Source organism: Magnetococcales bacterium, from assembly GCA_015232395.1.
Taxonomy (GTDB): domain Bacteria; phylum Pseudomonadota; class Magnetococcia; order Magnetococcales; family JADFZT01; genus JADFZT01.
The window spans coordinates 1-57,671 of record JADFZT010000016.1; the positions used below are offsets into that span (position 1 = coordinate 1).

At 56.7% G+C, this 57,671-nt stretch carries 52 protein-coding genes (1 of these 52 running past the window's edge); 15 read left to right on the forward strand and 37 right to left on the reverse strand.

Annotated features, from left to right (window positions below; all coding sequences use genetic code 11):
* Positions 1-163 precede the first annotated feature (163 nt).
* The 3 genes from HQL52_06510 to HQL52_06520 all read left to right on the forward strand — a co-directional run bounded on the left by HQL52_06510 (position 164) and on the right by HQL52_06520 (position 2,742).
* The gene (locus tag HQL52_06510; protein MBF0369091.1) at positions 164-1,111 is read left to right on the forward strand and encodes a flippase-like domain-containing protein; all 948 of its coding nucleotides are present in this window, start codon (positions 164-166) and stop codon (positions 1,109-1,111) included.
* A complete protein-coding gene (locus HQL52_06515) occupies positions 1,108-1,806 on the forward strand; it encodes a methyltransferase domain-containing protein (GenBank protein ID MBF0369092.1) in 699 nt (232 codons plus the stop codon). Before HQL52_06510 ends, HQL52_06515 begins: the two co-directional genes overlap by 4 nt.
* 225 nt (positions 1,807-2,031) lie before the next feature.
* Positions 2,032-2,742, forward strand: coding sequence for a cytidylate kinase-like family protein (locus tag HQL52_06520; protein ID MBF0369093.1), 711 nt, complete (start codon positions 2,032-2,034; stop codon positions 2,740-2,742).
* 192 nt (positions 2,743-2,934) lie between these two features.
* On the opposite strand, the gene HQL52_06525 is transcribed toward HQL52_06520, so the two are convergent.
* The 7 genes from HQL52_06525 to HQL52_06555 all read right to left on the reverse strand — a co-directional run bounded on the left by HQL52_06525 (position 2,935) and on the right by HQL52_06555 (position 10,193).
* Positions 2,935-3,636 (reverse strand): cytidylate kinase-like family protein, encoded by a 702-nt coding sequence (locus HQL52_06525; protein ID MBF0369094.1) that lies wholly within the window; start codon positions 3,634-3,636, stop codon positions 2,935-2,937.
* 356 nt (positions 3,637-3,992) lie between these two features.
* Positions 3,993-5,075, reverse strand: a complete 1,083-nt coding sequence (locus HQL52_06530) for a glycosyltransferase family 4 protein (GenBank protein MBF0369095.1) — start codon at positions 5,073-5,075, stop codon at positions 3,993-3,995.
* A gap of 62 nt (positions 5,076-5,137) precedes the next feature.
* Complete coding sequence (locus HQL52_06535; protein MBF0369096.1) at positions 5,138-5,851, reverse strand: class I SAM-dependent methyltransferase; 714 nt, start codon at positions 5,849-5,851, stop codon at positions 5,138-5,140.
* A gap of 90 nt (positions 5,852-5,941) precedes the next feature.
* Positions 5,942-7,795 carry an asparagine synthase (glutamine-hydrolyzing) gene (asnB, locus tag HQL52_06540; GenBank protein ID MBF0369097.1) on the reverse strand — a complete coding sequence of 618 codons (1,854 nt, stop codon included), beginning with the start codon at positions 7,793-7,795 and terminating at the stop codon, positions 5,942-5,944.
* Between the two features lie 87 nt (positions 7,796-7,882).
* Positions 7,883-8,944, reverse strand: a complete 1,062-nt coding sequence (locus HQL52_06545; GenBank protein ID MBF0369098.1) for a radical SAM protein — start codon at positions 8,942-8,944, stop codon at positions 7,883-7,885.
* Positions 8,941-9,948, reverse strand: a complete 1,008-nt coding sequence (locus tag HQL52_06550) for a glycosyltransferase family 2 protein (protein ID MBF0369099.1) — start codon at positions 9,946-9,948, stop codon at positions 8,941-8,943. The genes HQL52_06545 and HQL52_06550 overlap by 4 nt, the downstream gene beginning before the upstream one ends.
* Positions 9,945-10,193 (reverse strand): hypothetical protein, encoded by a 249-nt coding sequence (locus tag HQL52_06555; protein MBF0369100.1) that lies wholly within the window; start codon positions 10,191-10,193, stop codon positions 9,945-9,947. Before HQL52_06555 ends, HQL52_06550 begins: the two co-directional genes overlap by 4 nt.
* A 291-nt stretch (positions 10,194-10,484) precedes the next feature.
* Between HQL52_06555 and HQL52_06560 the strand changes: the two genes are divergently transcribed.
* Positions 10,485-10,841, forward strand: a complete 357-nt coding sequence (locus tag HQL52_06560) for a hypothetical protein (protein MBF0369101.1) — start codon at positions 10,485-10,487, stop codon at positions 10,839-10,841.
* A gap of 251 nt (positions 10,842-11,092) precedes the next feature.
* Here the strand turns inward: HQL52_06560 and HQL52_06565 are convergent, their stop codons facing one another.
* The 7 genes from HQL52_06565 to HQL52_06595 form a co-directional block, all read right to left on the reverse strand.
* A complete protein-coding gene (locus HQL52_06565; GenBank protein MBF0369102.1) occupies positions 11,093-11,506 on the reverse strand; it encodes a prepilin-type N-terminal cleavage/methylation domain-containing protein in 414 nt (137 codons plus the stop codon).
* Positions 11,507-11,539: 33 nt separating this feature from the next.
* Positions 11,540-16,429 carry a hypothetical protein gene (locus HQL52_06570; GenBank protein ID MBF0369103.1) on the reverse strand — a complete coding sequence of 1,630 codons (4,890 nt, stop codon included), beginning with the start codon at positions 16,427-16,429 and terminating at the stop codon, positions 11,540-11,542.
* A gap of 152 nt (positions 16,430-16,581) precedes the next feature.
* On the reverse strand, positions 16,582-17,097 hold the full coding sequence (locus tag HQL52_06575; protein MBF0369104.1) for a pilus assembly PilX N-terminal domain-containing protein: 516 nt from the start codon (positions 17,095-17,097) through the stop codon (positions 16,582-16,584).
* Positions 17,098-17,110: 13 nt separating this feature from the next.
* Positions 17,111-17,848 carry a PilW family protein gene (locus tag HQL52_06580; GenBank protein ID MBF0369105.1) on the reverse strand — a complete coding sequence of 246 codons (738 nt, stop codon included), beginning with the start codon at positions 17,846-17,848 and terminating at the stop codon, positions 17,111-17,113.
* A complete protein-coding gene (gene pilV, locus HQL52_06585) occupies positions 17,845-18,564 on the reverse strand; it encodes a type IV pilus modification protein PilV (protein MBF0369106.1) in 720 nt (239 codons plus the stop codon). The genes HQL52_06580 and pilV overlap by 4 nt, the downstream gene beginning before the upstream one ends.
* 11 nt (positions 18,565-18,575) lie before the next feature.
* Positions 18,576-19,142 carry a GspH/FimT family pseudopilin gene (locus tag HQL52_06590; protein MBF0369107.1) on the reverse strand — a complete coding sequence of 189 codons (567 nt, stop codon included), beginning with the start codon at positions 19,140-19,142 and terminating at the stop codon, positions 18,576-18,578.
* A 637-nt stretch (positions 19,143-19,779) separates the two neighbouring features.
* A complete protein-coding gene (locus tag HQL52_06595) occupies positions 19,780-22,359 on the reverse strand; it encodes a DUF115 domain-containing protein (protein MBF0369108.1) in 2,580 nt (859 codons plus the stop codon).
* A gap of 305 nt (positions 22,360-22,664) precedes the next feature.
* On the opposite strand from HQL52_06595, the gene HQL52_06600 reads away from it, so the two are divergent.
* Positions 22,665-24,074, forward strand: coding sequence for a cobalamin-dependent protein (locus HQL52_06600; GenBank protein MBF0369109.1), 1,410 nt, complete (start codon positions 22,665-22,667; stop codon positions 24,072-24,074).
* Positions 24,075-24,213: 139 nt separating this feature from the next.
* Here HQL52_06600 and HQL52_06605 read toward each other — a convergent pair whose 3' ends face one another.
* The 6 genes from HQL52_06605 to HQL52_06630 all read right to left on the reverse strand — a co-directional run bounded on the left by HQL52_06605 (position 24,214) and on the right by HQL52_06630 (position 27,881).
* Complete coding sequence (locus tag HQL52_06605) at positions 24,214-24,741, reverse strand: DUF411 domain-containing protein (protein ID MBF0369110.1); 528 nt, start codon at positions 24,739-24,741, stop codon at positions 24,214-24,216.
* A gap of 118 nt (positions 24,742-24,859) precedes the next feature.
* On the reverse strand, positions 24,860-25,324 hold the full coding sequence (locus tag HQL52_06610) for a cytochrome c (GenBank protein MBF0369111.1): 465 nt from the start codon (positions 25,322-25,324) through the stop codon (positions 24,860-24,862).
* Entirely contained in the window at positions 25,324-25,680 is a 357-nt protein-coding gene (locus HQL52_06615; GenBank protein MBF0369112.1) for a cytochrome c, read from the reverse strand. Before HQL52_06615 ends, HQL52_06610 begins: the two co-directional genes overlap by 1 nt.
* Before the next feature lie 327 nt (positions 25,681-26,007).
* Positions 26,008-27,219 carry an FAD-dependent oxidoreductase gene (locus tag HQL52_06620; protein ID MBF0369113.1) on the reverse strand — a complete coding sequence of 404 codons (1,212 nt, stop codon included), beginning with the start codon at positions 27,217-27,219 and terminating at the stop codon, positions 26,008-26,010.
* 101 nt (positions 27,220-27,320) lie between these two features.
* Entirely contained in the window at positions 27,321-27,467 is a 147-nt protein-coding gene (locus tag HQL52_06625) for a hypothetical protein (protein ID MBF0369114.1), read from the reverse strand.
* A gap of 72 nt (positions 27,468-27,539) precedes the next feature.
* Positions 27,540-27,881, reverse strand: coding sequence for a heavy-metal-associated domain-containing protein (locus HQL52_06630; GenBank protein ID MBF0369115.1), 342 nt, complete (start codon positions 27,879-27,881; stop codon positions 27,540-27,542).
* 353 nt (positions 27,882-28,234) lie between these two features.
* Here HQL52_06630 and HQL52_06635 point away from each other — a divergent pair, with 353 nt between their 5' ends.
* Positions 28,235-28,987, forward strand: coding sequence for an AAC(3) family N-acetyltransferase (locus HQL52_06635; GenBank protein ID MBF0369116.1), 753 nt, complete (start codon positions 28,235-28,237; stop codon positions 28,985-28,987).
* Between the two features lie 82 nt (positions 28,988-29,069).
* On the opposite strand, the gene HQL52_06640 is transcribed toward HQL52_06635, so the two are convergent.
* From HQL52_06640 to HQL52_06685, 10 genes are all read right to left on the reverse strand, one after another.
* Entirely contained in the window at positions 29,070-29,297 is a 228-nt protein-coding gene (locus HQL52_06640; GenBank protein MBF0369117.1) for a type II toxin-antitoxin system Phd/YefM family antitoxin, read from the reverse strand.
* 100 nt (positions 29,298-29,397) lie between these two features.
* Positions 29,398-30,084: a class I SAM-dependent methyltransferase gene (locus tag HQL52_06645; GenBank protein MBF0369118.1), complete on the reverse strand. Its 687-nt coding sequence runs from the start codon at positions 30,082-30,084 to the stop codon at positions 29,398-29,400.
* Between the two features lie 31 nt (positions 30,085-30,115).
* Positions 30,116-30,373, reverse strand: coding sequence for an acyl carrier protein (locus HQL52_06650; GenBank protein MBF0369119.1), 258 nt, complete (start codon positions 30,371-30,373; stop codon positions 30,116-30,118).
* A 9-nt stretch (positions 30,374-30,382) separates the two neighbouring features.
* Entirely contained in the window at positions 30,383-31,888 is a 1,506-nt protein-coding gene (locus tag HQL52_06655) for an AMP-binding protein (protein MBF0369120.1), read from the reverse strand.
* 77 nt (positions 31,889-31,965) lie between these two features.
* Positions 31,966-32,706: a hypothetical protein gene (locus tag HQL52_06660; GenBank protein ID MBF0369121.1), complete on the reverse strand. Its 741-nt coding sequence runs from the start codon at positions 32,704-32,706 to the stop codon at positions 31,966-31,968.
* A 117-nt stretch (positions 32,707-32,823) separates the two neighbouring features.
* Positions 32,824-34,023 carry a hypothetical protein gene (locus HQL52_06665; GenBank protein ID MBF0369122.1) on the reverse strand — a complete coding sequence of 400 codons (1,200 nt, stop codon included), beginning with the start codon at positions 34,021-34,023 and terminating at the stop codon, positions 32,824-32,826.
* A 306-nt stretch (positions 34,024-34,329) separates the two neighbouring features.
* Positions 34,330-36,300: a radical SAM protein gene (locus HQL52_06670; protein ID MBF0369123.1), complete on the reverse strand. Its 1,971-nt coding sequence runs from the start codon at positions 36,298-36,300 to the stop codon at positions 34,330-34,332.
* Entirely contained in the window at positions 36,281-37,027 is a 747-nt protein-coding gene (locus HQL52_06675; protein ID MBF0369124.1) for a class I SAM-dependent methyltransferase, read from the reverse strand. Before HQL52_06675 ends, HQL52_06670 begins: the two co-directional genes overlap by 20 nt.
* A gap of 142 nt (positions 37,028-37,169) precedes the next feature.
* On the reverse strand, positions 37,170-37,379 hold the full coding sequence (locus HQL52_06680; GenBank protein MBF0369125.1) for a hypothetical protein: 210 nt from the start codon (positions 37,377-37,379) through the stop codon (positions 37,170-37,172).
* Positions 37,376-38,350 (reverse strand): polysaccharide deacetylase family protein, encoded by a 975-nt coding sequence (locus HQL52_06685; protein ID MBF0369126.1) that lies wholly within the window; start codon positions 38,348-38,350, stop codon positions 37,376-37,378. The genes HQL52_06680 and HQL52_06685 overlap by 4 nt, the downstream gene beginning before the upstream one ends.
* 434 nt (positions 38,351-38,784) lie before the next feature.
* Here HQL52_06685 and HQL52_06690 point away from each other — a divergent pair, with 434 nt between their 5' ends.
* Together HQL52_06690 and HQL52_06695 are read left to right on the forward strand one after the other, a co-directional pair.
* Entirely contained in the window at positions 38,785-39,666 is an 882-nt protein-coding gene (locus HQL52_06690; protein ID MBF0369127.1) for a cytochrome c, read from the forward strand.
* Between the two features lie 492 nt (positions 39,667-40,158).
* A complete protein-coding gene (locus HQL52_06695; GenBank protein ID MBF0369128.1) occupies positions 40,159-40,452 on the forward strand; it encodes an STAS domain-containing protein in 294 nt (97 codons plus the stop codon).
* A gap of 87 nt (positions 40,453-40,539) precedes the next feature.
* Here HQL52_06695 and HQL52_06700 read toward each other — a convergent pair whose 3' ends face one another.
* The 3 genes from HQL52_06700 to HQL52_06710 all read right to left on the reverse strand — a co-directional run bounded on the left by HQL52_06700 (position 40,540) and on the right by HQL52_06710 (position 43,866).
* The gene (locus HQL52_06700; protein MBF0369129.1) at positions 40,540-41,637 is read right to left on the reverse strand and encodes a class I SAM-dependent methyltransferase; all 1,098 of its coding nucleotides are present in this window, start codon (positions 41,635-41,637) and stop codon (positions 40,540-40,542) included.
* A gap of 7 nt (positions 41,638-41,644) precedes the next feature.
* Positions 41,645-42,736: a nitronate monooxygenase gene (locus HQL52_06705; protein MBF0369130.1), complete on the reverse strand. Its 1,092-nt coding sequence runs from the start codon at positions 42,734-42,736 to the stop codon at positions 41,645-41,647.
* A gap of 80 nt (positions 42,737-42,816) precedes the next feature.
* Entirely contained in the window at positions 42,817-43,866 is a 1,050-nt protein-coding gene (locus HQL52_06710) for a folate-binding protein YgfZ (protein ID MBF0369131.1), read from the reverse strand.
* 160 nt (positions 43,867-44,026) lie between these two features.
* Between HQL52_06710 and thiC the strand changes: the two genes are divergently transcribed.
* From thiC to ligA, 4 genes are all read left to right on the forward strand, one after another.
* Positions 44,027-45,433 (forward strand): phosphomethylpyrimidine synthase ThiC, encoded by a 1,407-nt coding sequence (gene thiC / locus HQL52_06715; GenBank protein ID MBF0369132.1) that lies wholly within the window; start codon positions 44,027-44,029, stop codon positions 45,431-45,433.
* 20 nt (positions 45,434-45,453) lie between these two features.
* On the forward strand, positions 45,454-46,494 hold the full coding sequence (locus HQL52_06720; GenBank protein ID MBF0369133.1) for a DegT/DnrJ/EryC1/StrS aminotransferase family protein: 1,041 nt from the start codon (positions 45,454-45,456) through the stop codon (positions 46,492-46,494).
* A 62-nt stretch (positions 46,495-46,556) separates the two neighbouring features.
* Entirely contained in the window at positions 46,557-47,525 is a 969-nt protein-coding gene (locus tag HQL52_06725) for a hypothetical protein (protein MBF0369134.1), read from the forward strand.
* 97 nt (positions 47,526-47,622) lie between these two features.
* Positions 47,623-49,665 (forward strand): NAD-dependent DNA ligase LigA, encoded by a 2,043-nt coding sequence (gene ligA / locus HQL52_06730; protein ID MBF0369135.1) that lies wholly within the window; start codon positions 47,623-47,625, stop codon positions 49,663-49,665.
* Between the two features lie 168 nt (positions 49,666-49,833).
* Here ligA and HQL52_06735 read toward each other — a convergent pair whose 3' ends face one another.
* On the reverse strand, positions 49,834-50,295 hold the full coding sequence (locus HQL52_06735) for a hypothetical protein (GenBank protein MBF0369136.1): 462 nt from the start codon (positions 50,293-50,295) through the stop codon (positions 49,834-49,836).
* Between the two features lie 532 nt (positions 50,296-50,827).
* Between HQL52_06735 and HQL52_06740 the strand changes: the two genes are divergently transcribed.
* Positions 50,828-51,325 (forward strand): four-helix bundle copper-binding protein, encoded by a 498-nt coding sequence (locus tag HQL52_06740; protein ID MBF0369137.1) that lies wholly within the window; start codon positions 50,828-50,830, stop codon positions 51,323-51,325.
* Positions 51,326-51,371: 46 nt separating this feature from the next.
* Here the strand turns inward: HQL52_06740 and HQL52_06745 are convergent, their stop codons facing one another.
* The 3 genes from HQL52_06745 to hisC all read right to left on the reverse strand — a co-directional run bounded on the left by HQL52_06745 (position 51,372) and on the right by hisC (position 53,955).
* Positions 51,372-51,644, reverse strand: coding sequence for a hypothetical protein (locus HQL52_06745; protein MBF0369138.1), 273 nt, complete (start codon positions 51,642-51,644; stop codon positions 51,372-51,374).
* A 158-nt stretch (positions 51,645-51,802) separates the two neighbouring features.
* Entirely contained in the window at positions 51,803-52,531 is a 729-nt protein-coding gene (locus HQL52_06750; GenBank protein MBF0369139.1) for a sulfite exporter TauE/SafE family protein, read from the reverse strand.
* A gap of 332 nt (positions 52,532-52,863) precedes the next feature.
* Positions 52,864-53,955, reverse strand: coding sequence for a histidinol-phosphate transaminase (gene hisC, locus HQL52_06755; GenBank protein ID MBF0369140.1), 1,092 nt, complete (start codon positions 53,953-53,955; stop codon positions 52,864-52,866).
* Positions 53,956-54,439: 484 nt separating this feature from the next.
* On the opposite strand from hisC, the gene HQL52_06760 reads away from it, so the two are divergent.
* Both HQL52_06760 and HQL52_06765 read left to right on the forward strand, forming a co-directional pair.
* Positions 54,440-55,186, forward strand: a complete 747-nt coding sequence (locus tag HQL52_06760; protein MBF0369141.1) for a Crp/Fnr family transcriptional regulator — start codon at positions 54,440-54,442, stop codon at positions 55,184-55,186.
* A gap of 193 nt (positions 55,187-55,379) precedes the next feature.
* Positions 55,380-57,671, forward strand: the 5' portion of a protein-coding gene (locus HQL52_06765; GenBank protein ID MBF0369142.1) for a nitrate- and nitrite sensing domain-containing protein. 816 nt of this gene lie beyond the right edge of the window; only the first 2,292 of its 3,108 coding nucleotides appear in the window; it begins with the start codon at positions 55,380-55,382; the stop codon falls past the right edge of the window.

The following is a 57,671-nucleotide window of genomic DNA, read 5'->3' on the forward strand; positions in this document are numbered from 1 at the left end:
TTCTTGAAAATTTGGTTTTTCCTTGAGGGCAATCATCAGCTCCCTGGATCCCCGCCTTCGCGGGGATGACGAGTCAGATAAGAGTGCTCAATTCTCAGGTAGGCCTACTATTTTTTTATTTGAAACGACGATAGCTTGATTCATCAAAGGAATTGACAGCGGCATGGGAAAAAAAACGGTGGGCTCAGGGGTAATGTTGCTGTTGATGGGGTGGGTTTTTCACCGTCACGGCTCTGAGTTTGCTGGTGCCCTGGAGGTGCTTTCCCTGTCGGATCTGCTCCCTCTGATGGCGGCCCAGGTGGTGATGATTGCCCTCACCGGCCACCCCTTCAAAACCCTCTGCGCCTGCCACGAAGCCCATTTGCATTTCAAGGAGTGGGTGGGGTTGAGCTATGCCGGAAACCTTGCCAACTATATCGCTCCCCTGCGTCCTGGTTTGGCGGTGCGGTTTTTATATATGAACCGCCGCTTTGGCATGAGCCTCTCCCGGATGGTGGTGGTGACCGGGGCCTATACCCTGCTGATGTTTGGGGTGTCGGTGGGAATTGTCGTTGCGACCCAACCCTTTCTGCCCTTCTCGGAATCTCTTCCCGGCCTGGAAATTTCCCTTGGGATCGTCACCCTCTCCGTCGTGGGGTCGATCATGGCTCCTCGCATCTGTCGCCTGGGATGGATTCAGGGTCATGATCGACTGCGGGGGTTGTGCCAGGCATTTTTGGATCTGTTAACGCGTCCGGGGGTGTTGGTTGGGGCGTTGCTGGTCTTTATTCTCATCAATGTGATGAGTGCGGTGACCTACTATTTTGCTTTTTTGGCCCTCGGCAGCTCCCCCCCACCTCTCTTGCTGCTTTTCCTGGTGGCGGTGGCCACCATCGCCAGCTGGATGGCCATCACCCCGGGCAATATCGGGGTGACCGAATCCCTGGTGGGGTTGATTTTGGAGATGGCGGCGGGGGATTTTGCCACCGGTTTTCTCGCCACCGCCGTGGTGCGGGCAGGCCATGTTTCGGTTTCCATCCTCTTCGGCGGCCCCTCCCTCTATTATATTATGGGGAGAATTGCGACCAAACAGGCGGTTTCACCAGGGGGAGATCAGGAGGGGCGTGCATGAAACGGTTCAGCCAATATTTCAACAACCTGCAACCCGGGCACGACTCCTGGGCCAGACGATTGGGCCGCAGATGGCTGAAAACCCATCGCCATCCCGCTTGTCTGTGGGATCTGGTGGAAAGGTTGCCAGCCAACGCCCGGGTGCTGGATGCGGGTTGTGGTCCGGGCAACACCCTGGAGCTTTTTCAGGCGGTGCGGGGGGATCTGCAACTGACCGGCTCTGATGGCGCTCTTCCCCCGGAGGTGACACGCCTACAGCCCCGGATCCAATTCGTGACCGCCGATTTTTCCCAAGAGGTTCCATTTGAGGAAGGCTCCTTTGATCTGGTGATATCCCAGGCGGTGATCGAACACATTCCCGTGGAAAAGGTGGACCGCTATGGGGCCAACCTGGCACATCTGGTGAAGCCGGGGGGCCATCTCTATCTTAATTTTCCCAATGTCCGCTCCCTCTGGGTTAATTTTTATGACGATCCCACCCATATTCGTCCCTATACCGGTCAGGCGGTGGAAAGAATGCTCATCCCCATGGGCATTCAAACAGTTCGGATCGGGATCGACCGTAGTTTCAAAATTTTGTTCCTGGCACCTCTCTATCGTCTGAGTCTGTTGTTGCGAGGCAGGCGCGATGTTGTGAGTTTTTTCCTGAACCATTTTCTCGGGACCAACAGTTTTTTCCTGGGTCAAAAGCAGTAAATCCGGCGAGTTGTTTTGTTTTATTGTAACGCTTTGTGAAAAAAAGGCGGATGGACATGGAGGGAGATGCATTTTTTCATAGAGTTACAATAATTTACTCTTATGTCACCATAATTAGATTGCTTTAAAAAGGGGGGTATGGTTGATTGAAGGTGCCCCTCCCCGACGGGCACTTCCGATGGTCGTTTATCGGACACAACCCACTGAATGCAAAGGTGAAACGAGATGAATACGGACGTTGGTGTCAGAGGCCTGATCAAATCGGCTTTTTTCAATCCCCAAAGAATCGCCGAGTGCGACAAGGAAAAAAAATGTCCGGTCGTGACCGTCTCCCGGGGATATGGTGCCAATGGCAGCCGGACGGCGGAACTCCTGGCAGATCGGCTGATGGTGCCGTGCTACGGTTTTACCATGGTGGATGGTATCATCAAGGAGGCCAAGACCAATAAAAACCTCATGGAGCTGATGGATGAAAAATATCCCAGCGTCATGGACGATTGGCTCCACTCCATGCTCTCCAAGGGGGATATCTCCCGGGTGGGATACCACCGCCGCTTGATCAAAACCGTCCTCACCATCGCCCGTACCGGCGGGGTGATCATTGGTCGGGGGGCGCACCTCATCCTTTCCAACCACCAAAATGTCTTTCGTACCCGGGTGGAAGGCTCCCTGGAAACCTGCTCCCGGCGCATCGCCGAGCGGGATAAGATCAAGCAAAAGAAAGCCCGGGAGGTGGTGATCAAGACCAACAAGGAGCGGGCCAGATTTGTTCGGGAGCTTTACAAGCGCTTTCCGCCGGATCGGGAATTTTATGATCTGGTGGTCAACTCCGATCGCATCACCCCGGAACAATCAGTGGAGATCATGATCCACACCATGTCGGTGATGGGCTTTCATGTGCCGGGTGAAAAGAAGGTGATCGCATTGGCTAGTTGATGCGAATCAAACCCAAAGTGAATCAGGTGGGGGGTTGACCGATTTTTGGTGGCCTGCCGATCATTTTGGGGGAGTCACTGGAGCAAGAGATAAAAAGGGGAGGCGGATGGCGTGATATCCGTCTCCCCTTTTTCGTTGTTTCTGTTGCGTTTATCAGCCAAACATGGTTATCCCTGACAGGCAGCCAGGGCTTTATTGCGTCGGGTTGGGGACGTTAAACCCAAGCTGTTTCATGGAATAGTTGATGATATCGACCATCTGCTCCGTGGTCATCAGATCGGAGCTTAACAGCATGTCGTAATAGGTGGACTCTTTGCCGGGAAATTTTTTATAGATCTTTTTGACAAAAGAGACCCGTTCTTCGTCCACTTGTTTGATCAGCTTCAGCGCTTTCTTTTCATCCAGATTTTCCTGGGCGGCAATGCGTGCGGTTCGTCGGGAGAGGGAGCCGTCGATACGTACCCGAAACACCTGTTTGCCCATATGGGCCAGAATCAGATGTGCCCCACGTCCCACGATCACCCCGCCGGTGTGACCGACCCCTTCCAGAACATTGACCAGGGCGTGGATATAATCGTCCTGGGAGGATTTGCCTTTGGCGAAAAGGGAGACCACCCAATCATCCAGGGCGGAGATGGTTCTTTCATCCACCCGTTTGGTCAGCTGTTTGTCGGCACTGGTCAGCTTGATGATCTGATCGATCAGTTGCGTATCAAAACATTCGACGCCGAGTTGATCGGCCAGAAGATGGGCTACTTCGCCCCCCCCCGCACCAAAATCCCGGGAAATGGTGACAACGGGACATCCGCCTTTGGCACATCTTTCCAGTTGCTCCACGTCGAAAAACATCGACTTGACAAGGCCTTTGACTGCTTTGATGTTTTTGGTCGGCATGGTTATTTCTCTCCTCATTAAAAAAGAATCCGAGCGGATATCTTCCCGGACCATGAATAAAAAAGGAATAGATCGTTACGGGTTAAAAGGATGAGCAGTTGGTAGGTTTTTCTCTATCTACTTCAGGCACTCTTTTTAACCATCATGCTTATAAGCTATACCTCAAATCAAACGGTATGACAATTCAATCGTCATGGTGAATGCCTTGAAAAATGCGATGGTTTTACCCCGTTCGAGCCATCACGGCCTTGCTATATTTCCTGATAAGAGCCCGGATGTTCCCCATGGGGGTCTGTGTTGCAGTGGGCAGGCCGGAGAGGCTTCGTCGCTGGTAGCCTTTAATCGGTGGAAGCCAGTCACAGAATCGAGGTGATCGCCTTTTGCCACACCTCGGTCTGGTGCTTGAGCGACCAGGCTTGGCGATATTGGTGCTGGATTTTTTGGGCTCCGGCAGTCAACACCTCCAGGCGGTGGGGGTTTTGGCTGAGATCCACCATCGCCTGGGCAAACCCGGCCACCGTGGGAGGATCCACCAGCAGCGCATTTTCCCCATCCACCGCCACCTCCCGTATATCGGCATCGTCCGGCACAATGGCGGGCAGGCCACAACTCATCGCCTCCAACATCGCCTGGGGCAATCCTTCTCCCTGGGACGTCATGAGAAATATCCGGGCGGAGTGGAGAAGGTCGGGGAGATCCTTCAGAGCACGGTTACCGGCAAAGTGGACCGCATCATCCAGTTTAAGCTTTTTGACCTTTTTGGTGAGAGCGGCGGCTTTCGGGCCATCCCCCACCAGTAGCAGCTTGAGACCGGGGAGGGATTTGCGGGCTAGCGCCAAGGCATCCAACATCACATCAATGCGTTTGTAGCCTGACAGCAGCCCTACATAGACAAAATCAAAAATCGCCTCAGGATCCCCCGGCCCCTTGGCCCGAAAATGGTAAAAATCGTGGACATTCTGGGGGATGAATATGTTTTCCTCTGGAATTCCGCGCTCTACCAGCCACTCTTTCATCGATTCCCCCCGCACCGCCACCAATCGGCCCCGCTTGACCGCTTTGAGGGTAACGTTGCGCCCTTGCTGGTGGCGAAAGGTCAAGCGCAGGTCGTTTTTGCCCATCACATGCTGAATCACCCGAATCCGCAACAGCCACCCCACCCAACCGGCATAAACCCCATGGGGTACGATGCCAAAGGCGATGATCACCTTGGGTCGGGGAAAGAGAGCCATACGCAGCAGGGTCAAAAACCGCCACGCCTCGGCCAAAGGTAAAAAACGGCGGATGCGCTCCGGGGGGGAGTGGCAGATGATTTTATCCCCGGCATAGGGCTGCCTGCGGATCAAGTGAATCTGAGTGATCTCTTTCATGTTTTGCAGGGGGGCGATTTTGGCGTGGAGCTTGTCGTCGATCATCCCGGCGATAACGCAGATTCGCATGGGGCAGGGCCTTCTTGAGTGATTGTTGATTGAAGTCGATGGGGAGGCTTGGCGTGCTTGATCTAGCTTTTCTTCCGGGCTTTGATTTTAATCCCGGCGGTAAAGCGAAATCGCTCCTCTTCGAGAAACTCCCGGGCGCGGATGCGGCGGGGGCCTTCCGGCAGACGGTCGATCAGCAGACGAATGACCCGCTGTCTCAGCCACAAGGCCGGACGGGTCATGGCGGCGGCGATCCAGCGGGCCGGAGCCAGCTGAAAGAGGGCCTGAAAGGTCGCTTCCGGGCCGCTCCACTCAAAGGGCTCCACCACCTCCACCTCAAGCCCCACCCCTTCGAACAATACCCGGGCGCCCAGATGGCTCATGTGAAAGTGGGAGCGGGCGTGGTAGGGCTCCAAAAACGACAGACTCGCCACCAGACAGCCTCCCGGTTTCAGAATGCGTGCCACCTCTCTGGCTGCCGCCCAGGGGTCGCTGAAATGTTCAAAACTGGAAGCCGCCACCACCAGATGGAAGCTGCCATCCGCCAGGGGGATCGCCTCGGCTTGCCCCAAGAGATCCGCTCCAGGCACCGCAAAGCGATCGATCCCCACATAGCGGAATCCCAGTTCAGTAAGATCCCGCCTGGCACCAGGTCCACACCCCAGATCGAGACAGCGCTCAGCCACACCCGGTGGATCGATCAGATGGGTCAAGGCAAAGGTGTCCCAGGAGCTGGGGTCAGCGCCGGTGATGCGGGCGGGCTTGGTAGGCTCGGTGGTTTGGTCCGGTGGGCTCATGGAGTTTTCCGTCGGTCGTGGTGCATCAGAGGCTGCCTGGATAGCACCCCAGGGGGCATGATATGGCTGACGCCATGGTAAAGCCCCCACTCATGCCGGGGAACCCCTGTTCCAGGCGAAAAGGATCAAGAGGTTGAGCAGTCGCTCGCCGTGGTTTTGTCGATTGGAGCGGTGCGCCTGCCATACATTTTGGATGCCGGCGGGGTCCAGAAATTCGCCATAAGATTGAGCCCCCTGGCTGAGGAGCGCTTCCACCTGCTCCCGGTTTTCCCGCAGCCAGCGATCCACCGGCACCCCGAATCCATGTTTGGGACGCTGGGCCAGGTGGGGGGGGAGGATCTCTTCGGCGGCTTGGCGCAGTACGTTTTTGATGTTTTTTTTTCCCCAGTGGAGCTTGGGGGGAATCCTCTGGGCCAGCTCCACCACCTCCCGATCCAAAAACGGCAGGCGCGCTTCCAGGGAGTGGGCCATGGTCGCCCGGTCGGTTTTGACGAGCATCTGATCCGGCAGCCACCCTTGAAGATCCCGGGTGAGCAGGGCCGCCAGAAGACCGGCGGGATGGTTTTGGTCGATGGGGGGCGCTGGGAGCTGGGCCGGATGGGGCATGATGGCCGCCAGGGTTTCATCATCAAAGGAATAAAACTGGCGCTGATACTCCTGGTCGAGATCCGGCTCCACCAGCTTCAGGCGGCGGGCTACGGCATCGAGATAGCGACGGCTGGGGCTGGCGGCGGATAGCAGGGGGGTGAGTGCTGAGAGCACCCCTGCTGCTCCTTGGCGAATCGGTCCGGGGATGGCCAGAAGTTGGCGACCCAGTACTGTGGAGCGGTATCTCTGATAACCGGCAAACAGCTCATCCGCTCCATCTCCAGTCAAGGCGACGGTCACCTGGCGGCGGGTCTCCTGGGCGAGCATCAGGGTGGGGAAGAGGGCTGGATCCGAAAAGGGCTGATCATAGGCCGCCCCCCACCCGGAGAGGAGTTGGGAGAGGGTGGCGGATTCAAAGTGAAACACTTCATGATCCGTCCCGAACAGCTGGGCCACCTCCCGGGCATGGTTGGTTTCGTCGAAAGCCTGCTCTTTGAAGGCGATGGAAAAGGTTTTGAACTGCGCGGTTTTTTGGGCTGCTTGTGCCACCACCAGGCTGGAGTCGATGCCGCCACTCAAAAAAGCCCCCAGGGGGACATCCGAGATCAGATGACGCTCGATCACTCGGGGCCAGAGCTCTTTAAATTGCGCCACCGCTGCGGCCAGATCCATGGTGTGGTCAGGTTGGAAGCGGGGCTGCCAGTAGGCCTCTTGCCGGATTGAGCCATCCTGGTTTCGGATCAGCAGATGCCCCGGCGGCAACACCCGCACCCCTTTATAGAGGGTCCGGGGGGCGGGGACGTGGCGCAGCAGGAGATAGCCGGTCAGGGCTTCGGGGTCGAGATCCTCGGGAAAGTGGGGGTGGGCGGCCAGGGCGCGCAAATCCGAACCAAAAACAAAATGCTCCCCATCGTGCCAATAGTAGAGAGGCTTCTGTCCCAGGTGATCCCGGAGGAGGATCAATTGATTTTCCCGGGGATCCCAGATGGCGGCGGCAAACATGCCGTTGAGATGATCCACACAGCCCAGGCCATATTCCATATAGCAGCTGAGGAGCACTTCGGTATCGCTCTGGCTGTGGAATTGGTGGCCTTTTTTTTGGAGTTGATCCCGCAGCTCGGTGTGGTTGTATAGCTCGCCGTTATAGACCAGAGTTACGCCGGTAGCGCCATGGCGGACCGGCTGCTGCCCCCCTGCCACATCAATCACCGATAGGCGGCGCATGCCGAGGCTTACCCCGGGAATCTGAAACCGGCCCTCTTCATCCGGCCCCCTGGGAATGAGGGGGGCCAACATCCGGGTGAGGCATTCCGGGTCGTTGGGGGTTGGCCCGGCATATCCGGCAATACCACACATGTCAGCACAGCCCCGGAGGAGGGGGGAGGGGGTGGTTTCCAGGGTATGGGGGATGGTCTGGAGAGGCTGAAGAGAGGGGGTGGGGGCTCATCTTTTTTCAATCCCCTCCTGATAGCCACACCAGTCGGCACAGTAGGCGCTATAGTTTTGTTTCAGCATATCCTGGCGCCAGGCGCGCATTTTGGGGCCGTTCCACACTTGCTGGAACCCTTCAGATACCACATCTCCCAGATCCATGGTGCCGTAGGAGCAGCAGGGGTTGAGTTTGCCGTGGACGTTGATGGCGACCAGCTGGGTAAAAGGGGCCTTGCAGATCCCTTGGGCCTGGCGGCTGTGGAACCCTTCCGGATAAAAAGGCAGGTGGCCGATGTTGGTCTCAAGTCCCAGGATTTGGCACTGCTTGAGCACCTGGTCGCGGAGTTGATCAAAGCTTTCCCGGCTTTTTAAAGGGGGCAGTCCCGTGGCCTCTACCGTGTGGACCCCGTTTTGGAGTTGAAACTGGAGGCTTTTGATGGCGGGAAAGCGGGCGGCCCATTGGGGAAGATCCATGAGGGAGCGGTGGTTGCTTTCGCTGATGACGCTCCAGACCTGTACCGGCACCTGGCAGCTCTCCCCAAAGGTGGTGAGATTTTTTTCGATTTTTCCCAGATCCGCCCCCCGAATGCGCTCCATGATTTCGGGCAGGGGAGAGTCGATGCTGACGTTGAGCTGGGTGAGTCCGGCCTCCGAGAGCAAACGGGCCTTTTTTTCGGTCAGGAGCAAACCGTTGGTGGTGATACGGACAGTAGGGATAGTGCGTTTGGCGAGCGCAATCGCTTCTGGAATGCGCTTGTAGAGAAGAGGCTCGCCGATATTGTAGAGCAGCAAAACCTGGCTGCCTTTGAGCTGGGGGATGATCTTTTCCAGCTTTTCGAAGGGCATCTCCAGGTTGCCAAATTTTTCCCGCCAGTCGGGATCGTTCTGGTTGCACCACTTGCAGCGCAGGTTGCAGCGGGTGGTCAGCTCGATCAACACATGGGAGGGGTGGTGGAAGCAGCGGCTGGAGGCGTGGCTTCCCAGAAGCTCGATCTCCAAAAACTTGGCGATCTCCAGAAGGTTGCGACCCCGAGCCCGATCAAGCGTCCGCTTAACCCCTTGCAGCGGATTCATGCGATGATATCCGGGGGTGGGGGCTTGGTCTCCGGTGCTGTTTCTTCCTCATTGGAGGGGATGCCGTCGGACCATCTTCCCCCCAGATCATCGATGGCTCCATCCCCCCGGGCTAAAGAGACTCCCAGGTGGAGGGAGGTGATCTGCTCCGACACCAGACCGATCAGGAAGGTGAGCATGGAGGCGACGAAAAGCAGCACCGGCATGTTGGTCAGGCGGGCGCTCTCCAGATAGACATAGAGATAGCGCACAGCCCCCATGGTGAAGAGGAGAATGCTGGCCGGGAGAAACACCCGCATGGGGGAAAAGAGGGTGATCACCTTGAGAATGGTGACGAAAAACCGAAAGCCGTCCCGGATGAGGTTGATTTTGGAGGTGCCGATGCGCTTGCCCGCCACAATCGGCACAAAGCCGACCGGCAATCCCGAACGCATAAAGGCCATGGTGCTGGTGGTCGGATAGGAAAAGCCGTTGGGCAGGAGATAGACAAACCCCTGGAAGGCCCGGGTGCGGGCAGCGCGAAAACCGGAGGTCAAATCCGGAATGTGGCGACCGGTCAAAAGCGACGCAAAGCGGTTGAGCAGGGCATTGCCCACCCCCCGGACCCGGTTGGCTTGAGAACCCTTGGTGCGCGCCCCAACCGCCAAGGCATAGCCCTGGTCCAGGAGGGTGAGGAGCTTGGGGACATCATCGGCATCGTGTTGACCGTCGGCATCCATAAACACTACATAGCGGCCCCTGGCGTTGCGGGCGCAGGTTTTAATCGCCGCGCCATTGCCCATATTGTGGGGGTGGCGAATCACCCGGGCACCGGCTTTGGCGGCGGCCTCTCCCGTACCATCCCCGGAGCCGTCATCCACCACCAGGATATCGGCATCGGGAAAGTGCTGGCGCAGTTTGGCCACCGTCGCCCCCACCGCCCCCACTTCATAGTAGGCGGGCAGTGCGATAGTGATGCCAGCCCCTGTGGCCCAACTGGCCGGAGAGGGGGGGGAGTCGGTCATGAATCGGCTCCGGTATCGCTGTCGGAAGGCTTCCAGCAGCCGGGTTGACCACAGGATGGGCCATCCCCCTGCATGACGGCGCTGTTGCGGGGAACCCAGGTGCCGCACCCTTTGCACTGCACCAGGGTGGGATCCTCTTCCGGGGCTTTGGGTGCTGGGGGAGGGGGGGGCATCATCAGGCGTTGCAGCAGACGATAGGCCATCACCCCCAGGGCGATAAAAATCAGGATGCGAATAAGACCCATGGGATGCCTCCCTGGCTGAATGGTGATTTGTTAAAAAAAAAGAGACCTCAAGTGTGCCAGAAAGCCCCCTTTTTGGACAGTGCTTTATGCGCCCTCAGAGGGGCAGGTTGAAGCTTGGCTGGCAGAGTTGATTTCCGGGGATGACTCCTCGATTGATTCCGAGCTTTGCTTGCTGATTGATTCCGGGCTTGCCAAACTGCTAAGATCTTTTCATTGATGGGGGCGCTGAAGTGGCCGCCATCGATTGGGGAGTGGATCTTAAAAGAACCAGATCAAAATGGAGAGCTTGCCATGAGCGGAATCAGCGGTGCTGCATTTAACGAATCAGCCAGGCTTCAGCTTGCTTACTCCAATCAGCGGACCGAAAACCGGGACGAAGGGCAAGACCGCAAAGAGGGGTATTCCACCCTGGCCAAGGAGCTGAAGGCCACCAACGCCAACACCAATGTCTTGGCAGATATGGCCCGCACGGATCGCGTGGAGCTGAGTGAACGGGTTGCCGAAAAAGGGGCCTCCCGCCGGGCTGAATCCGCCCGCGCACCAGAACAAAACACCCCTCGCCCCCAAGAGTCCGAACGGGCTTTGGAAGCCATGCCCGAGCCCCCTCCGGAGCGGGATCAGGTGCGCACCATCGATATCATGGCGTGAGCTGGAAGTGTTCCTGCCAGGCGGCCTGATTGGTTTGTGCTGCCTGACCCCCCGATTTATGCTCCCCTTGTTTGACTGGCTTCGCCTGCCTGACCTCTCAAAGAGCCCTCTTCAAGCAAGCCCCAAGGCCCCAGTAAAATTCCATGGTTGTTCCAGTTTAAAACGACACATCCGCTTTGATTGATGTGGTTCGCGTAGCTCACCGCATCCTACGCGTTTTTTTTCAGTCAAGCATCAAAGTGTTGATAATGCTACCATTTATCCGCCGGGGTTTTGTTGCCGGTGGAGTCGAGACCCAGGTTGCCGTCATCCGCCTGGGTTCCCTGGGCCAGTGCTGTCAGCTCCACACAGCTGGCGATCCCTGTGCCGCAAGCGGTCGCCTGGATCTTATAATAGCCCTCATCGGTATCCACATAGCCGCTGCCATCCACCGTCAAGCCCAATCCCCCCGTGCCCAGATTGAGGGTGTAGCTGTTGTTTTGGGTGTTGAACCGCTCCTGCAGATTCATGATGTTGAGCAGGGAGGCCTTGCCGTCGTTGCGGCGTACCCCCTGGGAACTTTGCTGATAGGCTGGGATACCCCAGGCCATCAGGATCCCCAGGATGGACATCACCACCAGCAACTCCACCAGGCTAAATCCCCACTCACGACGATTCATGCTCATTTTCAGCTTCCTTTCAGGTGATGACAGACAATATCAGTAGGAGCACATGGGATCGTTGACGCACACCTGCCAGTCGGTCCGGGTCACCTTGTTGGAGAAGGGGACATCGTCGATGGGTTGCTCTGGTCCCACCAACACCACCGGGTCTTCGCTCTCTTCGGGCAACATGAGGGTAGGCTCCGGGGGAATGCCGCCGCGATCCAGCTCTGTGGAGCGATCTTCAGCCACCAGTTGATCCTCAGCCCCTTCCAGGGGATCGAGATCGGCTCCGGGGGTGGCGTCGCAGATATTCACCAGATAGTAGTTGCCCACCCCCTGCTCCACGCTACAGTTGCGGTTGTCGCTGGCTCCGGGAATATAGGTGGTAAATTGCAGCCAGTTGTCGAAGGTGATGGCGGTGGAAAGAACCTTTTCGCCCACATGGGAGCCGCTGGAGTCCTGCATCATCAATATCCAGCCGCTGGCGCTGTTGAGGCTGGTGAGGGCGGCGGTGATCTCCCCTTGATTGCCTTCGCCGATGACATTATCAGTGACATCAAAGAGATTGGCCTCGGTGATGGGGGTGTAGGTGCCCACCACGCCGGTATCCTTGATCATGTAAAATCGATCTTCGATGGTGGTGTTCAAGGGGTGGGCGCGATAACCGGAGCCGATGGCCACTGAAAAAAAGCGGGATTCGCTGCTGCACTCCACATAGGCCACATCCGGAGCGTTGTAAAAGCGCCGGTTGCCCGCTGGGGTGTCGTCACTGAACTCGGCGATGACGCCACCGGTCACCAGGGAGGCGGCCCCGGTGTTGTCGATGTTGTCGATATCAAAGCGCCACACCTGGCCCCCCATATCCCCCACATACATCCGGTCGGCCAGACCATCGGCATCGATATCCACCACCTTGACCGTGGAGGGGATGGAATAGTCCATATCCGGCAATACCAGGGAGGCGGTGGGGTTGTCGCTGTGGGAGGCCCACCACAGGAGGGAGCCGTCGTTGGCATCCACCATAAAGATCCCCCGCCCCTGATCATCCGCCTGGCGTGTGGTGTTGTCGTCCTGATCCCAGTCATACCCCCCGCCAAAAATCACCACATCCTTGGTTTCACCGGCGATTTTGACCTGGGTGGCGATGGGTTTGGACCAAGTCTGTCCCAGTTCGGCAAAGTTGCCCGAGGTGCCGTCGATCATCCACTTGAGTTTGGGGGCGCTACGGTCGGTAACATCCAAAGCGTAATAATATTGTCCCCCCCGACGCATACCCACGTAGATGTAGACGAAGTCGCCGTCAGCAGGCTCAATGATACCGTCCTGATCTTCATCGTTTTGCCAATAACCGATCTCCCCATCCAGACCATAGGGGTGATCGTCTGCGGCGCTATTCTTGTAGAAGGTGGCGAGGTTTTCCAAAAGCTCTTTGGGGATGAAGGCAAACAGCTCCTCACCGGCCTGGGTGGTATCGAGATCGTGGACGTTGATGGCGTGGAGGAACCCTTCGTTGGTGCTGAAAAAGACCGTCATATCCCCCACACCATAGGTGATGAGGACCGGTTTGGAGTGGAGGGGGTCTCCTATGTGGCTGCGGGCGTCGGTAAAATCTTCATCGCCATCCTCATCCAGAACATCCACCCCCCGGGCCCATTTCAGCAGCTGGGTACGATAGGGTTCGGCGCTGCCGTGGGGGTCGGAACCGGAGATATCCAGCATGGCCAGGGTGATGTTGGCGTTATCCTCGTCAAATTCATGGGCACCCTGGGTGAGATCCACCTCATCAGGAGCTGTGCCACTGGTGTAGGTATAGACCTTGCGGGTCACCAGGTGGGTATCACTCAACATGCCGGCTGCTCCCCCCAGCCCCACTTCGTTGCCGTCGTCCGCTGCGGACCAGATGGAGCGGGCGTCATCCAAAAAGAGCCCGGTTTCGCTATCCACCGCCGCCAGATCATCGGCATCCACCAACACCGAATCAGCCCCAGAGAGGCGGTATTGCTTGAGGTTGCCCACCCAGCGGGGAGAGTCGTTGGGGGTAAAGAGGGAGAGGAAAATTTCATCCTCGTGGGTCAGGCGGTTGAACTGATTGACGGTGATGCCGGGAGAGACAAAGGTGGTGGAGGCCTGCATGATGTTTTCAAAGGCGGCCCGGAGCACTTCAGCCAGCTCATAGCCGTTGTTGGCGGCATAAAAGTTGTCCGGGTTGCAATCTTCGTCGGCATCCCATTCGTTGAGCTGGCAGTTGCCGTCGTTGATATAGTCGACAAAATTGGCCGGATGAGCCGGATCCGGGGAGAGGTCGCCATCTTGATCGACAAAGCCACCGTTGACGGCAGACTCCCGCATTTTCCGGGCTTCACTGTTATTTTGCTCCCCTTCCCCCAACGCCGCATAGACGTAGTAGGTGATGATCTCCTGGTTGTTGTCGATATCGCTGCGGCAGTCGTTCTGACGCAGATAGAGGGCCACATCGTCGAGCATTTCGGTTTTGTTGCCGGAGCCGTCGTGGCTGGGGCCCGGGTTGCTGTCGTTGTCATAGTCGCCGATCCCCGATGGGGGGGAACCCCAGGTGGCCAGGGTATCCCAATCCTTGTAGGGGGCGCCGTCATTCAGGTGCAATACATAGTTGCGGGCACAGGCCACCTTGACCCCGTCCGGATCGCTGACCACATCCAATTCCGGATAGCGGTAGGGATCCCAGGAGGGATCCACCTCATAGGAATTCTGGGTGGAGCCGTTGTCGAAAAATTGGGTATGGCCGTTGATGTTGTTGTCCCGCTGAGCCACATACCCTTCAATTTCATAGAGGGTTTCGGCGATGGGGGTGGTGCCCCACACCAGGGGATGCTCTTCGATCACCCGGATGATGTTCTCCAGGGGGGCGCGCACATGGGTGGGCAGGCAGATGTCATAGTTGGTGCGGCTGTCCGCATCCAGGGAGACATCGGGATAGCAGGGGTGGAGATTGCCACCGTGGACCTTGTTGCCGGTATAGATGGAGGTGACATTTTTGGTGTGGTCGAAGTTGTAGACCGCAAGACCAAAGCGGATTCCTTCGGAGATTTCCTGAATGAGCCCTGTGGGTTCGGAATGGACCCCTACTTTGATATTGAAGGCGGGTGCGCCATTCACCACCAGATAGCCGATCTCCTCATTGGCGTGGCCGGTTTCGGTATCACTGGATTTTTCTTCATCCACCTGTACATCGATGGCGTTGGCGGTCTGCACTGATTTGGCCACCCGGACATTGGCCGGGTCGATGCCGTTGGTGGTCTGCATATCCATCAACACCAGGGGGACGCCGCCCCAGTAGGTTCGGGAAAAATGGACCGTGTCCCAGTTTTCATCAACGCTGTTGCCGGTGTTGCCCACCTCAAACAGCTGGCCGGTGTTGGTAGACATACCCGAAACCCGACTCAAGCCGATCCAGTGGACATCCTCACTGGCATGGGTCTGGGCGTTATCCTCTTCCTCCTGCATGGTAAATTTAAAGCTGGAATTGCTGACATCCTTGTTGCGGACAGTGACATAGTCCACTTCGTTCAAGGTGCCGACACTGGTAAACACCACCGGGGTATTCATGAAATAGTTCCCGCCGGAGGGTTGGAAGTTTTGCGAGACCCAGGAGTTGGTCCCGGTATTGTTGGTGGTGTTGATGCCCGCTGCCACCTGTAGAACGTTACCGCTGGTCATGGGCACGGTATAGTTGCCCGCTTCGGCAACGATATAGATGATGTTTTCCGAAGAGTGGTCGCCACTGCCCGCCGCCACCAGATCGTCCCACTCCTGGAGGCGCACATGAAAGCCGGTGTTGGTAATGTTGGTGATGCGCACCCCCACCGGGCTTGAGCCGTTATAGGTGAGGGATTTGGCCACCACCACCGGGTTGGTGTAGGTGCCTTCAAAGTTGACCGCGAGCCAGGTGGTGTCCCAAACGACGCCGCCATCGTTGGTGGCGGTACCGTCGGTGTTCCAGGCGGGTTCACTCCCTCCGGAGTCGGCAATGGTGGAGGTGACCTCATAGACGTGGCCGTTGGGGGTGGTGGGAATCACCAGATCTCCCACGGCATAGGTGGTGTTGGCGGACCAGGTGGTCAGGGTGTCGTCCCAGTCCATGGAAATTTGCCCCACCTCCACCATCTCCCCAGGGGTGTCGTTCAGCTGGGTGATGACCGTGTCCCCCCCTCCCAGGGTGGGGACGATCTGCCCTTCGATCATCTGGAAGGTGGTGTTGTCGCCATAGGGGGTATAGTCGTCGCTGTTATCGTAGACCTTGGTAAATTGATAGTCGTAGGGCTCGTGCTGACCCAATAGCACATACCACTTCAGATCCGAGAAGGCCTCCCACACCATGGTGCCATCTTCGGTCTCACCGGTGGTGTTCCAGGTGGGGTTGCCAGAGCCGGAGATGCCATCCCGAACGCCGCGATAATAAAAGCCGTTGGGGGTGGCGGGTTGGACCACATCCCCCACGACATAGTTGCTGCTGGCCTGCCAGGTTTCCACCCAGGTGCCGCCAGTGATCGCCTCTCCAGCGCGATCCTGCACCTTGCCGCCCACCAGCACCTTGCGGGCCACATCGATGCGGCGCATGGCGAGCCAGTTTAAAAAATTACCGTCCCAGGGACCGCTGGAATTTTCCACGAAAAAGCCGTAACTGTTGTCGTAGCTGTAGTTTCGATCCCCGGCAAAATAGCCGTAATAGTCATAGTCGGGATCGAAGTCATCATGGGTACCGGTTTTCCAGTTGCCCGCTCCCGTATCCCGATAGGCCAGGGCCTTCATGGAGCCGGAAATATCCAGCGCCAGGATGACGTTGTCCTTGGCGACCTGATATTGAAAAATTTCGGTATCGTCGGCTTTGGCCATGCCCCAGAACAAGGCGGTCAGACAGAGCACCAAAAGGCTCGGAACGATGATGTTTTTGTAAGATTTATTCATGACCTGTTTTCCTCACCAGAAAGAGCGGAAAATCGCTTCCCCCGGGGGCGTTTGCCCATGGGTTGACATCACTTCCTTACAGGAGCGGCCAGCTCCTTGGATGGACATCACTTCCTCCAGGGTAGCTGCCCCATGGAGGGAGATCTCTTCTCCTAGAGGCAGTTGCCCGACGGAGAGGAGTCACTTCCCGGGCCGATGATCCGAGCCCCCTGCAGGTTGGTGGAGCGGGAGTTGATGTCGGGAATCTCTCCCCGTCCCCGGAATTTAAATCGATGTGCGGTAAAGTTTTGCGTCCCTTCCCCCAAGCTGAAACCGGGAGCGATCCCTTCGCCGTCATAACAGATAATTCCCCGGCTCTCCACATGGGCATCGGCCATATCGTAGCTGCTGCCATCAGCCGGGCGCTGGGTGATGGCCATCATCGATTGGGCCAGGACGTTGTTGATATCCAGATTGCCGTTACCCTCCTCGATGATCGATTCGATGGCGGACTCGGCGGCCTGGAAGGTGATGTTGATGCGGTGGCTGTTGGCAGAGACCCGCTCATCCAGGCCGCTCATGCGGGAAGCGGTGATGGCCAGAGCGCTCACCACCAGCAGAAACAGCAGGCCGATGAGCAACACCGAGCCCCTTTCGTCAGGGGAGAGCGTGGTTCGAATGGTCGGCATGGATCGTTCCCCCTCAAAAGGGCATGCGGTTGCGCAGGGCGATGGTGGTGACAAAAGAGCGCCGCAGCAGGCCGTCGGAATAGGGGCCGATGGGGCTCTCATTCACCAGTTTATAGGTATCATCCTGCTGGGCATTGACATAGTCAGCGGTGCGCAGCAACACGGCAATGCGAACGGAAAGGACATCGTTCCAGTCGGCGACGTTGGTGGCGATGCGGTAGAGATTGATCTCGCCGTTGCCGTTGGTATCCTCTCCGTAGAGAATTTGCAGACTTTCCACCCCTGCCACGAGGGTATAGGTGGCGGTGGCCCCTGGTGCGCCGGCGATGGAGCCGATGCATTGCAGTTCGGGTACGCCGTTGGCGTTGTTTTGCACCAGATATTGATTTTGGGTGAGGGTGCCGTTGGTGGCATCCCCAAAGCAGTTGGTGGCGGATTCGTATTGGATGGTGACTGAATCATTGGCCGCATTTCCGCCATCGATACCGATGATGGGGGCAGTGACGATGGTGGACTCCCGGGGAAAACCGGTCATGCGCATGTCCTGAGCCAGAAAGTCCAGCACGAAACGGCCATTTTCCTGGATTTCACCCACTCCTTCCTGGAGCTGGTAGGTATCCTGGTTGGATTGCAAAATCCGGATGATACCCGTGAGCAGAACCAGGCCCAGGGTCATGGCCACCATCAGCTCCACCAGGGTAAATCCCGCTGCCGGTGAAAGCCTCCATTGGGTGTTGGTCTGTTTCATCATGGCACCACGTTCAAGGTGACGCACTCCTTGCCAGCCGGGCAGGCGGCATTGGATGCCACGGTGTTCCATTCCGGTTTGCGCCAGGAGACGGTGATGGTGTGGGTTGTCCCGATGATGCAGGGGGTGGCGTTGCAGGTGGTGGAAACATCCAACCCCGGCAAGGTTTCCCCGGAGCCTCCAGCTGCGTTGCCCCAGCCATAGGAGTGACACCAGAGTTGGAAGGCATCAAACTCGGCGATCTGGAGGGGGGTGCAGGTGGTGTCGGCAGCCAAGTCCACCCCCGTGGAGCTGGTTTCATCGCTGCACAGGGCCGATGGAAAGCCGGTGCCGTCGATATCCTCCATGTTGACGGTGCAATCGATGGCGTCATAAGTTTGGGGAGCGACAGTGCGTTGGGTCAGATCGTAGCCGGAAAAACCGGTCGTGGTGCCGCTGGAAGCGCCGGTGGGATTGGCATGCATCCGTTCGGAAAGCTCCAGGGCCAGGGCCGCGGCCTGGCTGCGCAGATAGGCTTCGTTGCTCCCCTGCAAGGCCGCCAGTTGCAACAAGCCCATGCCTAAAAAACCGATGGCGAGGATGAACGAGGCGATGAGAATTTCCAGCAGGGAAAAACCGGCCTGGCTTGAATCCACGGGGGGCTGGTTCATCGGCCTGCGGGGTGTAGGTGGAGCCTCTCTCATGGCGGCATCCTGTGGCAGGACTGGATAGGGTTTCATGGCCGTCTCCATCACGGGCTACAGCTGGATTGGGAGGTGTCGGTGGCCGTTACGGATTCCATGCGTCCCGTGGCACTCAGAGTCAGCGCCTTGGCATGATCGGACCAGCCCCGGGAATCACAGAGAATCAGGTCGCCGGTCTGCACCGCGCCGTTGGCCAGTTGCGCCGTCCCCTGAACCGAAAATGAGAGATAGTTGTTCACGTTGGCTGAGCCTCTCAAGGTGTCGCCATGTTCATTAAAAGATTCATAGACCTGGACGATCTCTTCGGTAGCCGGATCCCGGTCACCGGAATTGTCCATATCCTCAAACACCAAAATACCGAGCTCCCATCCTCCTTCAGCACCGGTGTCGCACTCTTCAAGATCCGTGCTGCGGCAGGCGGTCACCCGGTTGCCTCTTCGGATCGCCTCGCTGCGGGCCATCTGAAAAACGCCCAGAATACCGTTGGTGCGGGAGGTCATGCGGCTGTTTTGAATCATGCTCTCCACCAGGGGCGCGGTCTGGCTGGCCAGGATCGAAAAAAGCACCAGGGTGATCAGCAGTTCAATCAGCGTGAATCCATTTTTTTCTGACATGAATGACTCCAATCCACGAGCAAACAGATCCTTGATGAGACTCTCTTGGGATCTTGTTTGGCATCCCTGGTCCATTGAACCTAAATCCGGCAGTTGGGCGTACGCACATGCCCCAGCCTATTGATCCACCAAGCAAATCGGGAGAAAATCTTGTGACCAATCAGGAGACGGCGATTTCTCCCAATTCACTATGCGAACCAATATCCTGCACCAGCCACACACGCCCAACTGCCGGATTTAGGTTGAATCCAATGCATTCCGCTTCAGCTGGGGAATCAATGGATAGACGATGTTTCCACCAACCAGAGTTACAAGGGACGTACCAAAGGTGATCTGTGATATTTTTTTCCGCACTTCTAAATAGTTACGGATAACTATACGGAGGCGGGAGGGGGAAGGGAAGGCGGGGAATTGTAAAAAAATATGTCAATAGTCGCTATTCGTTTACTGTTCGTCAGGTTTTTTTACTGGTTTCGGTTGGGTGGTCCGTTGATGGGGGCTGGGAGGGTGAGGGCAAAGGGTGGGTGTTGGGGGTTGAGAGGCAAGAGAGGGCGCAGCCTGACGCCCCCCTTGCCTGGGGATGGATTGCGATAATGCTCGGGCAAGGGGGGCAGAAGCGATTATTAAGGGTGCCCCCTCACCCCTCCAGTTGGGCGAGTTCTTTCATGTGGGCCTGGGCGGCTTTGTTGTGGGGATCTGCCTGGAGGATGGCTGAAAAAGTTTCCCGGGCTTGGTCCATGTGGCCCAACTCCATATGCAGCCGACCCAACTTTTGCCGGGTGACAAAATCCTCTTCGGCTATCTCTACATACCCCCTGTAAATTTCAAGGGCCTGCTCCTTGTCACCGGTCAAGCGCAGGAGGTCTCCATAAAACGGGGTGAAGAGCTGAGACATGCGGGAGAGTTTTTCAGCCGCCTCCCGGGCGGTAACGAGATCCTTCTGCCTGAGGGAGAGGGAGAGAATGCTTCTCAGGCTATCCATCTGGATCAACTCATGATCCACCTCCTGAAAGTGACGGATGGCGTTTTTCCTCTCTCCATCCAGCTCTGCCAGATAGCCTCGGATTAACGCCAAAAACTGGTTTTTATCGTCTATTTCGCACGCCTGTACGCCCGCCAGGAAGGCGTTCAGGCGATCTCTCTCCTTGCGGCGAAAGAAGGTTTTGGCCTTGGCGGCGATGGAGCGGGGGCTGGCAATGTGGTCCCGGATATAGTCGGCATAGTTGGTGTTGGTGGCGGCCAGTTTATCCTGGAAGCGCTCTTCCAGCTGGGCCAACTTGGCAGCCAGGTGTTGTGGCTGGTCGGCGATGGTCTCTCCCCGCTGATCGAAAAAGCGCCGGAGCCGCCCTGGCTGATCATCCTTTTCCCATTGGCTTAGAAGGAGCTTCAGGTTGGGCTTGGGTTTTTCCTCCTCCATGCGGGCACGGATGCGCTGTCGGGCGCTGTCGATGTGTTTCAACATGTCCAAGGTGCTTTTTTGATAGACCTGATAATAAAATGCTCCAGCCGCCTTGATCTCTTCGTCAGACCACTCCTTCTCCTTGTCCGGGCGGCTTAATTTTAAAAAAGCATTGAGATACCAATTTTTAACCTGGGTACTGATGGCGGCATGTTTTTGGTTCAGGGTCTCCTCGATTTTATCCATGCGCAGTTTAAACTTATAGTTGGGAGCGCGGCCCTTGGAGCCGAACATCTTGGCATTGCAGGAGAGGGCTTCATCGGTGAGCTTTTTGATGCTGGTCAGCTGTTTGCGGATATTGTTCAGCTCCTGCTCCACCGCCTGATAGTGGCCCAGGCGACTTTCAGAGCTATCCTCGGGGATGTGCTGTTGCAGGATGTGCCACACCGAGGGGGTGATCGGCTCCAGGGCGATTTCATCCAGGGGAATGTAGGCGACATGGTCCGCCTTGGCTGCGCCAGGAGCCGGGTTGATCACCTGACAGCCCACCTCCTCGCCTTTTTTGCCCAGCTTGGCCAGAGAGGGGAGGGCGTTGAGAAAGGCCGGGGTGGTCTCCGCCTTGCCGCCGTCATTGGTTTCCACCCAGATGTCGGTTTGCAGGGAGTAGGGCCCGAGGGCCATTTCGGCACTTCCCTTGGAGTGGGTAAATCCCTCCTTGCTGAAACAGAGATCAAGACCTGCCACAATCAATTGGGAAAAGCCCATGTCCAAGGCCGTACCAATGGCTTGATGGGCCACGGTGATACCGGGAATATCCCGGTCTTCCGGGTTGAGGGGATTGGCCCAGGGAAAGATCAGACCCATAAAAAGATTGCGCCCCCGCCACTGTCCCAGCAGGGTGGGATTGAGATGATATTTATTGACCAGCAGCGTGTGTTCATAAAAATCCAGCATCTGCTTGGATTGATGAAAAATCACATCGTGGGGATCGATGGCGAACATCATGTCCGGCACGATGCCTTTTTTCTGTAGCTGCGCCGCAATTCGGGAGACCGCCATCACTACCAGATTTTCCCGGTTGGCCAGGATCCAGGGATAAAAAAGATCCAGGGAGGGGCCTCCGGCCATGATGATGGCTGTTTTGCCTTTGAAAACATTATCCAGGCACTGCACCGAGGTGCGGTTTTCCCCCAGGTTTTCGATGGCTTTCAGCATGAAGATGCGATTATTGGTCTCAAACCCCATGGCCATCTTCATCTGTCCCAGGAGCTGCTCAAAGCTTGCCAGGAGCGGGGCATAGCCCGGGTGGGTGCGGTCGAGAACCGCCAGGGATTTGATGGCCCGCACCCCCTCGGTATAGTAATAATCCTTGAAATTAAATTTTTGCGCCCTTTCCAGCCAACTGGTGGATGTCTCCAGGGCGACGTTGTCCGGCAGGGGATCGGGCAGGAGGCGATCTTTTTTCAGGCGCTCAATGATCTCCGGCAGTTCGATAAATATATATTTGGAGCTTTCTGCCGTGCCTTTTTTCAGCAACCAGTGGATCAAAAGTCCTCCGTCGGTGCCCGGCACCAGATAGAGGCGGCTTTTTTCCTGCATCCGCTCCCCCATGTGGCGCTGATAAAAGCTGTCGGTTCCGGCCAGGGAAAAAATTTCACCGTTTACCCCGGGCAGATATCGCTCACCAAAGCGATTGGTCAGGGTGGGGCCGATATCAAACGCTTCCCCATTCCTGTTTTGCAGGCCCGCCTGATTGAGATGCTGTTGCTGATTGAGCTCTTGATAATAGTCGGCTTCTTCTGTGTTTGCTTGGATCATGGGGCGTGTTCCCGTTTGGCCCGGTCAGGCGTGCTCTTTGGGCGAAAATGGTGGATGAATCGATGGCAGGGGCGTGATCCTGAAAGTGGCCTCTCAAGCTTTCAGGGCCAGGGTGATGGAGCCTCCCCTTCTTGCAGGATCTACGCGTTAAGGGTATCAGCCATTTTTTTGCAATATTCTTTAGCATTTTTTTAGCAATTTTTGGGCCGTGCGTGGCAGCCAAGAGGGGGCGTTGGCTCCGGGTGTGCGACCCCGCTACAATACCCCCCATTTCAAGCTACCTGAAAAAGGAGTCATCCTTGGCCGTGTCAGGAAAAGGGACCATCCTCATTTTTTCTGCCAACCATGAGGAAAACCAGCAGACCGATTGGATCCTCTACGGGCCGCTGATCGTCTATACCCTGCTCAAGGAGGCGGGGTTCAAGGTGATCTATATTCAGGAGTTCATGACCCCCGACTATGAACCGATCATTCGGGAGCATGCCCGGGATCTGCTCTTTTTCGGGGTTTCCGCCACCACCGACCAGATTCCCCTGTCGCTCAAGGGCATCCAGGTGCTGAAAAAAATCGCCCCGGATGTGCCGGTGGTGTGGGGGGGGTGTCACGCGACCCTGCTGCCCCAAGAGACCCTCCAAAGCCCTTATGCCGACTATGTGATTCCCGGCAAGGTGAAAGACAATCTGGTCCGCTTTGCCAAAGCCCTGCAAGCCGGGGATAGGGCTGAAATCAATACCATTCCCAATGTGCTCACCTCATCCAGCCCGGCTGCCAATGATCCCGGGGCGGGGATCGTCGATTATCGCAGTGACGAGTTGGTCTATCCCCGGATTCCCTTTGAGGATTTCGATTTTTCAAGCCTGCTCACCCAAAACCGGGTGCTCAACTATATGCCTTCCCTGGGATGTCCCGGCTCCTGTGGATTTTGCCCCTGGGGAGAAAAACACGCCTGGAACCGGGTTTCTCTGGAACGCACCCTGGCGGATATCGACTATCTGATCCGCACCTATGACCTCTCCCAGCTCTGGTTCAGCGATGCCACCCTGGCGCCGGAAAAAGAGTTTTTACTGGGGATTGCCGAGGGGATTTTGGCCCGCAAGCTCAATGTCACCTGGCGCTGCTTTGCCCGCATTCCGGAGTTCGACAAGCTCACCGCCCAAGAGTATGCCGATCTGGATCGCTCCGGGCTCGATGCGGTCTTTTTCGGGGTGGAGTCCATGAACCGGACCTGCCAAAAAATTCTCCGGAAAAAAAACAGCCCCAAACGCATGGAAAAGGTGATTTCCATGATGGGGGCAACCCGGATCAAGCCCTATGTGAGCTTTCTTTTTGCCATTCCCGACGCCCCTTTGGCACATCTGGAAGAGGATCGACAACATCTCGACCTCTGGCAATCCTTAAATCCAGGCGTGATCTATCAGGTGGGGTTTTATGTCTACTATCCCGGCTCCCATCTGGCGGAGCTGGTGGCGGCCCGGGGATTTGATGTGCCCCGAAGCCTGGAGGCGTGGGGGGCACGCTACGGCAAAAACCGCTTCAAGCCCACCCGGGATCACCACATTCCCTGGTTTGAGGCAGATTACAATCGGGCCTATGTGGAGCGATTTTTCGAGATTTTTCCGGATGTCCACGAAGATCGCAAGGAGACCTCCTGGAACAAGAGCCTGAAGCGGTATGAGCAGAATCCCCCCCTGCCAGCAGGCGCGGAGGGGCTTTAGTGGGTGGGGAGGGGTTTTGGTAGGAACGGGGGGACGATTTGGCGGTGGGGCTGTCTCTTGTGGGTCTCTTTGGCGATACCACGCTTAACAACCCCACCGCTGCAAATCAGGATGCCAGGAAGGAGGGGAATGGCTTGGATCAATGGCTGGCAAAGAGGCTCATCTGGCCATCTTCGGTAAAGGTGACCACATCATACTTGTCCGGCTCTTCACCAGGAACCTCCATGCCGGGTGAGCCGATGGGCATGCCCGGGGCGGCGATGCCGGTGACCGGGGGCTTTTGGGCCAGCAGCTTGCGGATATCCTCAATGGGAACGTGTCCTTCGATCACATAGCCACCGATCTTGGCGGTGTGGCAGGAGGCGGCCTGGAAGGGAACCCCCAGGCGGCGCTTGACCGAATCCATCTCATCGACATCTTGTACCGAGACCGTCATGCCGTTGGCCTTCAGATACTCCACCCAACCGCCACAGCAGCCGCAAGAGGGGGATTTAAAGACGATCATCTCAGCCGCTTCGGGTTGTTTGGTGGAAAAGAGCCAGCCACCGACGATGAGCGCCGCGAGCCCCGCCATACCGGCGATGAGGAGACCGGATTTTTTCTTGGCGGCTGGGGGTGTTGCCTGATTGGTTTTTTGGGGTGATTTTGCTGATTTTTTCTGGCCCATCTCTTTATCTCCTGACGTAGAGGCGGATCCCTTCCGGGAGATCCGGCTTGTTATCCTGTAAAATTTATCCTGTAAAATCCGGCTTCCCCATCTAGGTTTCATGGGGGAAGGGGATTGATCAGTGTTTTATCTCTGCCGGTTCCAGCTGACCCAGTGCCTGCTGCCATTCAAACTGTTCGGGCTTCCAGAGGGTGTGTAGGTAGCGGATGATGGCCTGAATTTCCCGACCGCTCAAGCGCTCCTTGAATGACGGCATCCGGCCATCCTCTCCCCCCTGGGCGATGATTTCAGCCAGCTGGCTGTCAGGGTGGTGCCAGGCGTGGGCGGAGTGGTCCAGGGGTGGGGGGGGATATTTCAAGTCCGGACCCGGCAGAGGCTCCTGCCAATCCCCTTCCAACCCTTCCCCATCCAGTCCGTGGCACTCCTGACACTGTTCCACATAAAGGCTCTTGCCATCCGCCAGATCGAGTCCGTTGGCCCATGCTTGTGGCCACGCTAGCAAAAGCACGCCCACCATCAGGCCCATGATGCCTGTCACGATCCGGGTGACGGTTCCCCTCCGGGATTTCTGACGATCAGACATCAGGAGATCCCGTTTTGTTGTTGCCACCAGCGGAGAAAGGGGACCACCTGTTCCATCATCTCCCGGGTGACATCCGGGACCGGGGGCATATCCCCAAAGGACCAATGGTGCGCCCGAACCCCGGACTCTACCGCCCGATAAAAGCTGAAATCGGCATGGTGGGTGGGTTTATAGTAGGCGTGGATCAGCGGTGGACCCTGATCTGTTCCTTCTGCCCACAGGCCATGGCACTGGAGGCAGTTTTTCTGAAAAATCCCTGCGCCCGCTTCATGTTCTGCCGGGAGCTGGGCCGGGGGTGTCACCACCACGGGGCTTTGATTGGATGGGGGCTGGTTTTTTCCCTGATGTGACCTCATGGCCAAATAGCCTCCCACCAACACGACAGCCACGATTCCCAGAAGGAGCGCCTTGGGGCTGGACCGTTGTTCTGTTGGGTCGGGTTGATTTTGTCTGTTTTTATTCTCCATATGTTTTTTATGCTGAGTTTGTCCTTTGGCACTGGTTTGTCCGATGGTTATCCATGATCCAATCTTGGGTTGGATCATGGGCATCATACACCATTAGTGCCCTCTTTGTTGAATTCGTTCTCAAAAAAGTATGTTTCTACACGTTTTTCGTGATGGTCTCCTTGCCAGAGAAGCCTTTCTGAAGCACCTGTTGGCTACGTTCTCCAACTGGATCGATCAGGGGAGTTGCATCCGTCCCGTACGCAGTTTCCAGATCAGATATTTTTCCAAAACTATTTTGAGCCAATGGGACCAGGGGCCGGGGATGAGCAGCTGGATTTTTCGCGGTGCGAAAATCCGGTCGGTCACCATGAGCACGCCCTGATTACCGGCATCCATCACGCAGACTGCAGCGGTCTTGGGAAAGGGGACCTCTTTTGGGGGGCCACCGAGAATGTCGGCTGCGATATTGTGGGCAGCCACCGCCGCCATCTGTTCGGACATGTGGGCGGTTTTCGGCACTCCACAGGGCACCGGGGTGGGGGCGGGGGGGGAGACCGCCACCGAGATGCCAGCGGCATAGATGTTGGGGACTTCCAGATGCTGGTAGCGGTCATTGACCGGGACAAAGCCCATGGCGTTACCGATCCCCAGGGACTCTTTTACCGCCCCGACCCCTTGGAAAGGGGGAATCAGAATCGAATAGTTGAAGGGCAGCACGCCGTTATCCCGGGTGTGGATTTCACCGGGGGTAACCTTTTCCACCACGTTGCTGGTGAGCCAGTTGATGCCCGCCCGTTGGAAAAATTTTTCGATTATGGGTTGGGCCGAGCCAAAGCCGTTGATGCCGAAGTGGGTCAAAAAAGGCTCAGCGGTGATGAAGGTGAGGGGGGAACGATTCCGAACACCGGCGACTTTCAAGGCCCGATTGAGGTTGAGGAGAATTTCGTAGGAGGCCCCAAAGCAGCTCGCTCCCTGGACCGCCCCCACCACCACCGGGCCGGGATTTTTAAGAAAATCCTGCCACGCTTTGGCCGCTTCGATGGCGTGGGGCAGGGTGCAGGCAGAGAGGGTATGCCCCCCATGGGGTCCCAAACCGGGTACGGCTTCCCACGCCATGCGGGGGCCGGTGGCGACCACCAGATAGTCATAGGCCATCTCACCGTTATGGGTGAGCACCCGGTTTTTTTCAGCGTCGATTTTTTTGGCTATACCTTGAACGAAGCGAATATCGTGGCGGGTCAAGGCAGGCTCCAGGTCGAATACAATTTCCTCGGGCTGTCGCCATCCCGGGACCAACCAGATCAGGGAGGGGATGAAGACGAACTGGGGATCTTTGGAAAGGACGGTGATTTCGGCGCGATCCTTTAGCTTGTGTTTCAGCTCAAAGGCTGCGGCGAGTCCGGCAAAACTGCCACCCAGAACGAGGATTTTTGGTTTGGTGTTCATTGTTTTCTCCGACCTGCCTGTCCACTGATATAACGGAAAATCGACTGCATCTCTTGGTTGAAAAAGCCCTGGCATCCGAGCCTGGCGGGTGTTGCAAATCCTTATTTACCCTTGTCGAACAGAACCTCCAGAGCCCAGAGAATCAGTACAATGGGCAGTAGCCAGATGAATACCATCCACACCCCGCCAAAGAGGCCGTGCCCAAACCCGAACCCCATGCCAAAGCCTGTTGCAGCGCCACCCATCATGACCATTCTCCTCAAATAAGGGTTTGCCGGTTAACGAACAGATCCAGATTTTCCACATCCCACTGCCGACCATCAGGCCCCAGTCGGCGGTTTGCTACAGCAGGGGGCCTTGTGGTTCAGATTATCCAACTCGTTTTTTTCGGTATAGCGGATCCAGTCCCGTTTTTTGCGCTGTATGAATCCATCTGCCGGGGGATAGCTGATTTCAGTCAAAAAGTGCTCTACTTCCCCAAAGTGGGTTTCAAACAGATCGTAGGTGACCGTTACCTGGTTATCACCAAAGCAGGCTTTAACCTCCTGGACTCCGGATAAGGCTCCGAGACCTTCAGTGATGATCTCTTCACACTCGGGGCAGACCATTTCGGTGACCGTCAAGCTCCGGGTGACCAGATGTCTCTTTGTGGAGGGTGTCATCTTTTATCTCCCGTTGAACGCGATAGCCCGCATCAGAGCGGTTTTCTTTATTTGATTCGATTCCATTTTTTCAGAAAATTCGGGTCATTTGAATTAATATATTGTAATAGTTTTCCCCAAAACTCTTGCCGCCAGTCACATTTCATTCGCAATTGGTCATATTGGGTGGGAGGGAGTCAAAAATGGGTCGCAGGGGTGGGAATCGGGTCATTTTTTGAGTGATTGGCTGACAATCTATCCCGTGGCCGTTTGGTATTGATCCCTGACCTGGTGAGTCCGGTCCCTTTTTTTTACGTTAATGAGAGCCACATTCGTTCCCCTCGGGGAGAGGATGGGTTGAACGGAAGGTTGATATGACCCTCAGTGTCACCGATCAGGAGCAGATGGCGGCCCACATCCGGGCTTGTGGGGTAGAGGTGGGGGCAGACATCATCGTCCACTCCACCCTGCTGGGGTTTGGGGTGCTCCAGGGGGGGGTGGAGATGGTCTACCGGGCGCTGCGTAGCGTCGTGGGGGAGGGGGGCACCATCGCCGTGCCGACCTATCTTTTGGGGGCCGACCCCAACCTGATCTACGATGCGGCGACCACCCCTTCCCTGGCGGTGGGCAGCTTTTCGGAATATCTCCGGCAGCTGGATGGTGCGGTCCGCAGTCCATGTCCTCTCCACTCCCATGCGGCTGTTGGACCTAAAGCGGCACTTCTCAACGAGGTGGATGGGGGGATTTCCCTGGGGCGGGGGTCCGATTTTGACATTCTCCACGATGCCGGATTTGCCACCCTGATGCTGGGATGTCCCTTCAAGGATGGGGCCACCTTCGTGATGCATCTGGAAGCGGTGGCTGGGGTTCATTTTCGGGAGTGGCTTGATTTGAGGCGGAAAATACGGGATCCAGACGGCTCGGTGAGATCCATTCGCTGTCGCTATTATGCCCGCAAGCGGGGCTTTGATGAGGATTTGCAGCCCATATTGGATCTATTGCAGGCCAGCGGGACGATTCGAACGGTCCCTTTTCGTCGAACGACAAGTCTATATATCCCGGTTGTGGGCTATGGGGTGGCGCTGGAGGGGCTTTTGAAAAATCCGGAGATGACGTTGATTAAATAAAATAAAGAGGAGGATGCTTGGGAGAGAGAGAATCCAGCAGCTGACCGCTATGCATCCTGGGAAAGAGTGCCCTGGAGGAACTTCATGGAGGCCTCTGTACCCAGATAGCCTTGCTTTTCCGCTGCCAGAGCACCTTCTGCCCACAGTCGATCTTCCAGGCCAGGGCTTGCAGCTCCTGATATCTTTCATGGGAGAGGAGCACGGCCGATTCCTGCCCACCTTGGGTGATGATAACCGGCGTGCGTGTGGCTTTGTTGAGGTAGAGGGCCAATCGCTGCTTCAGTTCAGTGGCCGTCACATGGCTGGTCATGGCGTCGATTCCCTTTCTGAATGTTTCATCCTGAGCATCTGATTTGCCTGATTTGTTTCCTCCCCTTCTCTGCTGAAGGAGGGGAGGGAGCAGGAGGGTCTTATTCCTTCTTTTCCCCATACACCACCATGTGTTCGCTGTGCTTTCCTCCCAGGGTGACGCTGTATTGCCCCTGATCGATGATCTCCAGACCATCGCACCAGGAGATAAACTGTTCCAGGGATTCGGGGACGGTGACGATCATCCCTTTTTGGCCGGAGGTTTCTTGAATCACCCGGCGACCATGATTGTCTGCCAGGGGTTCGGTGATGGTCATGAGAATATCGTTGGGGGTGGGCATGGCGGCGATGAAGGCTCCCCCGGAGGGTAATCCCTGGATCAGCTCCTGGATATCTTGCTGGACCCGTTGTGGCGGGTTGTAGAGCAGGGAGCACCAGGCGACGACCTGATCATAAATCGGCAGCTGGCCCCGGAGTGCGCGCCGGGGGTCGATGGGGTTCATGGGGGGGATGGGGAGATCCCGATATTTCAGCCGCTGGCTGAGGGTGGTGAGGGCTTGCCGGGAAACATCGGTGCAGTGGATGCGATGACCCCGGCGCAGAAGAAATTCGCTGTTTACCCCCGAGCCGCAGCCGTGATCGAGAATGATCCCCACACCGCCTGAGGTCGCTGCCCGACGTTCGAAGCTTAAGGCCAGGCGAATGAAAGCCTCGGTGGGGTGGGCCATAAAGTTGCCGTTTTGGTAGATCTCATCCCAGATCCCCACATTGTTGCTCGGTTGTGTCACGCTGGCTCCCCTCTGGCCGATTTATCCACGTTTAATTCCCCTGCCTGGCATCGATCAGAGAGGCCAGCCCGGCGATGGTGGTGATGGCGGGATTCATCATATCGTCATCTTCAAAAGCCACCCCGAAGGTTTCCCCCGCTTGCAGCAGCAGGGTGACCAGGGCCATGGAGTCGAGCACCCCTTTTTTCAGCAAATCGCTCTCAACCCCACAGCCGGTATCCTGGAAGGGCACGCCGCAGGCTTGCTCCACCAGGGTGATGAGGCGGGCCTCCAGTTCGGTGGGTTCCATGGCGCTCCCTTATCCTTGTTTTGTTCTGCCCGCTGGGGTTAACTCCCCCAACAGCTTTTCGCTGAAACGCTCCCGCACCGCTTTGCGATCCTTCTTGCCGTTGGCATTTTCCGGGAAGGTGTCGATGGGATAAATCCGATCCGGCAGCATGTGCAGGGGAAGTTGATCGCCCATGGTCTGTTTCAGCTGGATGGGGTTGATGGTTTCACCAGGGGGCATCTGCACCACTGCCACCAGCAATGAGCGCCCATGGTGCTGGAACTGAAAGCAGATCACATCCCGGATTTGGCTGTGGCGCTTGAGGTTGACCTCCACATCCATCAACTCTATCCGATAGCCCCGGTGCTTGATTTGGCTGTCGATGCGCCCTTTGCAGAAGGTGAGCCCTTCGTGGTGGGCGATGAGATCCCCGGTGCGAAACCATCTTTTGCCATCCCGCTCAAAAAATCGATCCGCCCCCACCCCATCGAGATAGCCGGGGGTCAGCTGGCAGCCGGAGAGCAGCAACTCCCCTTCCTCGCTCACATCCACCTCATTGCCGGGAAGCGGGGTGCCGATGGGGACAAAACCGAACGCTTCGAACCGCTCCACATCCCCCGGTTGGCACCGGTAATGGAAGTTTTCCACGCCACTCTCGGTGAGTCCATAAAAATTATAGATATGGGGCACCTTCATCCCCTCCTGGCAATAGTTCAATACCGGCAGGGCAAAGGGCTCGCCACAGAGAAAGTGAATGCGGATGGAGGTGTTGAGGGAAGGGTGCAGCTTGCGTACGCGATCGATCACCGAAGGCACCGAGGCCCAGACCGTGATGTCGTTTTGCTGCATGAACCCCGCTGGCATCACCCGCTCCCGGGGGGTCATGACCGGAGCAATGGCGCCTTGAACCAGGGGAAAGCAGAAGAGATAAAAAATTGAAATATCAAAAGCAAAATCGTGATAGTCAGCGAAAACATCGCCACTCTGGAAGGGGAGGATGTTTAAACAATTTTCAATAAAATGGATATAGTTCAGATGGCTCATGGGTACCCCTTTGGGGGTTCCGGTGGAGCCGGAGGTGAACATGATATAGGCGATCCCGTCGGGATCGAATCGGGGTGGGGGGATCTCCCGGGGGGGGATGGGGGATTGTGCCAGTTGGCCGAGATTCCACACCGGGATGTTTTGCTCCTGGAGATGGTCGGCTATTTGGGAAGGGAGGTCACAATCCATCAGCACCAGCGCCGGTGGCACCATCTTGAGGATATCCAGATTGCGGTTGACCGCCAGATCCGGGCTTAAGGGCACCCAGATATTGCCGGAGAGGATGGTGGCAAAAATGGCCCCGTAGGCTTCGAAGGATTTTTGGCTGTAGATCACCACCGGGCGTTGATTGAAATCTGCCAAAAGTCCTTTCACCTGACAGATCACCCGGTGCATCTCCCCATAATCCCGCTGATCCTCCCCATAGCGGTAGCAGATGCGTGGGGAGGGGGTGAGGGCTTGGTGGAGCTTCTGATAATAACGGTCGATCACGATAGAACCATGGCGTTGATGGCAGAGGGCAGAGGGGGCGCTTCCTTGGATCCGGATGGTTCCCCATGAATCGGGGATTAGCCGGGCAAGGGGATTTTATCAAAGGGTTCTCCCGGCCCAAAGGTACGGTACAGGCAGAGGGCTTTGAGGTCCACCACTGTGCTGGAGATGGTCTGAAAAGTATCTTGACGCCAGATCCGCTCACGATCCTGGGGTGAGGCCGGGGCGATGGCCTGGAACAACCCTTCCTGGCTGGTGATTCCCTGGATTTTTTCCCCGGCATAGTCAAAGCGCTCCCAGCTGTTGGGATAGTCGGGCCGGTGTCGGGGCCCCCAGCTGAGATGGCGAAAATGGTTGGTGACGATGTAGCGCTCCCCCATGGGGGAGGGATGATGGTCAGCAGCATGCACCTCCACATGCACCCCCCGGTTGCGATCCACCAGAATGGCATTATAGCCCCGCCAGGGTGTTTTGGTTTTTTCGATGGCTGCCAACCAATCATCGATGGAGCGGACCTGGGGCAGGAGTCGGGAGAGGAGGTGTGAAATGCCGGATTTGCCCTGGATATCCCGGGCCATCAGCTCCCGGGCTTTTGGCAACTCACCAGCCTCCACAGCGGCGGTCCAGGTGGGGGAGTTGACGGCGGTGGTGACAAAGGCACAGCCGTGGCGATTCAACCCCAGGCTCAAATAGTCCGCGCCAACGGTTCGAACCCCCAACATTTCCGGGGTGGCCACAATCTCTTCGGTTTCCGGCTGCTCCTTGTCGCGGTTTTTGGAGAGCAGTCCCTGATTCTTTAAATAAAACACGGTGCACATGAAAGATCGACCCGATGGTTGGTGAATGAGAGTGGCTTGGAGCTGGCTTGAAAAAACCAAACAGGCTGATGGTGCGCCATTGGTCCGGGGGATTCAATCCTTAAGGTGGTGTCTGTTTTATCTCAAGCGGTCGGTGAGTTCCCGGTGGAGGTTCAGGGGAACGGTCTCTGTGAGCTGCTTGTGGAGTTTGGGTAGCAGGTAACAAAATTCCAGCCAAGGGGAGATATCCCCCCGGTAGCGCAGCAGGCTTAAACGATCCAGATCCAGCAAAATTTCCGCATCCCGCTCCACCAGCACCCCGAAAAAGACAAAGGGCATGAAACGCCGCTCCACCTCGGAATAGAGGGAGCCTTTGACGATTTTTTGGGAGATCAGGCCACAGCGATAGATATAGAGCCAGCGGAAGGCGTCGCAGCTGCCGCTGGAGCCAAGCAGGGTCAAGCCTGGCAGCACCGGGGCCTGGGGATGGCCAAAATAGCCCGCCACCTGATGATAGCTGTAGGGGGTGTCGGTGTCGTAGATCATCACCAGGAGGGAGCGGGGGTGGATGCGGCCTTGGGTTTTTTCCCGAATACGCGTGACCAGGCGGCGGGAGATCAGAGTGGCGATTTCGTTGCAGCGCACCGGCCCCAGCATCAGCCGCCCCCGGTAGCGGTCGATCCGGGGCTTGGAGATATCCCCCAGCACCAGGCTTTTTTCCAGATCAGTACGGGTCAGCTCCAGCTCCCCGAACGCCTCGACCCGCTCCCGACACGCTTCGAAATAGGCCTGCCGAATCTCCATGGGCTGGGCGGTGATCTGGTGGGGATCCACCTCCACCCCGTTTACGTCAAAGAGCACCGCCTCGGCAGGCACCGTGAGATCAAACGCCTGGGTGATCATTTTGGCGCCCAACGCCACCCCAAAAAAGATTCCCTCACCGATCCACTTGTCCACCGGTTCCAGATTGGCCCGGATCACCGCCTCCTGGTGGCGATCGTGATGCTGGATGTAGCTTTCCGCCAGGGACTCCTCCAGGGCTTCGATGCCGCCATCAAGATCCAGAGGGCGCTCCATCTCGTGGGGGATGGTCAGGGAGGAGACCGACGTCCCCTGGAAAAGCGCCCCCCGCTCCGGCTCCCCATACCACGCCTTCAGCTCCTCGGTGCGCACCCATTGGTTGAAGAGGGTGTGATAGAGGGCCTGCTGTTGGGGCGAGCTGCTTTCAAAGAGCCCACGCCCCTGGGTCACCTTGGCTTCCAGCTGAGCATACCAGGCTTGTTGTTGGGGATCTGCCGGTTGGTCGTCCAGTTGGGCCAGATAATCTTTCAGATTCACGATGGCGCTCTTTTGTCGCTGAAAAACATGGTTAACCCACTCCTGGGTCCAAGGTTTATGATCCCTGAAGGTTATATGGCCTGCCTAAGAATTGGACACTCTTTTCTGACTCGTCATCCCCGCGAAGGCGGGGGTCCAGGGATATTATGGTGTCCTCAAGGAAAAACCAAATCTTCAGCAAGGCTGGTGTTATGCTGGAAGTGAAGCAAGATTTGGAAAGGTTCGTGCTAGACACTCTGGATTCCCGCCTTCGCGGGAATGACGACAAAAATACAAAGGCCTATGTCCAATTCTTGATTCGAATGGCTATACCTGCTCCAGCCGGACCCGCTCATATTTTTTGCGCTGTAAAACCGCCCGGGTGAGCAGCTCCAGATCTTCCCGGGTGCGGAAATGTTCTCTTCTAAGGGGCTCCGGCAGGGCGGCGGGGTCGATCTCCTGGCCTTCCCGATAGGCTTTGGCATAGCGTTCGGTGTTTTGGAACATTTCCTGGACATTTTCGGTGCCGTAGCGCTGGACGAAGGTAGAGCCCCAGTCGTTGCCAAACCAGTCACACAGCATCCCCCGCACCTGATCCGGGAAGAGGGTGACGAGGCCAATGTCGGGGCGGGCCTTGACGATATCAGCCATCATGGTGTGCCCGGCTGAAACCACCTCCCGCTTCCAGTTTTGGCCATCCACCAGATAGGGCAGACGCACCTGGAACTCTTCAGCAGGCATCCGGGAGAGGCCCAAGGCGTTCTCCTCATCAAAATCCCGCTCCATGGGGGAGCCCCGGGTGAGGTCGAAGGTGGCCAGGGTCAGGGTGTGGATGTGGCGATTTTGGATAATGTAGTCGGTGAGGGCTTTTCTCTGGGCTGCTGTTTCTCCGGGAAAGCCGATCAAAACAAAGCAAAAATTCATAATGCCCGCCTCCCCCGAGAGCCGTAGGACATCGTCGGTGTGGGAGGGACGGGTTTTTTTGTTCATCTCCTTCAAAATCCCCGGATCGTTGGTCTCCAATCCCCAGTGAATCTTGCGGCAGCCCCCGGCATAAAGGCGCTTGAGAACCCCCTCCCGGGTGAAGGATTTTTCCAGCCGGGCAAAGGTTTCCCAACGAACATGGAGGTTCTTTTCAGCGATCTCATCGGCGATTTCCAGAAGCAGGCTGGGCGAAGAGGTGTCTTCCATCAATTTGAAATAGACCGCTTGCCGACCGTGCTTTTCCTGAATTTCCCCCTGGATGCGTTGGAGTTCCGCCACCACCCGTGGGGCTTCCCGCAGCCGATATTTGTTGGAGCCGAAGGGGATGGCGCAAAAAGCACACTCCCCATAGCACCCCCGGGTGGTCTGCACCGGGATGAGATATTCGGGGAGGAGATAGCGCTCAAAATCAAAACCGCTGAAATCCACCTCGGGAATCGCCTCACCGCTCAGGGCCGCCCCGGTGCGCTGGATGAGGGGGGGGGTTGGGGAGGGGGAGGCGTCCGGGGCCTGATCTGGTGCATGATTTGGCGTGTGGCAGGGGATCAGGTTGGTCATCTCGACCTCTTCCCCCCGAATCAGCTGGCGGTGGAGATTGACCAGGGGAATCTCCCCATCCCAGAGAATCAGATAATCCGCCAGCCCCCGAATGCCCGGATGGTTCAGCATTGACTCCTGGCAGCGGGTGATCATCTGGCCACCGAAAACGATGCGGCACGTTGGCATCTCCCGGCGAATCACCCGGGCTAACGTGTGGGCCGGAATCAGCTGATCCTGAAAGGTGATGGCGATACCGATGATTTTGGGTTTGAGGGGGATAAAATCAGCGCGCACCCGTTTTTCATAATAGGCGATAAAGGGGTTGCTCTCTCGATCCCGGGTGGCGGCCAGCACCGAATCAAACTGGAGTCGGTCGTGGGCCATGGCCAGAGAGCGCATGCCCACATGGAGCTTGGGCCATCCCTTGGAACGCTCCCAGAGACGGGCCTCCAGATCGTTATAATACGAAAGGATCGAGAGGGGGTTTTGGCGAAATTCGGTCTGGCTGGGGGGTGGGGGGAGGGGGCTTAAAAAATCATGAAAAAAATCGATATTGTCATCGACAATCCGACAGTTGAAACCGGCCGTGGTCAAGGCCCCCTGCAACAGGGGCAGATTCAGTTGGGCATGGAGCGGACTGGAAATGGGGGTGTTGATCAGGATGGAATCCACCTCTGCCACAGGGAGGGGTGGGGAGGGGGGTTGGCCGGGATGGCTGGGGGAAGGGGAGTGGGTGGCTGCCATGGAGCTGTTGTCAGAGCGCCCGATAGGCATAGACGAAGACCCCGCCGACATCTCCGGGTTGATTGGGACCGATCTTGATTTTTTCCACCAGCTCAAAGGGGGCTGCCTGCATTTCCGCTTCGAACATCTCCTCGTGGCGCTTAAAATCGCCGATCATCTGCAAGCCTGATTTTAAGGCGTTGATTTCGATCTGGGCCAGCTCAAAGGACTCTTCCCTCAGGGCCTGGTTGATGATGAAGGTGTGATAGCGATAGAGGGCCTCCCGCCGTTCTTCCGGTGTTTCATAGGGGGGGAGCAGCTCGCCACCCATGAGATAGAGCCCGCCGGGTTTTAAATTTTGGTGGATGTTGTGGATGAACGCCTCGGCTTCATCGTGATGGATGTGGTCGTGGGCAAAGACCGAGAGGGTGAGATCAAAAGCGCCTGGTTCACACCAGCCCACCGCATCCCCCTGACTGGTGATGACCCGGGGGTGTAGACGCTCTTCCAAAATCCGGCAGCACTCTTCATCGATGTCGATGGCGGTGATTTCCAGATGATCAAAGCCGAGAAAAGCTTCGGTCGCCAAACCCGTCCCTGCTCCCAACTCCAGCAGTCGGCTCTCCCCCCGATCCTGTAGAAAATCCCCACAGCGGGCCACCAGGGCTTCGATCATCTCCCCATAGAAGGGGTGGGAGCGCTCCACCGCATGGTAGATCTCCAGATCGATATAGCGGGACATCTCCAGGGTTTTGGAGCCCGGGGCTTTGGCGGTCATGAGCATTTTGGATTCCGATTCATTTTTTGGCTCTATCGGCTCTTATCGGTCAATCACCTGGTTGGACCTTACCGAAATTTCTTTTTTTTTGGGATTTTAATCAATTGAGACCCATGCAGGGGGCCTCCCTCAGGTTTTGCTCTCACGGCTTTAAAATCCGCCCACGCAAAATTTGCAGCAAAAACCGCAGGGAAGCCACGATCCCGGCAAAAATTTGCAATGAATTGAAGATTCGAAAGAAAAATCGCTCAAACCGCACCAGCCTGGGCAGCGCCCTCCAGGGCCTCAAGAGCAGGAGTATGGGCCACCAGCGACGCAAAAAGAGGCTCAACCTTCCCCAAAAACGATTCATGATCCGCTCCTTGTGTTCGACTTGTTCTGGTCATTTGGCCTGGATTTTGGCTTTTTCATCTGTCGAATGACCTCAATATGGTCCATCCGGGGCAGCTCCAGGAGGCTTTTGGGGGTGTCGAACAGATCGGTACGAAAACCGACCCGCACTCCGATGGAGGATAAAAACCGCAACGTTTCGGCATCATAGGCGTTGCAGGGGTAGGAGACCGTGATGGGATCCTCTCCGGTGATCGCCTTCAGATGACGGGCGTTGGTGGTATATTCGGCTTCCTGGCGGGCCTGGGGGAGATCGATGATGCGGTTGTGGTGGCTGTGGCTGTGGAGGCCGATCACGAAGCCGGCATCATGAAGCTCTTTGAGTTGTTCGGGCTTCATCCAGAGCTGATCGCTGATTTTATCGGCATCAAAACCGTTGCCGCTGATCATGGTGTCCATGACGGTCTCATAGCGTTCCGCCCCCAAAATCGTATTGCGCACATAGCGAAAGGTGCGGTCGTTGTTGGAATAAAAACGGTGGGGGGCGAGATAGCCCGCCGGGTCGAACCCCTCAAGCCCCTGGGTGATCTGATCCCAGAGGTCGAGCTTGCGGCAGGTTTGATAAAAAGCCCCGTAAAAGGCATCCACATGGTCAAACTGCACCGTGCGAAAATAGCGATAGATCTCCAATGTATCCTTTTCACCGCTCATGGGGCCGGTATAGGCGAACCAAAAGGCGGTCAATCCCAGCTCCCGCATCACCGGCACCGCGATATCATACTGGCAGCGGAGGCCGTCGTCGAAGGAGAGGCAGAGGTCGTTCTCACCCAGGGTGCCCGCCTGCACCCGATCCAGCCACTCATGAGCCGGAAGCAGGCGATCCATGCCGACATGCTCCAGCAGCTCCCGAAACTCCCCACCACTGATCGCCCCCTGCCCACGGGGGTGCTGCTGGTTATGGAAATGATGAAACATGATGGCGTAGGGGCTCATGGATCTCTTTCAGAGGCTGAGGCGTAAAAAAAATTCCGGGATGGGGGAGCGATTGCCGGAATCAGCCACCTCTGGCCGAATGGGGTGATGGAATGGATCTTTTCCCGTGGGAATTCACTCGGTTTGGCTGAGCACGATGGTTTTGATGGGGTGATGTGGGGTGTTTTCCGTTCACCCTTCTGATTCAGAGGGTACTCGGGGGTTTGGGGTGTTGGAAAGGTATCTTCACATACAGGGGTGGGCTTGAGGGGTTGGATGAAGGGAAAAAGGTGGGCTGGCACTAGGGATGGCGTCTGTTCAGATGCACCATGACAGTTGCTGAAAACGGCCTTCAGGGGAGAGGTTTTGGCTATAAGCGAGTGGCAAATAGCGGCTGGAACTGGCAGGATGATTCCTTCAGTTTCCGAAATCGACCACCCTTCATGAGGATCCCCATGAAACATCCCCGAATCATCGTTTTTGCGCTGCTTTTGGCCTGTATCGTCACCCTGGATTTTGCCAAGGCCGGGTCAACCCCCCAAACCGCCACCATCGAGCTGCCCCCCGCTTCTCTGGCCGCCTGGTACAAACCCCAAAACAAACGGCAGGTGTGGCTGCACACCATGTTTCGTCTGGGGCAATCATTCCAGGCGGTGCGCGATAGTGCCGAAGGGGGGGATGGTGAGGCCCTCAACCGCTGGGCGGGGATTTTTACCGAGACCTATGGAAAGCTCACCCAAATGGTCCCCGAATGGGCCGAAGAGGTGGATGGGGAAGCCGCGACGGCTTTGAGTGCTGCGGCCAGCCAGGGAGATGTCAAAGGGGTCAAAAGCGCTCTGAGAAAACTGGGACACACCTGCCGCTCCTGTCACGGGCAATACAAACTCGGTGTGGTGGCCCTGCTGCGGGCGCCGGATTTCAGCGGTGTGGAGATTCCAGGAAGCCCGGGAGAAATGGCAGAGGATTATCACGGCAGCATGAAAATCCTGCGCCGGGATCTGGCCCGCTTGAAAACAGCCCGGGAGGATGGCCAGATGGCAGCAGCCCGCACCCATGTGGATCAACTGAAAGAGCGCCTGATGCGAATGGCCAAGAGCTGTTCGGCCTGCCACCGGGGGGAGGAGCCCCAGGCACGGATTTTGGGGGAGCACACCTTCCAGGTGATGGATCAACTGAAAGCCGCCCTGGTAGCACCCCACGATCCCACAAAGAGCGGTCGGCTGTTGGGTGAATTTGGCTATACCGTCTGTGGCCGCTGTCACAGCATCCATCGCAGCGCCTCAGCCATTCGCCATCTGCTCCAGGAAGCTGCCGGGGAAGGTCAGCACACTCACTGAGGCTGAATTCGGATAAGAGGGGGGCAGATAAAAAACGAGACTGTTTTTTTACGGCCACACTTTTAATAGTAGGTCTACTTCAGAATTGGACACCCTTCTCTGACTCGTCATCCCCGCGAAGGCGGGGATCCAGAGGGATAATCATGGCTCTCAAGGAAAAACCAAATCTTCAGAAAGTCCGGTGTTTTGCTGAAAGTGAAGCAAGATTTGGAAAGGTTTGTGCCAGACTCCCTGGATTCCCGCATTCGCGGAAATGACGAAAAAGGGCAACGGCATATGTCTAATTCTTGATTCGAATGGCTATAAGCACCGAAAAGCATTCCCCTGGATGGGGGGTGGTTTTCGGTGTTGCTGGGTGGATTTTGTTATCAAAATTTGATTGTTGTTAATAAAATGTTACGGCGTGTTGACTTGCTTTTCCCTTCTGTTGGATATTGCTTATGATTTGATATTGATAACTTGTGGGAGTTGGGCGTCAACTGGGGGTGTATTGTGAATGTTGAGAGAGATGAAACGGGTGCGTTGGTCGTTCGCCTGGAAAAAGAGTTTACCTTCAATTTTCGCGAGAAGTTTCGCAAGGCTTATATCGATAACCCCGCAGGAACCCGCTATGTTCTGGATTTTGGTCGGGTCACCTATATCGACAGTAGCGCTTTGGGGATGCTGCTATTGATGCATGAGCACAACGGCGGGGGAAACACGGAAATAAAATTGACCAACATTCAGGATAGGGTCCGAAAAATTTTGCAGGTAGCCAATTTTGATCGGCTTTTTGCCATATCCTGAGGGCGGTTGTCCACCCTTCTATTGGCACCAGTGATTAATCCCAAACAATTATATAAAGAAGAGGGGGTTTGGGGGAGATTTTCTCCCTCAAGATTTTTTTCTTGATCTGGATGCTGCCCTTCCCTTAACCCCCCGCCAAACCCGAAACCCTTCGGTATCCGCGACCACCTCAACCTGATCCAGACAATCAGCCATCATCCACCCCAAATCCCAAAAGCGGTTGCCCACCAGCCACATCCCGCCACCGGGTTGCAGCCGCTTGGCTGCCGCCGGAATGAACTGTTGGGTGGCGCTCTGGTCCGGGGCTTCACCGCGATGGCGGGGAGGGTTGGCGAGAATATGGGAAAATGTCATGCCTTCGAGGAGGTGACCCACCCCATCTTCGGCGATCACCCGACACGATCTCTCCAGGCCATTGAGCTGGATGCCCCGCTCACAAGAACGCACAGCCGATATTTGATCGTCGCTCATCACCACCTGGAGGCCGGGATGGCGGCGGGCCAGGCTCAAACCCAGCACCCCCGAACCACACCCCCAATCAAGAAGCTGACCAGTGAGATTTTCCGGCAGGCTCTCAAGCAGCAAACGGGAGGCTGGATCCAGCTCCTGCCAGGAAAAAACGCCGGGACGGCTGGCAAGCTCCACCCCTGCCGCCTGAATCCGGTGGAATCCTTCATCATCCAGAGCCGGTGCTGAGACAGGCTTGCCCGGGGCTGGGGTGAAAACGCTCTCTCGACCCAGGGAAAGCAGGCGCACATGTCCCCGATAGGTTTCAGTCGCCGCTTCGGAAAAGCGTTTGCCAATCCCCTCGATCCCGCTTTCACGACTGCCGAAAATCCATAAGCGACCCGTCTGCCCCAGGGATGCCAAGGCGGATTCCACCAGGCTGCGGGCGGCTTCCCGTCCGGGGGGCAGCTCCAGAAGGATATGATTGGCTGGGGTGTGGGCGGTGGGATGGTCGTGGAGTTGGATCGTGAGACTGGGATATTGCTGACGAAATCGTTTGGTGATGGAGACCCGCCCCGCCACCACCGTGCCGTTAAATCCGGAGGGGATCAGGTGATCCAGGGGGCTTGGAAAATCAGCGGGCCAGTGGCTGAGATAGAGATGGGAGAGCTGCCCGATGGGACAATCATCGGCCAGTCTGCGCAAAAACCGCTCCATCCCCCGGACATTGGGCCGCATGGCGGCATCAGGCCGGGCGGTTTGGGGAGGGCTGTCCGGTCAGCTCTTCAAAAATTTCCCAGATGTGCCGGAGTTCGGTGTGGCGAACGGCGTTGGTGCCGGTAAAAACCAGCCCTTTTTCGATATCCCCCTGCTGGGCCTGATGGAGCGCCTCGGCGATGCAGAAGGTCTCTTCCTCTTCCCGGCAGATGCAGGCATCCAGACAGGTGGCAAAACATTTTTTCGCCACCTCACCCCCGCTGAAGAGGGTTTTGGTGAAGGGGGTTTGCAGGGCACGGCCTGGAAGGCCTGCCGGGGAATCGACAATCACCACGTCTTCAGGGGTGGCGTCGATGAAGGCTTGCTTGTAGACCGGATCAGCGTCGCATTCGTGGGTACAGATAAAACGGCTGGCCATCTGCACCCCTTTGGCCCCCAGTGAAAAGGCCCAGTCGATATCCTTGCGATCCCAGATGCCCCCGGCGGTGATGATGGGGATTTCGTCGCCATACTCCTTGCGGGACCATTCCGCCAGCTCGGGAATGACCCGGGCGGTGGAATATTCTTCGCTGCCCAAAAGTTCCCGTTTGATACCCAGATGTCCCCCGGCTTCGTTGGGATCTTCAAAAACAATGGCGTCGGGCAGGCGCTTATAGAGTTTGAACCAGCGCTTGGCCATGAGTCTGGCCGCCCGCAGGGAGGAGACGATGGGAACCAGAGCGGTATCGGGATGGCTTGCGGCGAATTCCGGCAGGCGCAGGGGCAGTCCGGCGCCCGCGACGATCACCTGAGCGCCATTTTCCACCGAGGTGCGCACCATGGATTCGAAATCCCGGATGGCCACCATGCAGTTGGTGCCGATAATGCCTGTGGGGCTCATCTCCCGGGCGAGGTGCAGCTCGTCCACCAGGGCCTTGGCGTTGGCCCGGTAGTAGTCTTTGCCTTTTTTATAATATTTCGAGGCCAGGGAGAGGGCCACCGTGGCGATGAGACCCAAGCCTCCTTCGTTGCCGACGGCCGCAGCCAGGCCGTGGGCTGAAACCCGCACACCCATGCCTCCCTGAATGATGGGCACGGGTAGGGTGTATACGCCGATTTTGAGTGGCGGTAACGGTGGCAATGGGGTCTGGGAGGTGGTCATGGCTGGTTCTTATACTGGAAATTGTCGGGCAAGCCAACGTTTGTCGGCGAAAGGGGAGGTCAGGTCCATGTGGCCCAAGGGGGTTTGTGGGCGGTAACCGGTCGGCCCAAGGCGGTGAGGGGCTTGCCACTCGCCACATCGGACAGGCGCAGAATCGCCAGACCCAGGCAGTTACCGTTATCTTTCGAGAGGCTGGTGAGAATGCCCGCTTCCTTGTCATCCGCAATCAGGATGGGTGTCCCCACAGGGAGTGCCTCTCCACCTTCCAGAGTGATGGCATGGAGACGTTTTTTCAAGGTGCCGCGATGATGGGTCCGGGCAATGGTCTCCTGACCGACATAACAGCCCTTGGTAAAATCGACCCCATTCATCTCCACAAGCCCCGTTTCCGTGGGGATGGTGGTATCCGGAATCATCTCGTTGCCTCCCCGGGGCAGGCTGTTTTTAATGCGGGCGTGCTCCCAGGATTCGAATCCCGCCGGGGGGAGCTGCTCTGTCAGGCGCTGCCACCAGTCGGGGATAAGGTCCGCCGCCATCAACAACCGATAACCGAAAGCGCCGTGTCGGGGATCCTGCCAGAGACGAACACCCGCCTCCGGGGTGAAGGTAGCCCCCAGGGGAATTTCATCCGGGAGCAGCTCCGGAAAAATCGTGCCGAAAAATTTTTCCGTTTGGGGGCCGATCACCCCCAGCACGCCGAATTGATCGCTGACATCTTCAACTTGCGCCTTGGTGCGTAAAAGATACATCCTGAATTTATTGAGGAGTGCCGGGAGTCGATCCGGATCGGTGATCAGCAAATAGCGGTCTTCGTGCTCGACAACGGTAAAATCCCAGAGATAACGCCCCTGGGGAGAGAGCATGGCGGTGTGGATCGATTCGCCTTCGGTCACTTTTTTGATCTGGTTGGTGATGATGCCGGATAAAAATTTTTCCCGCTCCTCACCCGAAACCGCTACGACTCCCAGGTGGGAAAAATCCACCACAGCGGCATTTTCAAGCAGGGCGTTACGTTCAGTTTGGGCATCGGAAAAGAGCCCAGGGGTCTTTTTTTCCCGATCCTCGGTCCATGAAAAGCTCCCTGAAAGGTGTCCGTCAAGATGGCTCAATGCAAAAACCCCTTGTCAATGTTGGTGGCTGGTCCCCAGAATGGACGACGAGTTGCGAAATTTTTGAATTAAAGAGTGTGATCCCAAAACGACCGGATCTTCAGTGACGACCGGACTGTTTCTACATTTACCCTGACGGAGTTAGACCCACATGAGCCCAATGCGTTCCGAATGGATTCGTGGCCGCGCCGGCAACGTTACCCAGATGCACTACGCCCGGCAAGGGGAGATTACGCCGGAGATGCAATATGTCGCCGACCAGGAACGCCTGGATCCGGAACTGGTGCGTGCCGAAGTAGCCCGGGGACGGATGGTGATCCCGGCCAATATCAACCATCCTGAATTAAAACCCATGGCGATTGGTATCGCCGCCCGGTGTAAAATCAATGCCAATATCGGCAACTCCCAAATCTCCTCAGGCCTGGACGAGGAGCTGGATAAATTGCGCCTCTCCATCCAGCATGGGGCCGATACGGTGATGGATCTTTCCACCGGCAAGGGAATCAACGAAATCCGCCGGGCCATCATCAAAAACGCCCCGGTGCCCATCGGCACAGTCCCCATCTATGAAGTGGTGGAGCGGGTGCCGGATGTGCGGGATTTGACCCCGGAGTTGATTTTGGAGGTGATCGAGGGCCAGGCCAAGCAAGGGGTCGATTATATGACCGTCCATTGCGGCGTGCTGCTCTCGGTGCTGCCTTTGATCGAATCCCGCATCACCAAGATCGTCTCCCGGGGGGGGGCGCTCATGGCCCAGTGGATGCTCTACCACGAAAAGGAAAACCCCCTCTATACCCACTTTGACCAGCTGCTGGATATCTGCGTCGCCCACGATGTGACCCTCTCATTGGGGGATGGCTTGAGACCCGGCTGTCTGCATGACGCCTCCGATGCCGCCCAGTTTGCCGAGCTGAAAATTTTGGGTGAACTCACCAAGCGCGCCTGGGAGCGGGATGTGCAGGTGATGATCGAGGGGCCGGGCCATGTGCCCATGGATCAGATCGCCATGAACATGGAAAAGGAGCGGGAACTCTGCCACGAAGCGCCTTTTTACGTGCTGGGGCCACTGGTGACCGATATCGCTGCGGGTTACGACCAGATCGCCTCTGCCATCGGTGGGGCCATCGCCGCCTGGAATGGCGCTTCCATGCTCTGTTATGTCACTCCCAAGGAGCATCTGGGGCTGCCCAACGCCGAGGATGTGCGGGCGGGCATCATCGCCCACAAAATTGCCGCCCATGCCGCTGATATCGCTCGCAAGCGCCCCGGCGTGCGGGAGCGGGACGATGAAATGAGCCGGGCGCGCTATGGTTTTGACTGGAACCGACAGTTCGAGTTGGCTCTCGATACGGAGCGTGCCCGGGAATATCACGACGAAACCCTGCCGGAAGCCGCTCACAAAACCGCTGAATTTTGCTCCATGTGCGGTCCGCGCTTTTGCGCCTATAAGCTCTCTCGGGAAGTGTCGGAAAAATCCCAAAAACTGGCCGATAAGTTTGTCCCCGGTTTTTGCCCGGAAACCCAAACTGAAGGCGATCCACCCGCCAAAGTGGCCGTTGGCAGCTGAAGCCGGGGAGCCGGGGTCTGATGACAGCGGTCCCTGTCCCTGCCAACGCCACACCCCCCTCTGATTCCCCCGGGTCGATTCCCTTATATCGACTGGAGTTGACCCGGGGGGACGAAGCCCGAGTTTTGCAGCAGTTGGCCCGGGAGCCCTTTGTGGATCGGGCTTTGGTGGAAGCGTGGGAAGGGGCGTGGTCCGATCTTTGGTGGCGTCCGGCGTGCGCCTTTGCCGACAGCGTTGATCTCATCGCCACCCTGAAAAAAATTTACGGCTGGCGCTCCGGGGATGTGGTGGTGGCTGATCCCCTGGTGAATCCCATCTGGCGGGAGGGCTTGGCTGCGGCCTGGCTCCACACCGCCCCGGTGGATATCGATCCCCTCACCGGCTTGGCCACCGAACAATCTCCCCTCTATCCCCCTGAAGGGGGTACCCCCCAAGCCCGAATCGTGCAACATACATTGGGTCATCCCCACCGCATATTTCGCTGGGAAACCACTGTTCTGGAAGATGTTTCCGCCATCCTGAAGCCCCTTCCGGGGTGTGGTGGAGGGGATCTTCAGATGTTGAGCCTGGATCCCAACCGCATGGTGCGTGCAGGTGAGGGCGTGGTGGCGCTCTCTGAGGATAAAAACCTCATCCAAACCCTGAAAAAACATCGTCCCCGCCTCCCCGCAGCGGGTGCTGTGGCCCTGGGGCTCTCCCAGCTTTCCCGGATCGACCGGATTCTTGAAGGGCGTGAACACCTGGCAAAAAATTATTTGGCCCTGCGGGATCGGGGCCTGTTCCATAAACCATCCAACCCCCAAAGGGGCCGGGCCTGGGACGGTTTTTTTTTGGTGATGAGATCCCCCGAAGCCCGGGAATCCCTGAAAGCATTTTTAAATAAATCCAATATTTTGGCCGATTCTCCCCTCTGGTTTAAGTCTCAAGTTCTGGATCAACTGCCTGGTTTGGAGGGGTTTTTGGCAACCTCCCTGGCTCTCCCCCTCTATCTTCCCCTCACCCCCCGGGAGCAGAAGCGGGTCATTAATCGAGTGCATCGCTGGGTGGAAAAGCGCTTTTAATGATTTTCGTTGGCTGATATCTTGTCTGTTTTGAACAAGACAACCAATGGAAAGGGGGAAACATGGATTCCGAATTTCATTACTATGTCACCGGATTGATTGCCCAAAGGGCTGGCTTTTCCGACAGGGATGCCAAAATTATCGCCTGCTCATCGGAGTATGTGGATGAAAACGATCTCTGTTTTAAGATCGAAGATGCACAAACGGGCGATATATATGAAAATTTTATCAGTCAAACGATGAACATTCTCCTGCCCAAGCAGGAGCTTATGCGGATTTATCCCATTTTCCATTTTGTGCCGGGAGATCCCACTGCCAAAAGCGCACGCAGAAAAGATGGCAAGATGCACATCCTCAACACCACGCCGGACAATGACAGAGCCAAAGCGCTTTTGGCCGATGCTTTCGGGGCGACCGGCTCCCTGCTGCCTTACCGTATCGGTATCGCCTCCCACGCCTATGTGGATACCTGGGCACATCAAAATTTTGTCGGGTGGTACAGTGACTTTAACCAGATTGGCAGCAACATCATCCCCAACATCGGTCACGCCGATGCCATACACCATCCGGACTGGATTGGTCACCAATGGGTCGATCCCCGCCTGGTGAAGTCGGAGGTCAACAATCAGGTTCGCTTTCTGGAAGCTGCCGAGGCGCTTCTTCGTCAATATTGCACCCACCTGAATAAAACCGATGCAGATGCCCGATGGCGTGCCCTTGAAACGGATCTGGAGGGGGTGTTCAATCCCACCTTTACCGGCCCTGCGATCAAATATAAGGAGGAGCGTCTCAAGGCATTAACCACGTTGACCGGCTTTGCAGAGTTTGATGAGTGGAGATGGTACAAAGAGGCCATCAAAAAGCATTGGCCACCAGTGGATGATTCGGATGGTTATTGGCGAGACGATATAGACAAGGCCGATACCGATTGGTGGCGGTTTCAGGAGTCGGTCAAGGCCCATGAAAAAACAGGGATTCAAGTTCTGAGCGATCTGTTTGAAGAGATGGATGTCAAAATCGATCAAGCCTAGATCGGTTGCATATATTGGCTTTGCAAACTGCCGGGGATCTTCGTGATCTTCGGCAGTTCCTTTTTGGAGGGGGATTTTTGTGGAAAAATAGCCCCCCATGAACCTCCCAACCAAGATAAGCGCCCGGTGCCTTGAGCTGCGCCAACTGATTGCGCACCACAACCACTGCTACCACACCCTGGATGCCCCGGAAATTTCCGATGCCGCCTATGATCAGCTGTTTCGGGAGTTGGTTGAGCTGGAGGAGACATATCCCCAGCTGCTAACTCCCGACTCCCCCAGCCAACGCGTCGGCAGCGCTCCCCTGGATCATTTCACCAAGGTGCACCACGAGGTGCCCATGCTCTCCCTCGATAATCTTTTTACCGAGGTGGCGCTGGCAGAGTTTCATCAGCGGATTCGGGAGACTCTGGGATTGGATGGGGGGGAGGAGGTCGTTATGGTGGCGGAGCCCAAGTTGGATGGGCTTGCCGTGAGTCTCCTCTATGAACAGGGTGTTCTCGTTCGTGCGGCCACTCGGGGGGATGGCCAGGTGGGGGAGGAGGTGACGGCCCACCTGCGCACCATCCGTTCCGCTCCTTTGCGTTTGCTGGGGGAGGGGGTTCCCGATTTGTTGGAGGTGCGGGGGGAGGTGTTTATTCCCCTGGATGATTTTGAAAAAATGAATGAACAGCTCCGCCAAGCTGAAGAAAAACCCTTTGCCAATCCCCGCAACGCAGCCGCTGGTAGCCTCCGGCAGCTGGATCCAAAAATCACCGCCGCACGCCCCTTGGATATTTATATTCACGGTCTGGGGCAGGTTTCTGATGGGGCGTTGCCCCCAACCCAGAGTGAAATATATCAGCAGCTGAAGCTCTGGGGTTTGCCGGTTTCCGACGATTGGCGGGTGGTGACGGGGGTGGCGGGTTGTTTTGACTATTATCAGGAACTACAAGCCCGGCGGGAGCAGCTCCCCTTTGAGGTGGATGGGGTGGTTTACAAGGTGGAGCGGGTGGGGTGGCAGCGGCGTCTTGGTTTTGTAGCCCGGGCACCCCGTTGGGCGGTGGCGCATAAATTTCCGGCCCAGGAAGCCGAGACCACGGTCAACGATATTGAAATCCAGGTGGGTCGCACGGGTGCTTTGACGCCGGTGGCGCGTCTGGAGCCGGTCAATGTTTCCGGGGTGGTGGTGACCAACGCCACGTTGCATAATTTTCAGGAGTTGGAGCGCAAGGATGTGCGGGTGGGGGACCGGGTCCGTGTGCGCCGGGCCGGGGATGTGATTCCGGAGGTGGTGGGGGTGGTGTTGGCACATCGCTCTGAGGGGAGCCAACCCTTTCCCAGGCCAAGCCACTGTCCGGTGTGCCACTCCGAGGCTGTCATCAGTGAAGGGGAGGTGGTGATTCGCTGTCCTGCGGGTCTCTCCTGTCCGGCTCAATGCAAGGAGGCGATTCGCCATTTTGCTTCCCGCAAGGCGATGAATATCGATGGTTTGGGGGAAAAAATAGTCGAGCTGCTGTTGAACGAAGGGATGATCGGCAGCGTGGCTGATCTTTATCGGCTGGCGGAAAAGCGGCAACAGCTGGCGGCTCTCATGGGTTTGGGGGAGAAGTCGGTAGACAATTTATTCAAGGCCATCGAGGAGAGCAAAAAAAGGGATTTGGGCCGTTTTCTTTTTGCCCTGGGTATTCGGGATGTTGGGGAGGCGACGGCGCGTAATCTGGCGGATCATTTTGAAACGCTGGAAGCGCTCCTGGGGGCCACGCCGGAAGCTTTGCTCGGGGTGGGGGAGGTGGGGCCGGTGGTGGCGGAGCGGGTGGGGGGCTTTTTCCAGAGAGAGGAAAACCGTGCCATCGTTGAGCAGCTGGCTCAGGTAGTTGATACCGGATGGCATCGGGCGGCGGTTCGGGAGGTTTCCCAAAAGCCTTTGGCTGGGCAGACGGTGGTGATTACCGGTAGTTTGGAGAAAATGACCCGTCGGGAGGCCAAGGCGCGTTTGGAGGGGTTGGGGGCGAAGGTTTCTGGTTCGATTTCCAAGCGGACCCGTTATTTGGTGGCGGGGGAAAAGCCGGGATCGAAACTCACCAAGGCCCAAGCTTTGGGGGTAGCGGTATTGGATGAGGCGGCCTTTCTCAAGCTACTGGGAGAGATCGCAACATAGAAGTAGGCGTTTTTCTTTTGATTCTATTAATAGGGGTGCAGGGGGATTATCTCCCTGCCGGGTTTGGGCAGAGCCCAAGGTTTTGATTTTGCTTTATCTTTTGAATTTTTTCCATATCCAACGGGTTTGGCCAGAGCCCAAGGTTTTGCTTTTGTTCTCACCTTCTTCTCAATAGCAGCACTCTTCCAGCACATCCCGAAACGAAATCACCTTCCAGCTCTGTTCAGCCCACACCAGTTTAACCCATTGGCGGTGGAGCTGTGGGGGTTGCAGCATTCCGGCGGGGGTGTCTTCCTGGATCACCTGCACCCCCTGAATCTCTGCCTGTTTTCCGCTGAGGGAGAGTTTTTTATCCACAATCATAAACATCGGCGTGCTGATAGGGGGGATTTTCAGCCCTTCCAGCACTTTGGCTTCTTTAAGCTGAACCAGCTCCAGGGCCTGTTCCCGGGAGTGGGCTCGGGCCTCATCGAAGCGGCCAGCCATCAAGGCATTGGCAAATTGTTGATAGGCCGCGATCGCCTCTTTTTCCTGGGTGGTTGGATCCACTTCCCCTCCCCAGGCTGGTAGAGCTGGCAGCCAGAGGAGGATGAACAGGGCCAATCGGGGTGAGAGTCCGCACTGTTTCATAAGAGTCGTTCCAAGTCCTGTTTGATTTTGGCCGGTATTCCCCAGACCATTTTTCCTGATTGGATGAAATGGAATCCCGGGTGGTTTGGTTGGGGGGGAAGCCTGTTTGGGTTTTGCTGGCTATTTTCCAGTCTTTGTTCGAGGGAATCAAACAGGTCATTTCACCCGGTCATGGAGGTCAATGAGCATGAAAAAGCCTGTTGTGTGGTGATTTTTGAGGGTGTTTGGGCGGGGGTGTGGCAAATGACTCAAAAGAATGGATAAAGTTGAGTGATTTCACCTGTTTTATGGTGGGGCTCTTGGGTGTTTTCCTTAAAAATCAACATCATGAAACTTGGTCCGAATATTGACTCTCTACCCTATTCAGTCTAATCAGCCCCCTCTTGGGGTTGTGGGGCTTGGGTCTTCCCTTGGCATCTAAGGTGCAAATCCAGTTCTGCAACCCTTTTTTTTGGGCATAAAGCACCCTTATTCATCAGACCTGCACCTTGGAATAGTCCGCCACCAATCATTGAATCCAGGAGAGAGTACCATGCAAAAATCATCAGATGAGTCCCAAACCGCTGCCGGCAACCCCCTCAACCGCCGGGATCTGCTGGTGGGGGCTTCCACCGTCGGAGCGGGCCTTCTCGCCGCCACCCTGACCCCGGGCAGCGCCCTGGCTGAGATGGATCACGCCCACCATCATGGGGGTGGAACAGCCAATGAAGCGGTGATTGATGCCGCCCTTGATTGCGTCAAGACAGGTTCAATCTGCCTGGATCACTGCATCACCCTCTTGGGGAGTGGGGATGTTGCCATGAAAGAGTGCATGGACTCCGTTTCGGAAATGCTCCCCGCCTGTTCCGCTTTGGCGCGTTTGGCCGCCCTCGATTCAGCCCACCTGAAACAGTTCGCCCAGGTGTGCATCACCATCTGCATCGCTTGTGAAAAAGCCTGTGCCCAGCACAAGGACAAGCATGCCCAATGCCGGGCCTGCATGGAGTCGTGCCAGAAGTGCATCGCGGCCTGCAAAAAGTTGATCGGTTAATCAAATCCGGGTGGCCGGTTCGGCGGAGGCAGCCTTCCCGTTCCGGCTACAACCCGATCATCTGGGTGTGCAATCCCCCATGGGGCAGGCCAAGAGGCCGGAAGAGGGTGAAATCATAGTGCTGCACCAGCCGGTTGATATCGGTGGCGCTCACCCGCTTTGGATCGTAGCGGACATTCATCAGATGGGGATTGTGGGTCTGAAACTGGACTGAATGAACCCCCTCCCGCAGAATCAGGGTGTGGGTCAGGCGCACTCTTTGGTCATCGTCCAGGGTTTCGTCGATGTGAATGGTGATGTCGGCGGGATAGTTTTCCATGGGGGGTCTCCTCAAGCTCGGATGGCGACCGTTATTCGAGGAATTGGGACTTAGCCCTTTGAGTGGCCAAAAAGCCTTTTGGTTCCGATTTTCGGTGGAAAAACAGGCTTTCCAGTCAAAGGTGCCGCCAGTGGGGAAGAGAGGATAAGAGCGTTGGTTTATCCCCCGGCTGAAATATGCAGGATGGCCCGCAGAACAAGCAGCAGTCCCGCAGTGCCGGAGAGGAGCAGCACAGCGGGTTTGGTACGTCCCCGATCCACATAGGGGGTGAAGCGTTTGGAGAGGATAAATCCCACGATGATGCCGGGGGTCAGAATCAACCCCGCCCGGATCTCCCCGGGACCAAATCGATCCACCCCCCACAAAACCGGCAGGGTTATCAGAATCCCCAGGGTAAAATAAGCGGCCAGTGAGCCCCGGAGTCTGGGGCCGGAGACGTTTTGGTAGACCAGCGCCATGGCAGGGCCTCCCAGGCTTGCGGTGGTGCCCATGAAGCCGGAGACCGCTCCTGCCCAGATGAGGTTGGGGGTGGTGGGGTGCAGGTGAATCCCCCGAATGCCAGGGAGGGTCGCCACGATCACGATCACCCCCAGGGTCAGCTCCATCCATCCCCCCGAGAGCATGGTCAAGGTCCAAGCCCCTATCCCGATTCCCCCCAAACGCCCCAAAAAAGCCCACTGGACATCCGCAAACACCACGGCATGGCGTTCCCGATGCCACGTCAGAGCGGTGAGAAAAAAAGCGGCCAGCATCATCGGACCCGGTACCAGAGCCGGGTTGAGCAGAGCCAGAATGGGAATGGCCACCACCGCCGCCCCAAACCCCAAGGCCCCTTGAAGGGCGGCTCCCAAGGTGACGGCAGAGGTGGCGATGATCCACTCCATCAAGGTGAGTTGGATCTCTATGGGTGGGTGCTCACAGAGGGGGAGGCGGCGATTAATTTTGGCATTATGTCCCAGGATGTAGAGGTCAATATAGCAACTCCAATCCAGAATTGGGCATATGCCGTTACTCTTTTGCTGTCATTCCCGCGAATGCGGGAATCCAGAGTGTCTGGCACGAACCTTTCCAAATCTTGCTCCACTTTCAGCAAAACACCGGCCTTTCTTGAAAATTTGGTTTTTCCTTAAGGGCAATCATCACTCCCTGGATCCCCGCCTTCGCGGGGATGACGAGTCAGGGAAGAGTGTCCAATTTTGAGATAGAACTGCTATAGCATCTATCCTGTTTGATTGTTTTCAAGAAGTTGATCCACGACCCCAAGGAATCGATCCATCTCTTCGGGGGTGCCGATGGTGATGCGAAGTTTGTCGGCCAGGTTGGGGTCACTGCCGAAATAGCGCACCAAAAAGCCGTGGGTCTTGAGGTCCGCCAGCCATCCTTCGCCATCCCGTTTTCCCGTGGGGATGGTGGTGAGGATAAAGTTGGCCTGACTTGGAATGACCTGAAAGCCGCGCTCCTGGAGATTTTGGGTGAGTCGCTGCCGTTCTTGACGAATGATCCTGGTGTTTTTTTCGCAGGTTGAGAGGTTTTCCAGAGCCGCCGTAGCCGCTGCCTGGGCCACGGCATCCAGATTGTAGGAATCCCGGACCTTGTGCATTTGGGTGGCGATTTCCCGGGACATGAAGCCCAGACCAATACGCAAGCCTGCCAAGGACAAAGATTTGGAAAAGCTGCGGGTGATGATCAGGTTGTCGTGATCCGGTAGCAGGGGAAGGCCATTATCCATGGCAAAATCCCCGTAGGCCTCATCCAGGACCACCACCCCCGGAGCAGCCTGGCAGAGTCGGGCCACCTCCTCCAGGGAGTTGACATGCCCGGTGGGGGCGTTGGGGCGGGGCAAAAAAATCACTTTGGCGCCGGTATCGGCCAAGGCTGATATGGGTAGTTCGAATCGCTCTCCACCCGCCCAGGGGACCGGAATGAATCGCCCTCCCTGGAGTTGGGTGAGGGGGGCGTAGAGGGTATAGGTGGGGTCTGGGGCTGCCACCCCTTCTCCGGGATCGACGAAGGTGCGCAAAATCATGGTGAGCAGATCGTCGGAGCCGTTGCCCACCACTATCTCTTCAGGAGAAAGCCCATAGGCTGCTGCGGCGGCTTCTCGAACCAGTCTGGCGGATGGCTCCGGGTAGAGGCGCAGACGATCACCCCGGGAGGTTTCCCGAATGGCCGTCAAAACCGCTTCCGGGGGGGGGAAGGGGTTTTCGTTGGTGTTGAGTTTGATCAGGGTTTGCCGGGGGCTGGGCTGCTCTCCGGGAACATATCCGGCCAAGGCGAGTACGTTGGGTCGTACCCACTTGTGAAGGCTCATCTCTTTCTCCCTGTGGCGTCGTGACCTTGGTGGGGAATGATTCTTCTGGCTGTGGGGCTTGGGTTTTATCACGGCTATCCCTGGCTTTTCCCACTTCTGGAAGGCGCAATTTTTAGCTTATTTGGATGGATTAAACAATATGTCACACTGGGCACACTCTGATTTCTGGCCCAGCTGCCATTGTAGTGGTGAGGGTTGCCGGAATGGTTTTTAAAGCGAGGGCAGCTGTCGATGGGGAGGTTATGGTTGGTATCTATAAAATGATTAAAATTCGGCATTTGTTTTGCTGATCGGTGTCATCTATCCTGCTTCTATAATAATGATAGAGCTGTTTTTGTTAACCAGTCTTGACTTTTGTTAACCAAACATTATCCGTTTGCATCTAAAATCAAGCAAGATTTTCTTGCAGAGTTGAGCCGTATTGGATGTTGTTTGATTGATTTTCATCAAAACCAGTCAATTATTTTGTCAAATGGGGGGTGTCGTGACTTTTAACGAAATGGCCAGTAGCTTAAAAAAAACAAAGCTATTTGCCAGCTGCACGGTTGCTCAATTGAAACAGCTCCACCAGATGGCCGAACCGATCACCCTGGAGGAGGGCGATATCTTGGTTCAACAGGACGATGTGGCAGAGTGGTTTTACTGGTTGAAGGGGGGGTGTGTTCAGCTGTTTCGAACCTCTCTCATGGGCAGCCGGAAGATTTATACCCGGCTGGAAAAGGGAGAGTTCGTCGGAGCCGCACTGCTCTTTCAGGAGGATACCCGCCATCCGGTGACGGTGCAGGCGGTGGAGCCAAGCAAGCTTATGGCATTTCGCAAGCAGCCCTTCCGGGAATTTCTCTGGCACTCTCCCGCTACCTGTTTTCGCATGATGGGACTGCTCTCAAGCCGTTTGCAGACCCACATTCAGGATATTTCCGAATTGAGCCTGTGCAGCCCCTCCAGTCGCCTGGCCAATTTTTTGTTGAACCAGATTCCCCCTCCCCTTCAAGAGCGCGCGGTGATTGAGTTGGCGCTCTCCCGGACAGAATTGGCCCAGGAGCTTTCCGTCAAACCGGAGACCCTTTCCCGTCTGCTGGGGCGCTTGCAAAAACAGGGTGTCATTGAGGTGCAAAACCGCATCATTCGGGTTCCCGATGTGGCACAGCTCCAAAAGGAGGCAGGAGGGGAACTGGCGGTTTCCTGTCGGACCGGCCTACCCCAGATGGCCTTTATGCAGGAGATGCGTTAACAGAGGCCTGTTCCAGACCAAACAGCCTGCCATCACGACCATCTCCTGGCGTCATGGCCGATGGTCTGGAGGATGTCCAGCCATGGCCACTCCTGATTTTTGTCAGAGGATCCGCCTGCCATCGATTTTTCCAAGCTTACCCTGATATAGTATCGGATTTTCCTGAGAGCGATTTGGCCGGGGTGAGGGGGGCATGGAAAAACTGCGATTCAGGTTTGGCTTGATGCTGCTGTTTCCCTTGGCTGGGCTCATCTGGTTCAGCGTTCAGGGGGTAGTGGCCAAATATGACATCCTGGAACGCATGGCTGCTCTGGCGGAGCTTGCCGAGCTTGCGGTGGAGAGCAGCGCTCTGGTCCACGAAACCCAGAAGGAGCGGGGCTATACCGCTGGGTTTTTGGGGAGCAGCGGTGAGCAGTTTCGCTCCGAGTTGTCCAGCCAGCGGCAGCGGACCAACCGAAACCTCCTGACCTTTCAAAAAAAAATCAAAGACTTCGATGTCGAGAAAGTTGGCGCTATGGAAGGCATCGGCGCTGATTTTCAGGGGGCACTGGCCCATGCGCTGAGTTATCTTGACGCTATGGCGGCATTTCGTCTGCAGGTGGATCAGCAGAAGATTTCGGTGCAGGAGGCCATCACCCACTATTCCGAAATGAACGCTGCTTTTCTTGAGATGATTGGCGTTCTCTCCAGATTGACCACCAATCCCCAAATGATGTCCCTCATTGCCGGGTATGAATATTTCCTGTTGAGCAAGGAGCGGGCAGGCATCGAGCGGGCGTTGATAACCGGAACCCTGGCCCAGGACCAATTTGCACCGGGTAATCTGCATCAATTTCATACCCTGGTGGCGGAGCAGGAGACCTATACCCGGGTTTTTCTCTCCTTTATGACCGCCAAACAGTCTGCCTTCTATCACAACATGTTGAGCCATGAAGTGGTCTCCCGGGTGGGTCGGTTGCGCCAGATTATCCTGGCCAAAGGGGAGAGGGGATCGTTCGGTATTGATGCCAACGATTGGTTTTATGCCATTACCAAAAAAATCGACCTGCTCAAAGAGGTGGAAAACCGACTTTCCGAGGAGATCCAATATCAGGGGGGGGTGCTGGAGTTGGATGCCGAGTGGGCTTTTCGGGGCTATCTGGTGTTGAACCTCCTGGTGGTGCTGTTGGCCGCCCAGATGGTCCGTTTGGTTCACGAATATATCGGCCGGCTCAGAGGGGCGGAACGGGGGCTTTCCCTGCACCGGGATCATCTGCAGGAGCTGGTCTCCGCGCGTACCGGAGAGCTTTCCACCGCCAATGCCCGCTTGCAGGAGGCGTTGCGGGTGGCGGAGTCGGCCAACGTCGCCAAAGGCCAGTTTGTGGCCACCATGAGCCACGAAATCCGCACCCCTCTCAATGTGGTGCTGGGGATGCTTGAACTTCTCCGGGACGCAAAACTTGACCGGGAAGCCCGGGAGCATGTCAAACTCGCTTCCAGCTCTGGAGAAAATCTCCTCTCCCTGGTCAACAATATTCTCGATTATTCCAAAATCGAAGCGGGGCAGTTTATCTTCGATCAGGTGGATTTTGATCTGCGGGAGTTGATGGAGGAGACTGCGCTGGCCCTCTCCCCCCTGGCCCAGGCCAAGGGGATTGAGCTGACGGTATTCTATCCCAGCGAGCTGCCAGCCCGGGTGATGGGAGATGCCAATCGCCTGCGGCAGGTGTTTACCAACCTCATTGCCAACGCCGTCAAGTTTACCCCGGCTGGGGGGCTGGTGGAGTTTCATGGGGGGCCGGTGGGGCGAAGTGACAAGGGGATTGAATTTCTCTTTGAAGTGCGGGATACCGGCATCGGCGTGGATGAGGCACTACGGGAAAAAATATTTGACCGCTTCACCCAGGCCGACAGTTCCACCACCCGTCTTTATGGGGGCAGCGGTCTGGGCTTGGCCATTTGCAAACATCTGGTAGCCGGGATGGATGGGGAGATCGGGGTGGAGGCCAATGCTTTTGCTGATTCCGGCTCCACCTTCCATTTTACCATTGAGCTGGGGGAGCAGCCCCACCAACCCCGGTTGGCCGAACCCTCCGGCCTGGAGGGTATGCGTGCCCTGGTGGTGGCGGGGGAGGGGATGCAGCTGAGCCGGATTCGCAATATTTTGGATGCCTGGGGGGTGCGCTGTGGTCATGTAACCGCCATCAGCAAGGCGGTGGAGTTGCTGCGTAACTCGGCGGTGGCCAAACATCCCTTTGATCTGGTGATCATCAACGATCGACCCGACGACCACCATCGCCGGGATTTGCCCCTTCTGGAGACCGCCAATACCCCGTCTGCCTTTATTCTCCTCACCGACCATCTGGATTCGGGGTTCGATCAGACCTCCTTTTTGCCGGGGCCAGCCCTCTGCCTGAAAAAAACCTTCACCACCGAACAGCTGCAAAACACCATCCGCTGGTTGATGAAAACACCCTTGGACCCGGGGAGTTCCGTCACACTCTTG

Bases quoted from the DNA above. Each gene is read 5' to 3' on its own strand.
- HQL52_06565 (MBF0369102.1), bottom strand. From the start codon at position 11,506: ATGAGCATGAATCGTCGTGAGTGGGGATTTAGCCTGGTGGAGTTGCTG.
- HQL52_06720 (MBF0369133.1), top strand. From the start codon at position 45,454: ATGACAGCGGTCCCTGTCCCTGCCAACGCCACACCCCCCTCTGATTCC.
- HQL52_06620 (MBF0369113.1), bottom strand. From the start codon at position 27,219: ATGAACACCAAACCAAAAATCCTCGTTCTGGGTGGCAGTTTTGCCGGA.
- HQL52_06530 (MBF0369095.1), bottom strand. From the start codon at position 5,075: ATGCGAATCTGCGTTATCGCCGGGATGATCGACGACAAGCTCCACGCC.
- hisC (MBF0369140.1), bottom strand. From the start codon at position 53,955: ATGAGCCTTCACAAGTGGGTACGACCCAACGTACTCGCCTTGGCCGGA.
- HQL52_06685 (MBF0369126.1), bottom strand. From the start codon at position 38,350: ATGAGCCCCTACGCCATCATGTTTCATCATTTCCATAACCAGCAGCAC.
- HQL52_06595 (MBF0369108.1), bottom strand. From the start codon at position 22,359: ATGATCCAAGCAAACACAGAAGAAGCCGACTATTATCAAGAGCTCAAT.
- HQL52_06680 (MBF0369125.1), bottom strand. From the start codon at position 37,379: ATGAATCGTTTTTGGGGAAGGTTGAGCCTCTTTTTGCGTCGCTGGTGG.
- HQL52_06535 (MBF0369096.1), bottom strand. From the start codon at position 5,851: ATGAGCCCACCGGACCAAACCACCGAGCCTACCAAGCCCGCCCGCATC.
- thiC (MBF0369132.1), top strand. From the start codon at position 44,027: ATGCGTTCCGAATGGATTCGTGGCCGCGCCGGCAACGTTACCCAGATG.
- HQL52_06580 (MBF0369105.1), bottom strand. From the start codon at position 17,848: ATGATGAAACAGACCAACACCCAATGGAGGCTTTCACCGGCAGCGGGA.
- HQL52_06635 (MBF0369116.1), top strand. From the start codon at position 28,235: ATGACCCTCAGTGTCACCGATCAGGAGCAGATGGCGGCCCACATCCGG.
- HQL52_06745 (MBF0369138.1), bottom strand. From the start codon at position 51,644: ATGGAAAACTATCCCGCCGACATCACCATTCACATCGACGAAACCCTG.
- HQL52_06510 (MBF0369091.1), top strand. From the start codon at position 164: ATGGGAAAAAAAACGGTGGGCTCAGGGGTAATGTTGCTGTTGATGGGG.
- HQL52_06575 (MBF0369104.1), bottom strand. From the start codon at position 17,097: ATGCCGACCATTCGAACCACGCTCTCCCCTGACGAAAGGGGCTCGGTG.
- HQL52_06545 (MBF0369098.1), bottom strand. From the start codon at position 8,944: ATGAATCCGCTGCAAGGGGTTAAGCGGACGCTTGATCGGGCTCGGGGT.
- HQL52_06590 (MBF0369107.1), bottom strand. From the start codon at position 19,142: ATGTCAGAAAAAAATGGATTCACGCTGATTGAACTGCTGATCACCCTG.
- HQL52_06740 (MBF0369137.1), top strand. From the start codon at position 50,828: ATGCAAAAATCATCAGATGAGTCCCAAACCGCTGCCGGCAACCCCCTC.
- HQL52_06570 (MBF0369103.1), bottom strand. From the start codon at position 16,429: ATGAATAAATCTTACAAAAACATCATCGTTCCGAGCCTTTTGGTGCTC.
- HQL52_06515 (MBF0369092.1), top strand. From the start codon at position 1,108: ATGAAACGGTTCAGCCAATATTTCAACAACCTGCAACCCGGGCACGAC.
- HQL52_06550 (MBF0369099.1), bottom strand. From the start codon at position 9,948: ATGACCGACTCCCCCCCCTCTCCGGCCAGTTGGGCCACAGGGGCTGGC.
- pilV (MBF0369106.1), bottom strand. From the start codon at position 18,564: ATGAAACCCTATCCAGTCCTGCCACAGGATGCCGCCATGAGAGAGGCT.
- HQL52_06725 (MBF0369134.1), top strand. From the start codon at position 46,557: ATGGATTCCGAATTTCATTACTATGTCACCGGATTGATTGCCCAAAGG.
- ligA (MBF0369135.1), top strand. From the start codon at position 47,623: ATGAACCTCCCAACCAAGATAAGCGCCCGGTGCCTTGAGCTGCGCCAA.
- HQL52_06615 (MBF0369112.1), bottom strand. From the start codon at position 25,680: ATGAGGTCACATCAGGGAAAAAACCAGCCCCCATCCAATCAAAGCCCC.
- HQL52_06520 (MBF0369093.1), top strand. From the start codon at position 2,032: ATGAATACGGACGTTGGTGTCAGAGGCCTGATCAAATCGGCTTTTTTC.
- HQL52_06675 (MBF0369124.1), bottom strand. From the start codon at position 37,027: ATGACCGCCAAAGCCCCGGGCTCCAAAACCCTGGAGATGTCCCGCTAT.
- HQL52_06560 (MBF0369101.1), top strand. From the start codon at position 10,485: ATGAGCGGAATCAGCGGTGCTGCATTTAACGAATCAGCCAGGCTTCAG.
- asnB (MBF0369097.1), bottom strand. From the start codon at position 7,795: ATGTGTGGTATTGCCGGATATGCCGGGCCAACCCCCAACGACCCGGAA.
- HQL52_06660 (MBF0369121.1), bottom strand. From the start codon at position 32,706: ATGTGCACCGTGTTTTATTTAAAGAATCAGGGACTGCTCTCCAAAAAC.
- HQL52_06555 (MBF0369100.1), bottom strand. From the start codon at position 10,193: ATGGGTCTTATTCGCATCCTGATTTTTATCGCCCTGGGGGTGATGGCC.
- HQL52_06610 (MBF0369111.1), bottom strand. From the start codon at position 25,324: ATGTCTGATCGTCAGAAATCCCGGAGGGGAACCGTCACCCGGATCGTG.
- HQL52_06735 (MBF0369136.1), bottom strand. From the start codon at position 50,295: ATGAAACAGTGCGGACTCTCACCCCGATTGGCCCTGTTCATCCTCCTC.
- HQL52_06525 (MBF0369094.1), bottom strand. From the start codon at position 3,636: ATGCCGACCAAAAACATCAAAGCAGTCAAAGGCCTTGTCAAGTCGATG.
- HQL52_06670 (MBF0369123.1), bottom strand. From the start codon at position 36,300: ATGCCTATCGGGCGCTCTGACAACAGCTCCATGGCAGCCACCCACTCC.
- HQL52_06640 (MBF0369117.1), bottom strand. From the start codon at position 29,297: ATGACCAGCCATGTGACGGCCACTGAACTGAAGCAGCGATTGGCCCTC.
- HQL52_06650 (MBF0369119.1), bottom strand. From the start codon at position 30,373: ATGGAACCCACCGAACTGGAGGCCCGCCTCATCACCCTGGTGGAGCAA.
- HQL52_06700 (MBF0369129.1), bottom strand. From the start codon at position 41,637: ATGCGGCCCAATGTCCGGGGGATGGAGCGGTTTTTGCGCAGACTGGCC.
- HQL52_06605 (MBF0369110.1), bottom strand. From the start codon at position 24,741: ATGGGCCAGAAAAAATCAGCAAAATCACCCCAAAAAACCAATCAGGCA.
- HQL52_06630 (MBF0369115.1), bottom strand. From the start codon at position 27,881: ATGACACCCTCCACAAAGAGACATCTGGTCACCCGGAGCTTGACGGTC.
- HQL52_06625 (MBF0369114.1), bottom strand. From the start codon at position 27,467: ATGATGGGTGGCGCTGCAACAGGCTTTGGCATGGGGTTCGGGTTTGGG.
- HQL52_06690 (MBF0369127.1), top strand. From the start codon at position 38,785: ATGAAACATCCCCGAATCATCGTTTTTGCGCTGCTTTTGGCCTGTATC.